Raw genomic sequence first — 50,076 nt, forward strand, 5'->3', positions numbered from 1 at the left:
CTTCAGATACAATACTCAATCCCAAGAAAACTTTTCCCTCAACTTGAGTACAAGTTTCAACCCTAATTCCCGGCAAGCCTAATAGATAGTCTATATGGAAGCTCATAATGGTAAATGTATTGGTATATACATTTTACACCATAAACTCAGGAGAGCCAGATGTTCTGACGCGCTGGTTTCAATTTTTGCAGATTGAGTCGTTTATACCCTAAATCAGCAACGCCGAATAAAACTTTAGGTGAATCACACCTTAGTCACCCAGTAGAGCCTTTTCTAATTTTTGGTAATACTGGCTAAAAAAACTAGGATCGAGTTCTATAGCCTTCAAGTAAGAAGCAACAGCTTCACAATTCCGAGCTTGTTTGGCTAGAACTCTGGCTAAATTATGGTGAGACCAAGCAAAATTAGCATCAACCTCAATAGCTTGGCGGTATGAACTAATAGCTTCTTCAAGATTTCCCTGGGCGGCCAGGGCATCCCCTAAGTTGTGGTGAGACCATACAAAGTTTGGGTTCAGCTCAATAGCTTCATTGTAGGCGGTGATAGCTTCGTCAAGAAAACTTTTTTGTTGAAGGACATCCCCTAAATTATGGTGAGAGCCAAAGTAGTTTGGCTCGATATAGATAGCTCTTTCGTAGGCGACAATAGCCTGATCTAGATTACCTTGTTTTTGCAGAGCTTCCCCTAACTTGTGGTGAATTTGAGCATCCTCTGGGTTAAGCTCAACAGCTTGGCGATACGAGGCTATCGCATCTTCTAAAGAATTGTTTATTACAAAAGCTTCCCCTAACTTCTGGTGGATTTCAATATCATCGGATTTAATTGCAAGGGCTTTTTGATAACAACCGATTGCCTCATCCACCCGATTTTGCTCTAACAAAATATTGCCTAATGGTTGGTATAATTCATACTCGTCAGCCTTAATCCCCAGCATCTTTTGGTAAGTCTCGACATTCCTTGGGTTAAGTTCGATCACCTTGCGATAACACTTGATCGCCTCATCTAAATCCGACTGAACTTCTTGTGTAAGAGACGGGATACAATATCGCTGTTGTAGAGCATCTCCTAAATGATGATAAACCACCTCCGAGTCGGGGGCTAGCTCAATAGCTTTGCGATAGGAGTCTATCGCTTCGTCCCAGCGCTGAAGTTGAGCCAGAGCAAATCCTAAATGGTCTTGAGATTCAAGAGAGTTGGGTTCAATCTCGACAGACTTCCGGTACTCAGCTACAGCTTCGTGCCACCTTTGCTGTGTCGCTAAGGCATCGCCTAAATGAAAGTATACGGTAGCAACGTTGGGGGCAAGAGCGATCGCTTTCCGATAACAAGCGATCGCCTCCTCCCACCGCTGCATCAGCGACAAAGTATGCCCTAAATAGTGGTGAACGATCGCCGAACCCGGTTCCAACTCAGTCGCCTTCGTGTAAGCCGCTATCGCCGAATCCCATTTACCTTGTGCCACTAAAGCCGTTCCCATTTTATAGTAAGACCAATGCAAATCAGGCTTCAACTCAATCGCCTTCCGGTAATAACCCACGGCTTGTGCTAATTCATTCTTGCCTTGCAAAGCTTCTGCCAACTTCAGGTACAAATCTCCCTCGCCTGGATTCAGCTCGATCGCCCTTCGCAAGCAATCAATCCCTTCATCAACCCGTCCCAACCTTGCCAAAGCCTCCCACAAATTCTGGTAAGGCAAAGCCGATTCTGAGTCAAGCTCTATCGCTTTTCGCAAACAACTTATAGATTCATCCAGTTGGCCTTGCAAGCACAAAGCCTTGCCCAAACTATTGTGAAACTCGTAGAAATCCGGATATATTGCCACAGATTTGCGGTACGCAGCCACTGCTTCATCAAGATTGCCCTTCTGTTCCAAAACCTCCCCTAAATTGTGCCAATACCAAGCCGAATTTGGGTTAAGTTCGCAGGCTCTGCGGTAACTTTTCTCCGCCCCATCTCGCTGTCCCAATTTCGCCAAAACTTCACCCAAATTCTGGTGATACCAGGAAAAATCCGGGTTGAGTTCAGTACAGCGCTCGTAGGCGGCGGCGGCTTCCTCTAATTTACCCTCCTGTTTCAGGAGGTTGCCTCTATGAAAATAATTAGAAGCAGTCTCTTCATGCACTTGTAATGAGTTATTCATAATTTTGTACCGGAGATCTTATTTTTTTTTGCTTGGTCGAGCGGGGTTTATAGCTATCTCGAATCTGACATCTTGCACCGTCAATAAATGAATTTTGCGCGGGGTGGGGCGGGTTTATTTAACCTCTCTGCACCCTTTAAAGCTATTGGTGAACCCGCCCCTACCGGTTCTTGATATTGGTGCAAGATGTGAGCGGGCACTCACCACAGGTTTTAGGCTTAAGTTGAGACCCTAAACTTATGGGCATATTCCTAATGACTCGGCTGCCAATTCTTGTCCTCCAATCTGATACCGCTGTCTTGACAAGCTCTGGTTAAATGAGGGCTGTAGTAAGGGTCATTATCAATATATTTTTGCCACCGGCTTTCAATCAGCTTTGATTCCTTCCTCAGCCGCTCTTTCTTTTCAGGCGAATCCTCGTAACCGCGGCTTTTAGATTCGTGGTGGTAGAGAACTACATGAGGCAGGTAAATATTTCGGTACCCTTTCTCTAGCATTTTCAAGCACAAATCCACATCATTGTACGCCACTGTTAGCTCTTCGTCAAACCCCCCAATACTCTCAAATACTTCGCGGCGACACATTAAACACGCAGCAGTTACTGCTGAAACATTGTTCATGCCTACCACATTCCCGAAATAGCCAGGAATCGATCGCGGCATATGGTAATAACTGTGACCGGCAACTCCGCCACCGAGTCCCATCACTACTCCCGCGTGTTGGATCTTGTTATCTGAGTATATCAACAAATTGCCCACAGCTCCGATCGAGCTTCTCTGAGTTTGTTCCACCATCCCCTCAATCCAATCGGGAGTAATTACCTCTGTATCGTTATTCAAAAACAGCAAGTAATCTCCCTCCGCTTTGCTAGCAGCGTAGTTGTTAATCTTAGAGAAATTGAACGGAATATCTAGGCGATAACTTTTAAACCTCGCTGATTCCTTAGCCACCCATTTAGCCAGAATTTCCGCCGTGTGTTGCTCTTGACTGCCGTTATCGATGACGATAACTTCGTAGTTGGGGTAGACGCTCTTAGTAAAGATAGACTCCAAGCAATTGTCCAAAACCTCCCCCAAATCCCGCGTCGGAATAATGATGCTGACCCGCTTGTAATCCGCTATTTTGTAGCGTGCAATAAAGTGTCCCAAAAAGTAGGGAACACCTTCAATTTTCCCCGGTTCGCCCCGGCGTTCGATCGCCTCTTGCAAAGCTTTTTGCCCTGCATCATAGGCATAGGGTTTAGCCTCTACACCGCCAGCAGCCGAACCTGCGTGCATTCTCCAGTGGTAAAGAATTTTAGGGATGTGAAAGATTTTGTCAGTTTTTTCGGTAAACCTCAAAACCAGATCGTAATCTTGAGCTCCCTCAAAACCCGGTCTAAAACCGCCGATTTCATTGATTAGCGATCGCCTGTAAGTTCCCAAATGGCAAGTGTACATCCGAGATAAAAATGAATCCGGACTCCATTCTGGCTTGAAGAAAGGATTTATCAGTTCCTGATCCTGATAAATCTTATCTTCATCTGAATAAATCATGTCCGCTTCCGGGTGGCGGTTCAGCAGCAGCACCACTTCATATAACGCCTCTGGTGTCAGCGTATCGTCGTGGTCTAATAAAGATACAAATTCACCCGTCGCCAATTCCAAAGCAGAATTAGAACAGTGAGAAATGTGACCGTTTTTGGTTCTGTAAGCTACTTTGATCCGGCTATCTTTGGCTGCATATTCTTGCAAAATTTGCTTGACATGAGGCGCGGTTGATGCGTCGTCCGCAATGCACAATTCCCAATAAGGATAGATCTGATTGAGAACAGATTCTATTGCCTCCTGCAAATAATTTTCTGGCGTATTGTAAGCAGGCATGACAATACTAATCAGCGGCTTGTAGCTAAAGATTTCTAATGTTTCCGCCATTTTCCGCAAGTCAGATTCTCTGGGGCTGTTCTTAGCGCGCCACTTGGTGTAAGCAGGGTCTTGACCGAGGAATAGGGAATCTCGCAAGTTTTGATAATCCAAACCAAAAAGTTTCGGATCTAGTTTGCTCGCCGTCTGATAAGCTTCCAGAGCTTCCGAAAGCTTGTCTTGTTTAGCTAAAGTTTTTGCTAAATTGTGGTACGACCAGCCAAAGTCAGGAGCAACCTCGATCGCTTTCCGATAAGCAGCAACAGCTTCATCAAGCCGACCTTCTTGTTGATATACATCGGCTAAGTTGTGGTGCGACCAAACAAAACTTGGATTCAGTTCTGCAGCTTTCTGATAGCTTTTAATAGACTCATCAACTTTACCTACCCCTTTCAGGACATCGCCTAAATTGTGGTGAGTTCCAAAGTAATTGGGATTAATTGAAATTGCTTTGCGGTAGGCGGCCACAGCCTCGGCAAATTTACCTTCTTCTTGCAGAGACGCCCCTAATTCGTGGTACTCCGCAGCTATCCCAGGGGTGTGTTCGATCGCACTTCCAGAGTGTCCCTGAACAGCGCGATCGCTCTTTTCTGCCGCCCTACTTACACCCTTTTTTTTTAACACCTCTTCTAACCGCTCAGAAATAGCCCGATCGCCCGGCCGAATCTGCAACGCCATCTGATAAAAGACGATCGCCCCATCGGGCCAATTTTTCCGCACCAAAGCATCCGCCAACTCAACATAAAGGTCAGCATCATTCGGCGCAATCTCCAGCGCCTTGTGATACAACTGCACGTCATCACGATTCTCCTGAATCGCACGCCGGTACAAACGCATCGTCTCCTGCAAATCCCACTGCGATCGCATCCTCAAAGCATCAGCCAACTTTTGCGAAATCCACGGCAAATCCGCCTGAATTTGCACAGCATGGCGGTAAGCGGCGATCGACTCATCCCACCGTTCCAGCTTCTCCAAAGCCGTCCCCATGTTGTAATAAGTCCACGGAAAATCAGGATTTAACTCGGCCGCGCGTCGGTAAACATCTATCGCCTCATCCCACCTTTCCATTTCTAGCAGCACGTCGCCCAACTTGCTCTGCGACCAGAAGAAATTCGGATTAACTTCGTTAGCACGCCGATACGCAACAACCGCCTCATCCCACCGTTCCAAATTCACCAGCGCTTCTGCTAAATTGTTGTGCGCCCAAAAATGGTCAGGATTGAGTTCGATCGACCTTTGGTAAGCCGAAATTGCCTCATCCCACCTTCCTAGTTTAATTAGCGCGTCTGCTAAATAGTTGTGCGACCAACTAAAATCAGGATTTAATTCTGTTGCTTTGCGGTAAGCATTCACGGCTTCTTCCCACCGTTCCAACTTCAGCAACACATCTGCTAAATTGTTATGAGACCAGCTAAAATCTGGATTTAACTCTATCGCCTTGCGGTAAGCATTTACAGCTTCTTCCCACCGTTCCAACTTAACCAGCGACTCAGCTAAATTGTTGTGCGACCAAGAAAGATCGGGATTATTTCTAATAGCGTTGCTGTAAGCTTCTACTGCCGCTTCCCACTGTTCTTGACCCTTAAGAATTTCGCCCAATTCGTGATAAGCTGCGCCCGCATTCGGGTTCAACTCAACCGCGCGCCGGTAACACTCAATTCCCTTCTCTACCTTACCTTGCTCGATCAAAGTTTTGGCTAAATTCTCGTGTTCCTCAGCCGTGGCGGATTTCGGGTCGATCGCAAATGCTCGATACCAAGCCTCAGCCGCCTCCTCCGACTTGCCTAACTGACTTAACAGTTTCGCAAAATTGCGGAAAGCACCGGCAAAATCCGGTTTCAGGGCGATCGCCTTTTCGTAAGCAGAAACCGCTTGCTGCCACTGTTCTTGCTGCGCGCAAATGCTGCCGTAATTAGCATAAGCTTCTGCAAAATTTGGGTTAATTTCTATTGCTTTGACATAGCAACTTTTAGCTTCATCAATTTGGCCACCAGCTTGCAGGGCGTTACCCAGCATTTTGTAAAGCGGCGCTTCCGGCTTAATTTGCAGCGCCTTCTTGCAAGCTGCGATCGCCTGTTCCAATTTGCCCTGAGCAAAATAGCCTTCTGCCAGTATTTTGTATGCTTCTGGATCTTCTATATTAATTGTAGAATTAACTGCCTGCTGCACGGGCGGCTTGACGGGCGGCTTGACTGCGGTAGCTGCGGGCTGCTGTTTAACTGCTGCACCGTTTGTCGCAGTTGCCCCCGCCAAAGTTTGCTCTCCCTCGCTGCCGTTTCTCGCATGAGCTGCGTTGAGTTCAATAGCTTTGCGATAATATGCTGTCGCTTCCTCTAACTTGCCTTGTTTTTTTAGCGCTTCGCCCAAATTTTGGTAAGCAGTCGCCACATTAGGATTTAATTTTATGGCGCGATCGTAACAGGCGATCGCTTCGGGGAATTTTTCCTGCCGAAAAAAAGCGTCGCCCATATTCAAGTGTTCCCCAGGCGCTACTTTTTCCGGTTCCAAACTAAAGGCTTGATACCAGCACTGCTGGGCTTCTTCCGGTTTGCTAATTTGTCCAAATACTTTTGCTAAGTTCCGGTACACTCCCGCGAAATTCGGCTTAATCGCGATCGCCTTTTGATAAAATCCGATCGCCTCCTGCCATTTTTGCTGCTGCGCGCCCAGGCTGCCCAAATTCGCGTATACTTCCGCAAAATTCGGTTCTATTTCTATAGCTTTCGCGTACCAGTGCCGCGCCTCTTCCATCCTGCCTTGAGATTGCAGCGCGTTGCCCAAAGTCTTGTAAGCTGGTGCAAAATTGGGATGAATCTTTAAAGCTTGCTCGCAGGAGGCGATCGCTTCTTCTAATTTTCCTTGGGATAAGTATATTTCTCCCTGTTGGTTAAATTGAACCGCTGTTGATTCTGTACTGACTGTTGATGGCATAGCGGCGGCGGCTCCAGAGGCAGGAATTAAATAGGGTAGTCAAAACGTTTCACTATTATAGTCGAGTTTGACACTAAGAGTAGCGGGCTTGTTCCCCCAATTCTTAATTTTTTTGACTCCCCGTGCTGGCAAGGAACCGGGATTCTCGGCTAATTTTTAGATTTTACTGCTAAAGATGTAAGAATCAGCCCGGTTTCTGGGAGATTGACACGCCAGTCCAGCCTTTTGTACATTCCGGTCGATCGCCCGTTTTGTAAATAAAAGTAAACACTGCCGATTCTTGCTTATGGGAGGCTTTCTTGTGGACTGGGCAAGGGAGATTGCACCCTTTTCTATAGGCTTTTTACCGGGGGCTAGGAGCAACGGCCCACAAGAAAGAAATTCACTCTTTGTGAAACAGGCCGGAAAGCCTGTTTTTGAGCAGGGTGAAAGATGTGCGATCGAACCCAAATTAGAATAGCCTTTTTAGCAAAAAACGATCGCCCTTTTGGGAGAAAGCGATCGCCCTTTTTTTTCAACAATTAGTTAACAACTATTAGCAATTACTAATTAAGCTGCTGCTGCGGCTGCGTCTTCTTCTGCATCTTCGGCTTCAGAACCTGCTTGAATTCCCAGCACAGTAACAACCACCTGCTCTGGTTCGCCGAGAGCTACCACTCCCGCAGGCAAAACTAATTCGTTAATGTGCAGCGCATCCCCAACCTTTAAATTAGAAATATCTACTTCTATTGATTCAGGAATGCTGTCAGGTTTGCACTTAACTGCTAGTTGCGTCAGCACGGTATCCAAGATGCCGCCTTCTAACTTGACGCCGACAGCTTCGCCGACAAAATTCAGCGACACTTCAACTTCCAGGCTGTCTTGACTTGCTACGGAGAAAAAGCTCAGGTGGTAAGGATAGCCCTTCCAAGGATGAACTTGAACTTCCCGCAGCAAGGTTTTTCCGCTCCAAGAGAGGTCAGGAATGCTCAGGTCAATTAGGGCATTGTTGACTACGTGCTTTTTGAGCAGGTGTTCGACTGTTTTGGCTTTGATGGTAAGGGAAATGGATTCAGAGCCTTTGTGCCCGTAGAGGACGGCGGGAATCAATCCAGAGCGGCGGAGGGCGTTAGGTTTGCTGCCTTCTGCCCGCTTTTGACATTCTACTGCGAGTTCCATTTTCTGACTTTCTGCTGATTGTTTTCACATTTTACCAGAATTGTGATATTGCGATCGCGCTTAATTAAACGACCCGCTGAAGATACTGATAATCTTCGTTTTCAACACATTTTAGCAAGTCCAGCAATTTCCTCAAACGGTAGGTTGCTGTTTGATACTCTTCTTTGAGAGGGGAATCTCCCAGCTTGGTGAGGACGGTATCGCTTTCGCAGATAATTGCATCGCGGAAAAAATTTCTGAGCTTCTGGCGAATATCTCGATCTAACTCAACTACAGGTAGCTTCTCCTCTTCTTCATCTATCAAAATATTTCTGGGGACAGATTTGCCGATTTTGGAAAATTCTGATTGGGCCAACCACTCGTAAACGTCTTCCGACATTTCGACATAGTGCGGTGGTCGAGCAGTTTTGAAGGCATAAAAAATAATATCTAACATTAGCTTTCCTCTTGACCTTCCTGATTCAACAACTCACTTTCGGGAAAATTTTCTACCCAAGCTACATCTGCTTTGTCGAATACAGCCTTAGCCGGTTGAGTAATTTTTCCTGTGGTAATAACTCCAATCACAGTCCCTTTTTGACATATTTCCTTAGCTTTTGTGGAATCTATTTTCTTGTTTTTCCAGGCTTTGATTTCAATATGCGGTTCATTCATTATTGTTTATATTTTTTTTTTATAAATTAACGCTTGAATTCGCTCTGCCAATTGCGGAGTAGCTGTTTAACTCGCGGAACATCCCGAGCGTTGACTATCAAAATATCACCTTTGGGATTGTTTCCGGTTGTTCTCTTGGCTTGTATTCCTTCTTTCCCTAGCTCTATTATAACCCACCCAATCATGTCTCTGTGAACTTCTAGCCGTGCTATCAGTTCATCCTCGTCAGTCATTTACGTAACTCCTTGTAAATAAGGATGCACTTGACCTCGCCGTGGATCAAGTGCACTAATCTCCTGGAACATTGAGCTAGGTGGGTCGCGACGAGACTGCCAAAAGCTTCGAGTATTATGGATCGAGACCCAACATTATATTTTACCTGACAACGTTAGGCTGGTGCTGCTACTGGCGTACCGTCAGCAGAGAGCAAAGCGCGTTTCGGGCCGTGAATCGGGTCTTCTACAATAATAGTTTGGTCGCGGCTCGCACCGAGAGAAACGATCGCGATCGGCACTTCCATCAAGTCTGCCAAAAACTTTAGATAATCCAATGCTTGCGGCGGTAAATCTTCCAAATTCCGGCACTCTTCCGTAGACTGCTTCCAACCGGGAAGGGTTTCGTAAATAGGTTGGCAGCGAGCAAATATCCGGGAACTTTTCGGGAAATCAACACATTTTTCGCCGTCAATTTCGTAAGCAACGCAAACTTTTATTTCTTCTAATTCATCCAAAACATCTAGTTTGGTAATTGCCAGACAGTCAAGGCCGTTGATACGGACTGCGTAGCGGCCGATTACTGCGTCGAACCAACCGCAGCGACGTTTCCTGCCGGTTGTCGTGCCGAATTCTGCACCTCTCTCACCCAAAATTGCGCCAATTCCATCTACCATTTCGGTAGGGAAGGGGCCTTCTCCGACGCGGGTTGTATAAGCTTTTGCTACACCAATTACGCGATCAATCGCTGTTGGGCCGACTCCGGTTCCCACACAAGCCCCACCAGCGATGGGATTGCTCGAAGTAACGTAAGGATAAGTACCGTGATCTAAGTCTAATAAAGTGCCTTGCGCCCCTTCAAACAGAATATTTTTCCGCTTGTGAAGTCCCTCATAAATCTTCAGGGAACTATCAACTACGTGCGGCCGCAAACGTTCAGCATAAACTCGATATTCATCAATTACGTCTTGCGGATTTAAAGGCGGCAAATTGTAGAGTTTTTCGAGAAGGACATTTTTACAATTAATCGTCCATTCCAATTGTTCTTGCAACCCGTCCAAGTCCATTAAATCTAGCATCCGAATGCCAGTGCGTTCCGACTTGTCGGCGTAAGTAGGGCCAATGCCGCGTCCCGTCGTCCCGATTTTATAATTTCCCCGCTGGGTTTCCGATGCTACATCAATTAATCGATGATAGGGCATCGTTACGTGAGCTGTCTCCGAAATCATCAGCGAGGTTGTCGAAATATTCAGTTCCTCTAACTGGTCTAACTCTGCAATTAGAACTTTAGGGTCGATGACCGTGCCACAGCCGATAATACACTCTTTATCAGGGTAGAGAATCCCGGACGGAATTAAGTGCAGTTTGAAAGTCTGACCGTTTACTACCACGGTGTGACCGGCGTTGACGCCCCCTTGGTAGCGGACAACGATATCTGCGGATTTGCTGAGCAAATCGGTAATTTTGCCTTTTCCTTCATCGCCCCACTGGGCGCCGATCACAACTACGTTAGCCAAGGGTTTCTCGCGTTCAGTTCAGGTTGACACAATCTCCGATTATCTATGAATGCGTCCTAAATGTCAATCAATTTTAGATTTTAGATTTTGGATTTTAGATTTTAGAGGCTACGCCACGGATACATCGGTTCGCAGGTCGATCGGATACGCAAATGAGTGAGAGGCGATCCACAGACGAGTCCGGGGGCAACAGAACCCATTGTTTTCGGTCAAATTAATTTTTGTTAAGATTGAGAAAATAGAGGCTTTGTTGCCATGACTTTACACGCTGAGTTGCACCGCCATCTGGGTGGTTCTGTCGTTCCTAGGGTGCTGTGGCGGTATTTCGATCGCCACAATGCTGAGATGGTTAATCGATTTCAAAAATACTCGGAGTTTGAGGAGTTTTACACTCGTCCGCGCAATACTCTCAATGAGTATTTGGAACTGCACACGCTGGTAGAAAGCGTGCAAACTGTTGAGACGTTGCCTTATTTCATCTATCGGTTGATGCGGGGCGCTTACGTGTTTGAAAATCTGGCTTATTTGGAGTTGCGCTATACGCCTTATTTGCGGACTCCAGAACATTTGAATCAGTCAGAACGCATTGATTTGATGGCAGAAATTGTCAAGGTTGTGGGCAAGGCAAGTCAAATTAGCGATTGTCCGATTGTTACCAGCCAAATTTTGTGTATGCACTCGCGTTTACCCTATGAGGTGAATCGGGCGATCGTAGATTTGGCGGCCGGGATGGGAGAATATGTTTGTGCGATCGATATAGCTGGGGGCGATGATTGTATTGGCGAACGTTTGGAGGAGTTTGTCGGATTGTACCAGTACGCGAGGTCGATCGGCATCAAAACTACCGGCCACCTCTATGAAACTACCTCTGGCTGTTATCCCGAACTTCTGCCTTATCTGATGCGTATCGGCCACGGGATTCAAATTCCCTTAAAATATCCCGAACTGCTGCCAGAAGTCGCGCGCAGGGGTCAATGCTTGGAAGTTTGCCCGACTACCTATCTCAAAACGGGGACGTTGCAGGATATGCGCGAATTGAAGGTTGTGTTCGATCGATGTTTTGAAGCTGGTGTCGATATTGCCATTTGTACTGACAACGCGGGATTGCACAACGTGCGATTGCCTTTCGAGTACGAGAATTTGTTAACTTTGGATATCATTGATTTTCGGCAGTTGCAAGCGTGTCAAGAAGCTGCTTTCCGCCATGCTTTCGCGTGGCCCTACGACGAAAGGCCTGTGAAAATGCTAACCGGTTTGTTGCAGCATGAGTCTGTGGAGGCGATCGTTAGTTAAAGAATATCTATTTAATGAACCGCGAAGGCGCGAAGGAAGAGAAAGAAGAAGATAGGTAGATGTCTTCCGGCAAAAACTCTACTTGGAAATAAGAAAAAGCTCTTTCTTCTCTTCCTTCGCGCTCTTTGCGTCTTCGCGGTTCGTTTAAAAGAAATGTTTGTAAACTTATAATAAGTGTCGAGCCATCGATACTCAGCTACAAGCTATAGTTTGGATGCACAAGTATCAATATAAAAGGATAAAAAAACATGACAAATATGGACGCTTATTGGATGCCATTCACTGCCAACCGACAGTTTAAAGCCAATCCGCGAATGTTGGTTGCTGCAAAAGATATGCACTTTACAACAGATGATAACCGCTCAATTTTAGATGGTACTGCGGGGCTGTGGTGTGTGAATGCAGGGCACGCCCGCGAGACAATTGCCGAAGCAGTTAAACAGCAGGTTTTGCGTTTGGATTACTCCCCGGCTTTTCAGATGGGACATCCGGGTGCTTTTGAATTGGCGGAACGTTTGGTAAAGATGATTCCGGGCAATTTCGATCGCGTTTTCTTTACTAATTCGGGTTCGGAATCTGTAGAAACTGCTTTGAAAATTGCGATTGCTTATCACCGGGTAAAAGGTGAAGGAACTCGCCAACGATTAATTGGTAGGGAACGCGGCTATCACGGCGTTGGTTTTGGGGGAATTTCTGTCGGCGGTATCGGTACAAACCGCAAGTTTTTTGGCAGTTTGCTGACGGGAGTCGATCATTTGCCTCACACTCATAATCTCGAACACAATGCTTTCAGCCGCAAACAACCGGAATGGGGAGCGCATTTGGCGGATGAATTGGAGCGGATCGTCGCTTTGCACGATGCGTCTAATATTGCAGCGGTAATTGTGGAACCGGTGGCTGGTTCAACGGGGGTTTTGATTCCCCCGAAAGGTTATTTGGAGCGACTGCGGGCGATTTGCGACAAATACGGAATTCTGCTGATTTTTGATGAGGTAATTACCGGATTCGGGCGCGTTGGCTCTAGTTTTGCAACGGAATATTTTGGGGTGGTTCCCGATATTGTGACGGCGGCGAAAGGGATAACTAACGGTACGGTGCCGATGGGGGCGGTGTTTGTGAAAGAGGGCATTTACGATGCTTTTATGAATGCTCCTGAAAATGCGATCGAGCTTTTTCACGGTTATACTTATTCTGGTCATCCTGTGGCTTGTGCTGCTGCTTTGGCGACGCTGGATATTTATGAGGAAGAAAGGCTGTTTGAACGAGCTGATAAGATGGCTGGTTACTGGGAAGATGCGGTGCATTCTTTGAAGGGGGTGCGGCACGTAATTGATGTCCGCAATCTGGGACTGGTGGCAGGTATTGAGTTGGAATCTCTTGCTGGGAAGCCGGGGAAACGGGCTTTTGATTGTTTTCTTCAGTGCTATGAAAAAGGCTTGCTAATTCGCACGACGGGTGATATTATTGCTTTGTCGCCACCGCTGATTATTGAGAAGGAACATATCGATCGCATTGTGGAAATTTTGACAGGGGTTTTGCAGGAAATGGAGTAGGATTTAACGAACCGCGAAGGCGCGAAGGACGCGAAGGAAGAGAAAGAAGAAGAAGATGTTTTTAGGTAAAGACTCTAGTTAGAAATGACATCAAATTCGTTGGTATCGGAATTATTAATCTCTCTCTTTTCTTCCTCTACGGTGTCTGCGGACTCTGCGGTTAATCATTCCCAAACAACCGTAAACGATATGAGAAAGACCTCTCTCTTTCCTTCCTTCGCGCTCTTCGCATCTTCGCGGTTTATTCCAATATGTTATAATAATTAACAACTAACGACGAATGACGAATAACTATGGTGCAATTAACTGCAAAAATCTCTGCTAACGAGTTAGCAAATTTGGCTGTAGATTTGATTCGGAAAACAGGTTGCGAGTACGGTGATGTACGTTTTTGCAGTTACCGAAGGCAGAATCTTTACGCGCGCGATAGATCTTTAAGCCAACTGTCTGATAATGTAAGTTCCGGTTTTGGCGTGCGAGTGCTGCTAGACGGGGCTTGGGGGTTTGCCGCCAGTCACAGCAAAACGCCGACAGAGGTTGCAAGAATAGTCGCTTTGGCTGTAGAAATCGCTAAAGGCAGCCGCTTAACTCAAAAGGAACCGGTGCGGTTAGTGCCTGTCGAAAAATATGTCGATACCTACATTACTCCCATCGCCATTGACCCTTTTTCTGTACCCGTTGCTGACAAAGCAGAACTGCTGCTAACTATCAACGAGCGGCTGCTAGCACATGGCGCACAAGGCATCAAAAAAGCTTCTTCTTTTTTGCAGTCAAGCCGCGAAGACAAGGTTTTTGCTTCTACAGAAGGCTCGCTAATCGAACAAACAATCTACCGCAGCTATCCGGGTTTTGGCTGTACGGCAATTGCGGGTGGCGATGCCCAAAGTCGCAGTTACGAACGCCCGCCGATGAATATCGGTTACGAACATATTAATCCCGATGATTTGTTAAGTCAAGTCGAAAGAGTGGCCGCCGAAGCTATTGAAAAAGTCAGCGCTCCCAAAATCCCGGCTGGTATTTGCAAATCCCTGATTCTTAAGCCGACAAATTTGTATTTGACAATCCACGAATCAGTAGGACATCCAACAGAATTAGACCGGGTTTACGGCTACGAATCTAATTTTGCCGGCACGAGCTTTGCTACTACTGATAAGTTAAATAAACTGCAATACGCTGCACCTTGGGTGAATTTTAAGTGCGATCGCACTCAACCAGGTGGCCGCGGTACAATGGGTTACGATGATGAGGGCGTAAAATCACAAGATTGGTACGTTGTCAAGGATGGAATTTTAGTTGATTATCTCACTGATAGAGAGACGGCTTATCGCCTCGGACGTGCCAGTAGTAACGGTTCTGCTTACGCTGACAGTTGGTCGAGTGTGCCGATGGTGAGAATTCCTAATTTGGGATTGGAACCAGGCCCGGATGGCGGCAGCCATACTGCTACTTTGGCAGAGATGATTGCGGATACGGAAGATGGCATTTTAATTGACGGTGTGGGCAGTTTTTCGATTGACCAGCAGCGGCGCAATTTTCAATTCGGCGGCGATGCTTTTTGGAAGGTAGAAAAAGGTAAAGTTGTCGGTATGTTGAAGGATGTAACTTATCAGGCGATGAGCACTGATTTCTGGAATCAAATAGATGCGCTCGGGCCGGCTTCGGAGCGGGTTCAATGCGGTACGAATATATGCGGAAAGGGGGAGCCGATGCAGGTTGCTCAAATGACTCACGCTTGTGTGCCGGTGCGAGTGAGGGATATTCAAATTGGGTAATAGGGCATGGGGCATAGGGCATCGGTTCTTAGTTATTAGTTAATTGTTAACAATGCCCAATTCGCAAGGCCCAATTTGCAATGCCCCATTTGCAATGCCCAATTCGCAATGCCCAATTCGCAAGGCCTAATTACCAATCATGATTGTAACAACATCGCCCGCACTTTTAAGTGAAGACCAAGCCTTATCTGTAGTAGAAAAAGCAGTCAAACTATCCAAAGCAGAGGAAGTATTTGTCAGTCTCTCTACTGGCGAAGAATCTCTTTCGAGATTCTCGGAAAATCAAATCAGCCAAAATATCAGCAAAACTGTATTTAACCTGAGCATTACTAGCTATTTTGGCAACAAAAGCGCCTCTGCTGCTGTTACAGAATTTGATGAAGATGCGATCGCCTCCGCAGTCAAGCGATCGGAAGAATTGGCCAGAATTGCGCCAGCAGACCCCGAATGGATGCCACTTCTGCCGCCTCAAACCTACGATTTGCGATCGCCCGCATTCGACACAGCAACGGCAACTGTATCGCCTCTAGCACGGGCCGAAATGGTGCAGCAAGCTTGCGCGAGATCCTCCCAGGGGGGCGCTCATGGTTCGGGCACTTTGAGCACTGATGCGTCGCTGTACGCGATCGCCTCGTCAACCGGACTCCGCGCCTGCAACCAGTCTACAGAGGCGGATTTCAGCTTTACTGCTCGCGTTGAAGACGGTTCTAGTTGGGCTCAGAGCAGTGCTTGGAGTATCAACGAATTGCCCATCGCCCAATTAGCAGAACAAGTGCTCGATCGGGCGATCGCATCCCGCAACCCGCGGCCCATCACTCCCGGCGTTTATCCGGTAATCCTTGACGGTGCTGCTTTTGCAGGCTTGCTACCGTGGGTGATTTGGGGGCTGGATGCGAGGGCGGCGGATGAGGGGCGATCGTTTATGTCGATCGCCGATGCAGAGGGAAAACCAGCGGGAAACCGTGCGGGGGAACAACTTTTTAGCCCGTTAGTGCAAGTGCAGCGCGATCCGGCTCATCCTTTGTTGCGATCGAATACTTTTTTCGGCGACGGATTGAGCAATAACTATTTGGAAATCATCAAAGATGGCGTCCCTCAAAGTTTGTCTTATTCCCGCTACTGGGCCGCACAAAAAGGCAAAGAGGCAAAAGGTGCTTATTACCCGATCGTGATGGCAGGTTCCGACCAAAGTTTAGCAGATTTAATTGCTCAAACCGAGCGCGGAATTTTCGTCAGTCGAGCTTGGTACGTGCGCTACGTGAATCCGAAAACTTTGGAAGTAACGGGAATGACTCGCGACGGTACTTTTTGGATTGAGGATGGCAAAATTGCTTACCCGATTAAAAACCTGCGTTTCAATCAAGTTTTACCTGATATGTTGCGCGATGTGGATGCAGTTAGCGAGGTGAAACGTTACGGCGGTAGTGTCGTGCCTGGAGTGCGCGTGAAAGCTTTTAATTTCACGAGTATTACTGACAGTTTGTGAGTTGCAGCGGTGAGGTGCGCGCGAACCCACCCGCCGGAGGTGGGTTTTTGTATCGGTAAGGTAGATTGGGTGCGGGTTGGGGGGATCGCCTGTTGACAAAGCTGTTCGGAAAATTAGTATTTTTTTAACTGAGGCATCTACCTTAAGGTAGAGTATTGTTTGTGAGGCTTAGGATTAAAACCAGCTACTATCTAATTTAGAGCGATCGAGAAAAACCAATTCCCAATTCCCAATTACCAATTATCAATTATCAATGAATCAATATTTTGCTACAGTTGCGCGCGGATTAGAAACTATTGCCGCCCAAGAATTAGAACGTTTAGGGGCCCAGGATGTCAAGCCAGATTTTACTGGGGTTTACTTTGCGGGCGATCGCGCTTTATTATACCGCGTCAATCTTTGGTCGAGAACAATTTTTAGAGTGCTAATGCCGATCGCCGAATTCCGATGTTACAACTCGGATATGCTCTACCGCGAAGTGCAGAAAATCCCTTGGGACGAATACTTGTATCCCGACAATACTTTAGCAGTCAACTGCACCGGCGGCAACGAAAAGTTGAACCACACACACTTTACAGCTTTGCAGGTCAAAAATGCGATCGCCGACCAACAGCGCCTTCAATTTAACAAGCGTTCTAATGTCGATGTAGAGAATCCCGATTTGCTAATTAACCTTCACATTCATCAAGATAGAGCTATTTTAAGTTTAGACAGTTCTGGTGGCAGTTTGCACCGCCGAGGATATCGACCGGCGATGGGGCTTGCTCCCCTCAAAGAAACCCTAGCTGCGGCTTTGTTAGAGATGGCAGAATGGACACCTGATTTGCCATTTTTAGACCCGATGTGTGGTTCTGGAACATTACCTTTGGAAGCGAGTTTAAAGGCTTTGAATATTGCACCGGGATTGTTTAGAGAAAAGTTTGGATTTATGACTTGGCGGGATTTTGACGAACCTTTGTGGGATACATTGTGGGCAGAAGCTGAAAATAGTGAGTTACCGGAACTTAAGCAAGTGGTTGCTGGGTGCGATCGCGATTCCGATATGTTAACTCAAGCTCGCACGAACGCGCAGCAAGCAGGTATTGCCGGTAAGATTCAGTTTGCTCAAACCGAGTTATCTCAGTTGGAAGCACCGGCAGACAGAGGCGTTCTGATTTGCAATCCTCCCTACGGAGAGAGGCTCGGAGATGCTAGCGAATTAGGAGATTTGTACAAGATGTTGGGGGATATTTTCAAGAATCGTTTTAAAGGTTGGAATGCGTTTATTTTGACTGGAAATAAGGAGTTGGGTAAAAAGGTGGGACTTAGGACATCGCGGCGAATTCCTGTTTTCAATGGCTCGATTCCGTGTACTTTGCTCAAATATGAACTGTATTAGGGGAGAGGAGTTGCAAAAAAAAGAGGTACTAATAGTAAAATAAAAAAAGAATACATACCGAATTACACTGCTCAACAATAATCAAATTAAAATACTAATTTTACATTTGAATATATTGTTTTATTACCTTTAATATACTGTCAGGTAAATTAACCACAATATTTGTAGGGCGGGTTTCACAAACAATCTGTAATTCACATCCATTATATCTATAAACCCGCCCAGCCCGATCGACAAAATTTCATTACGGGAAATTCAACGGAAATGACTTAACATCTACACCGGCAAAAAAGAAACGTGAGCCGAAACAATCTTCCACCCTTGAGGAAACTTGCGCCACATCTGACTCTGCCGCCCCACCCGCACCACTCCATCCATTACACGGCGAAATTCCAGCGTCACAGCCGCCGTGTCTGCATCGAAAGTCACGACTTTGAGGTTGAACATTTCTCGATCGACATTTACAGGCGATCGCCCTTTGCGAAAAGCCCTCACCTCATCACTCCCGTACAGGTTCTCCGTCACCCCAAACCGCACGACTTCCGGCGCATCCCAGAACAAATTATCGAGAGTTTCAATATCATTCGTACAAAGAGCTTTTTCGTATTTTAAATATAGTTCAGTTAACTGGGCTGTCACAGCAGAATCATTGATAACAGTCATAAATTGTAGATTTCAAAAATCTTAATTTTCACAAATTTTGTTTGCAATAAGGACTAAAGTCCTTACTACAAACGCAACTAATTACTGGAAATTAATGCTCAATTTTGAGGGAAATAATCTTGTCGCCTTGGCGGATAGCATTGACGACAGACATATCCTCAGTTTTGCCAAAAGTTGTGTGAACTCCATCTAGATGAGACTGGGGAGAATGGCAAATAAAGAATTGGCTACCACCCGTATCTTTACCTGCGTGAGCCATTGATAAAGTTCCAGCCAAATGTTTGTTGGAGTTAATTTCGCACTTTATTTTGTAGCCAGGGCCGCCAGTTCCATTACCTTTTGGACAGCCACCTTGAATCATAAAGTTAGGAATGACTCGGTGAAAAGCCAATCCATCGTAAAAACCTTTTTCCGCCAAGTCAACAAAATTCTTCACTGTGTTAGGCGCATCCGCATCGAACAATTCCAAATTGATTGTGCCTTTGTCGGTTTCCATAATAGCGCGGGTCATGATTTCTCCTGGCTTCCTAAAATGAGTGTGTTGCCTGCGTGTTAATTGCGGACTTCGCTTTTATAGCGACAGGTTTCAAACTGTCGTTATATTTTGGCTTTCAGCAGTGTAGCATATTCCGGCAACTCTCATAGGACTTATACGCGCTTTCTGAGAAAACCCGGTTTCTTACGAGATTTCTCGTTAGCAAAGCCAATATTTTTGGAGACACCAGATTTGTTACCGTCAGTCATATTTTAATTGTTGGTCACTTGTGCGTGTTCGTGTTCTTCCTGAAGATCGTTCATATTAAAAATGAAAGGAACCCGACTCGATCCTGCGCCCATAACCAGCACTTTTGGCATCTGAGCCCCGCCGCTTCTCCAAGCTTCGATCGCCTCTTTTTGCAGCACTAAATCGCCGCCTTGAGCCTTCAAAGTTTCAGCCAACAGCCTTTGAGCTTCAGCCCTACCTTGAGCGCGGTTAATGTCAGCTTGAGCTTGTTGTTCTGCTTCCTGAGCCACATAAACAGCCCTTTGCGCCCGCTGTTCAGCAACCTGTTTCTCCTCAACTGCTTTTGCAAAATCTGTGGAGAATCGAATGTTAACAACGCTCGTATCGAGCACGATTACATCATACTTTGATAACCTTTCCTTCAGCGCAGTATCAAAGTCTCGCTTCAGTTCACTTCTTTGAGTAATAGATTGTTCAGCGGTTCTCAGTGCAGCCGCTGTTTTAAATGCTTCTTGCGTCTGAGGAGCAATAATTTTTGAGACTATATTCTCCAAAGTTCCTTGAGTCCTTCTGATCTCCACTATTTTCTCAGGATCGAGGCGGAAGTTGATCGCAAAACTAGCATTTAAATCCTGAAGGTCTTTAGTTGCACTTTGGGCGGGAACTTCAAATTTTTGCACTGTTACATCGTAGACATCTACCTTGGATATTAGCGGGGGTCTGAGGTGAAACCCCTCTAACAATGCTCCATCTGTGGCTTTTCCTAAAACGCTGACTACCCCTGCTTCGCCTGGATTGATGACGACAAAAGAGTTTAAGCCGATGAGTAGCGCGCCTACTAATAGAACCCCAGCGATTGCTGAGGATATGCTCTGAAAACTTTGATTTTTCAACTTACACGCTCCTTTGTGCTCATTCCATTATAATCGTTAAATAGATTTGGTCGCCTCTCAAGTCTCAAATCTAAAATTACAATCTAAAATGGATGGGGTTGCCTTTCAAATCTCAAATCTAAAATGGATGGGCTGATGCTCAAAATTGTTAAATATCCTAGAACTTATCACATCGAAGGTTCGCGTTTCCAACCGGGTGATGAAGACCTCGATAGCGTGCCATTTAGCGCCCTGAGCGATCGCCCTCTAATTCTTGAAGAAAAGGTAGATGGCGCTAATACAGGCATCAGCTTCGCACCAGATGGACAAATGCTGCTGCAAAGTCGCGGCCACTATCTCACAGGCGGGCCGAGGGAAAAACATTTTAACTTATTCAAACAGTGGGCTTTCAGTCTCAGCGGGCCGCTGGGAGAAGTGCTGGGAACTCGCTACATTCTTTACGGCGAATGGCTTTATGCCAAACACACTGTTTTTTATGATTTTTTGCCGCACTATTTTATGGAATACGATGTGCTGGACTTAGAAACCAGTCAATTTCTGAGTACAGAATCCCGCCGCAAGTTGTTAAGCGGGTTGCCGTTAGTGTCAGTTCCCGTGTTGTTTTCTGGAGTGCTGAAATCTTCAAAGCAAATGATGCAGTTTGTGGAAAAATCTAATTTTATTCAACCCGGACATTTGGAACGCTTGCGTTTGTACTGCGGGGAATTGGGATTAGATGAAGAACGGTGTTTGAAAGAGACTGACAAGAGCGATCGCATGGAGGGTCTGTACATTAAAGTCGAAGAAGATGGCATAGTAAAGGCACGTTACAAATACGTGCGTGCCAGTTTTTTGACTGCTATTAAAAATGCCGAAGGACATTGGCTAAATCGCCCCATTATACCCAATATTCTGCGTCCCGATGTGAATTTATTTAATTTTAGTTAACCAGCAGGTGAATTTATGAATGCACTGTTATCGCCCTCGGCCACTTGGACTTTTCCCTTTTGTCCCGAACCGCCCCATTGGTTTCTGGATTGGGACGGTATTCAAACGCATTTCGACTGGATTGACAGCCTCAAAGGATGTCAGCAAGACCCGATTTACCACGCCGAAGGAGATGTTTTTATTCATACAAAAATGGTCTGCGAAGCATTAATCTCATCCCCAAATTGGCGGCAACTTCCCGAAAAAGAACGATCGATACTTTTTGCCGCCGCTTTGCTGCACAATGTCGCCAAACCAGCCTTTACAAAAATAGAAGCTGACGGCAGAATTAGCTCAAAAGGTCACGCCCGCCAAGGTGCGAGAATGGTCAGACAAATTTTATCTCAATTCGAGCCGCCTGTGCAGTTTGAGATTCGCGAAACAGTTGTGGCGATCGTCAAATTCGGCAGTTTACCCATCTGGCTAATCGACAAACCCAATCCGCAGCAGTCTGTAATTAAAGTCAGTCAAGTTGTCCGCTGCGATTTCCTCGCACTTTTAGCCGAAGCAGACGTGCGCGGCCGACAGTGTAGCGACAAACAAGAACTGCTCGATAAAATAGAACTATTTCGTGAGTTTTGTCAAGAAAATAATTGTTTGGATTCTCCCCGACAATTCCCCTCCGCACACAGCCGATTTATCTACTTCCGCAAAGAGAACGGCCACCCGGATTACGAAGCATTTGACGACACTAAATGCGAAGTAATTTTGATGTCTGGCTTGCCAGGAAGCGGTAAAGATTATTGGATTCGGAAAAATCTCCCAGATTTGCCAGTAATCTCGCTGGATGCACTGCGAAAAGAGATGAATGTGCCTCCCGACGAAACCCCGGGGAATGTGGTCACAGCCGCCAAACAAAGAGCGCGCGAATACATAAATGAGGGGCGTTCTTTTGTGTGGAACGCCACGAATACAACTAAACAAATGCGGCAGCAATTAATTAATTTTTTTGCTGCTTATCAAGCGCGAATTCACATTGTTTATCTGGAAGTACCTCTAGAAGAAATATTGCAGCGGAATCGATCGCGCACAGCAACAGTACCGGAAGCAGTCATTCGCAAATTAGCTGCGCGCCTGGATATTCCAGATATCACAGAAGCCCATCAGGTAGAGTGGATTGTGAGCGATCACGCTTAATAGTGGCAATCCACCCGCGATCGCCCGTATTACTTCAACGCCCTACCAATTCCTTTTTCCCTAAAATAGAATCGTCATAATGCGCCAACAAATCAGCAGGGTGATCGTAAATTGCCGCAGCATTTGCTAGCGAAGCATCATCGAAACCTCCGCACCGAAAAGCAATTACTGGCACCCCGCACTTGCCCGCAGCTTCGATATCGTAAGGAGTATCAGCTAACATCACAGTCTGACTCGCTTCCATCTGCAATTTGCTCAAAGCAGCTTCCACAATATCCGGTTCCGGTTTAGAAGCTTCCGCATCACTCGATGTCGCCGCTTCGTCGAGTAAATCATCTACTTGTGCAGCTTTCAGCAAATCGGAAAGTTCTTCGCTGGTAGCTGAAGTAGCAATAATTAGCCGCAATCCTTCTTGCTGCATTTTTAACAGTAAATCCCGCGAACCCGGGGTTGGAGAAAGCTCAGGAGCAAAGCGGTTAATAATCAGTTCTTTGCGCCGCTGTGCAATCTTTTTCCCGTCGCCTGCTTCGTCGGAAAGTCCTGATACCATTTTGGGTATAACTTTGTCGCCTCCCATGCCAATTAGCGGGCGCACTTTCTCAAACGGCACGTCGTAGCCGTAAGCGGCAAATGCCTCTACCCAAGCTTGAGCGTGGGCGTCATTGCTGAGCGTCAGAGTACCGTCAATATCGAGAATTACTGCTTGCAATTGCATAACTTATTTGTGGTTAGTTATTAGACTTATTCCCAAAAATTATTTTGTAGTAAAAACTTTAGTCCAAAATTATTTAATTAGTCAATCGGGGACTGAAGTCCCCACTACGCACTTTTAGACAGGGACTTCCGTCTCAGAGCAATTTTTAGGGTTAAGCTGACACCTATGTGCCCTGTTCCTACCCCTAGCTTCCCCCTCCTCCCCTTGTTAAGGAGGATTGGGAGGAGCAGTTGAATCAATGAGTTTGATAATTTTCTTCAGTCCAACAGCGCGGTAGAGTTTCACCGGAAGGAAACACTAAATTAGTTTTTGGAAAACTTGCTGTCTCTTGCTCTTCTTGACCAGCTTGATTTTTTCCCGGCACTTCATTTTTTGTAGGGCTGATTAAAGCATCTACATCGAGGATTTCTATCAAGTCGCCTGATTCTTTTTCTTGTAAAAGCATAGTTTCTCCTTGAACGGTGAATGCGAGTTAGGGTTTGAGGACAACTTTGATACAGTTGTCTTTTTTGTTGAGGAAAATCTCGTAGGCGTGGGGCGCTTCATCCAACTTCATTCGGTGCGTAATTACGAATGACGGGTCAATTTCGCCTTTTTGAACGCGATCGAGCAAAGGCCGCAAATAGCGTTGAACGTGCGTCTGTCCCATTTTCAGGGTCAAACCTTTGTTGAAAGCTGCACCTAATGGCACTTTGTCTACGAAACCGCCGTAAACGCCGGGAATTGAGACTGTGCCACCTTTGCGGCAAGCTACGATCACTTGTCGCAGGGCGGTGGGTCGATCGCTCTCCAAGCGCACGGCTTGCTTGGCTTTGTCGTACAAAGCGTCGAGGCCTGTGCCGTGGGCTTCCATCCCCACCGCGTCGATGCAGGAGTCTGGGCCGCGTCCCCCCGTCATTTCGGTGACGGCTTCCCCAGCGTCCATTTCTTCGTAGTTGATGATTTCAGCTTTGGCCGCGGCCGCCATTTGCAAGCGTTCCGGTACGCGGTCGATCGCAATTACTCGATCGGCCCCCAGCATAAACGCGCTTCTGATCGCAAATTGTCCGACCGGCCCACATCCCCAAACAGCTACAGTATCCCCCGGCTGAATGTTGCAGTTTTCAGCCGCCATATAACCGGTAGGAAATATATCGGTGAGGAACAATACTTGTTCGTCAGAAAGTCCGTCGGGAATTTTTAAAGGGCCAACATCTGCAAACGGAACCCGCGCGTATTCTGCTTGACCTCCTGCATAGCCGCCCGTTAAATGCGAGTAGCCAAACAGTCCCGCCGGCGAATGACCGTAGATTTTTTCAGCCAATCCTGCATTGGGGTTGGAGTTGTCGCACAGCGACCACAAATCGCGGTTGCAAAAGAAGCAACTGCCGCAAGAAATAGTAAAAGGAATGACGATGCGATCGCCCTTTTTTAAGTTCTTGACTTCGCTGCCGAGTTCGACTACTTCCCCCATGAATTCGTGACCCAGGATGTCGCCCGATTGCATGGTCGGGATGTAGCCGTTATAAAGGTGCAAATCTGAGCCGCAGATTGCTGTAGATGTGATTTTAACTATCGCATCGCGCGGATTGATAATTGTTGGGTCTGGTACATTATCAACTCGCACATCATTGGCTCCGTGCCAGCAAAGAGCTTTCATTATTTTTTCCCTCTAGTTAACTACTAGCTAGCAGATTTTTGATTTTAAATCTTAAATTTACTACGCCGATAAATTACCTGCTTGGATATTTTAATTCTAAGCATATAAAATATATATTCTCTCTATCCGAGGTATAATTCATAAATCTATCTTCCGGCTGTTTTCAATAACAAAAAGGTAAAGTTTATGCCCCTAAAGTGCGGGAAATTTAACATTCTTCTGTTAACCCCCAACATTTATAGCAACCGCGCCCGACTGTTAGGACGTTCTTAATTACTGAAACCATTGCGGAAGATTGCTTGTTCCTTCTCTCGCGACGATAACTAAAGCCTTCTTCCTTCTCTCGCGACGATAACTAAAGGCTTTTTCTTTCTTCGTTCAACATCTGCTATAACAGCTAACAACTACATAGCTGAGATTGTTTTTGTCGATCGCCGATCGCTCCCTTCTCACAATCAATAAAATTTTCGCACTGTGTCTCACTACAGCCGATATTATTGCTCACTTGAGATAAATAGCGACCGCAAACTTCTCAAGTAAAAGCGGGTTTATCAATTATTAAGCAGGGTGCGTGACTTTTGTATAGCTCAACACTTCATCCCAATCTGGAGAATCACGCACCCTGCTTAAGGAGGATTAATCGTCAAATATTGTATCATTAGTTATAGCTAAAAGCCGAGCTTGCGCTAAAGTTGTTAAAGATTAAAATTTATCGATCGCCTTTTATGCCTTACACTGCATCTACCCCAACAGACCCCAATCAACCCAACATCCGCAATGCCGACCACCGCCTACTAGAATTCACCAAGCTGACACCGATGATGCAGCGGTATGTGGAAGTGAAAGAACAGTATCCCCACGCACTTTTATTGTTTCGAGTTGGAGATTTTTTTGAGTGTTTTTTCCAAGATGCAGTTACGATTTCGAGGGAATTAGAACTTGTTTGTACTAGCAAAGAAAGCGGCAAAGAAATCGGCAGAGTGCCCATGACAGGAGTGCCGCACCACGCCCTCGATCGCTACACTTCTCAGTTAGTAGAAAAAGGCTATGCTGTGGTAGTTTGCGACCAAGTTGAAGATGCCTCAATCGCTGCTAAAGAAGGCCGCCAAGTCAAGCGCGAAATTACCCGCATTCTCACTCCCGGAACTTTGACTGATGACGGAATGCTCAAACCCCGACAAAATAATTTTTTAGCAGCAGTCGTCATCGCTGGGGAACATTGGGGACTGGCTTATACAGATATTTCTACGGGAGAATTCGTCACTACCCAAGCAGACAGTTTAGAACAATTAACCCTAGAATTGCTGCGCTTGCAGCCTTCGGAAGTCTTGGTACCGACTAATGCGCCGGATTTGGTGACGATGTTGAGGCCCGGAGAGAAATCTGAGCATTTGCCCGATTGTTTGCCGAATTCATTCTGCTATTCTTTGCGATCGCAAGTTCCGTTTACTTTGTCCGAAGCAAAACAGAGAATCCAGCAAAAGTTCAAAGTGCGATCGCTCGAAGGCATGGGATGCGGCCACCTTTCCCTCGCAGTGCGCGCCGCCGGCGGTTTGCTGCAATATCTCGAAGAAACTCAAAAGGAAAAAGCAGTTTCTTTGCAAAGATTGCACACTTACACTCTCACCGATTTTCTCATACTCGACTACCAAACCCGCCGCAATCTCGAAATTACTCAAACAGTGAGAGATGGGGTTTTTCACGGTTCGCTGCTGTGGGCTATAGACAAAACCAGCACTGCCATGGGAGGCCGGGCTTTGCGCCGCTGGGTGCTGCAACCTTTGCTCAGCATTAAAGGCATTTGCGCCCGACACGACACGATTCAAGAATTAGTAGAAAATAACGCCCTGCGCCAAGATTTGCAGCAGTTGCTGCGCCAAATTTACGACATCGAAAGACTGACAGGCCGCGCCGGTTCTGGAACAGCTAGCGCCCGAGATTTGGTCGCTTTAGCTGATTCTCTGGGAAAACTGCCGACATTAGCCTCGATCGCAGCCCAAGGGCGAGCGCCCTATTTGAAAGCGCTGCAAAATGTACCGCCAATTCTCGAAGAATTAGCAAATACCATTCACGCTCATTTAGTTGATGAACCGCCGATTCATTTAAAAGAAGGAGGTTTGATTCGTTCAGGAATCAATGCCATGCTGGATGAAATGCGCCACACTGCATCAGCAGACCAAGAATGGATTGCTAATTTAGAAGCAACTGAGAGACAACGCACGGGAATTTCTAATTTAAAAGTAGGCTACAATAAAGCTTTCGGCTATTACATCAGCATTACCAAATCGAAAGTAGACCAAGTGCCGAAGGACTACACCCGCAAGCAAACTCTCACCAATGAAGAACGCTACAGCACTGAAGAATTAAAAGAAAGGGAAGTGCGAATTCTGACTGCCCGGGAAGATTTAAATCAATTGGAATACGATATTTTTGCTAAAGTGCGATCGGAGGTAGGAGAACACGCCGAAATTATTCGCAACGTTTCCCGCGCCGTGGCGGCGGCGGATATTTTGTGCGGTTTAGCAGAAGTAGCAGTTTACCAGAATTACTGCCGCCCGACTATGACAGAAAGTCGGGAAATTAAAATTATTGAAGGTTGTCATCCTGTGGTGGAAAAGTCTTTGCCGCCCGGATTTTTTGTACCTAATTCTGCTTTTTTGGGTCGGGAAGAATCGCTAAACCGCCCAGATTTAATTATTTTAACCGGGCCGAATGCTAGCGGCAAAAGCTGCTACTTGCGGCAGGTGGGTTTGATCCAGTTAATGGCGCAGATGGGCAGTTTTGTGCCGGCGAAAGCTGCGAGTTTGGGAATTTGCGATCGCATTTTTACCCGTGTCGGCGCCGTGGACGATTTAGCAACCGGCCAGTCTACGTTTATGGTTGAAATGAACGAAACTGCAAATATTCTCAATCACGCGACGCCGCAATCATTGGTTTTGTTAGATGAAATTGGCAGGGGAACGGCAACCTTTGACGGACTTTCGATTGCTTGGTCTGTGGCAGAATATTTAGCAAACGAGATTCGGGCGCGGACGATTTTTGCGACTCACTATCACGAATTGAATGAGTTAGCTTCTATTTTGGATAATGTCGCAAATTATCAAGTTACAGTGAAAGAATTGCCCGATCAAATCGTATTTTTGCACCAAGTTCAGCCGGGAGGTGCTGACAAGTCCTACGGAATTGAAGCGGGGAGGTTGGCTGGTTTACCGCCGTCGGTGATTGAGAGGGCGAGACAGGTGATGAAGCAGATTGAGAAACATAGCAAAATTGCGATCGGGCTGCGAAAAGGTGTTAAAAAAAATGGTAAAAAAGAGTCAGAGGGCGAACAGTTGGATATTTTTGAAGATTGAAATTTCCGGTGGTAAAAAATTGTAGTAACTTCTTTCTATATTGCACGATTTCCAAGAAGCCTTTCAGGGGCGGGAAGGATGCCCACCCCACAATAAAATTCACTCTTTGTGGAACCGGCCGGAAAGCCTGTTCATAAAAATGGTGCAATATAGAAGTTACTACTTTTACTACAAACCAGAAACTCTAACGCCCATTTTGCAAATTTCTTACCTCTTTGTGCACGCTCATCCCAATTTCCAAAGCTTCATTTAGCAACCGCCCATATTCAGTCGCCCGATCGCTCACATCTACCGCCATCAAAGCAGCTAAATTACTTTCAATATTAGCAAATAACTCGTAACGGCGACCGATAAATTGCTGGTTTTCCCTGAGAATCCTCTCTGTTTTTAAAGCACACACTAAACTTTCTCTAGTAATTTTTAATGCCTCAATAGCATCTGCTCGGTTAATTAAATTGGCTTGTAAATTGCCAGCAGCGGTTAGGCGATCGATAATATCTAAAGCCTGAATCACCTCATGATATTTCTCAACTTCATCCAGCAGACCCGCTAGCGTTTCCAGAGGTTTTGCCTTCACCCATCTATAGACATTCCAAGCAACCGTAATCGCCAGGGACAAACCCAAAGTTATTTGTAAAACCCTGACAAATATCTCAGCATCGCTAAATGAACCAACATTATGTTGATTAGCCAGTAAAGCAACAGGCAGCGAAACAACTAATGTCATACAAAATATCAGCAACTCATTCAACAAAAGAGAAAACAGCTTTTTGCCGTCCCGGAGTGCCGGAGGTCGGTAAAAATCCGCTGCAAAACCGTCGCTCAAAGCTATTCCGCTCAAATCCTCCAACTCCTTCTCAGGAATCTTTAGCTCATCCAAATCAGCTTGTATCACTCTTTAAAATCTCCTTGAATTGGGATTAATTACGATCCTCCCAGAGACATAATTGATTGCCACAGACTCATATAAAAATTGCTTTCTCGGTTTCGGAACAGTTGAAAAGCCATTCCCGACGACCCAAAAAACGGTCTCAGCGTCCACGCCAACTGAGTGCCAACAAACGCATAAAGTCCCAACCAAAAGCGCAAAATATTTAGCCTGATGTCTTTGCCTTCCGCATCTTGTTCGGACAGAAAGTGCATTCCTTGATAAATGAAATTTACCCCCAAAAATCCAGTGATTGCCATAATAGCAACATTCAACACCAGAAAAAAATTGTAATTGCGACTGCTCAGAAGAAAAAACAGACTGACAGGTGCAAATCCAAACAGCAAAACGCTAATCATCGCCATCGCTGTCATCAACAATATCAAATACTGCTCAAAAGTTCGTTTAGAGCCAAACATGACATTAAAAAAGTACAGTGTGGGAAAGCAGATAATCAGCGTCAGCAAGTAAAGTGCTGGCAACTTAATTGCTGAAACCAGACATTGCATCCACGTACTAGATGCACCTAATATCGCTCCGTAAATGCCAAAAAATACGGTACTAGAAATCAACAAACCGAAAATTTTAGATTTGAGCTTGACACCTTGGCGAATTTCTTCGAGAAACTGTTGCCGTTCCCGCAGCAAATACATTACTACTGAAAAATATTTCACGGGATCTCCTTGTGACTGATGCGACTCCGAATCAGTCATAACTCAAGCTGAGTTCGATCGGCAATCTTGCCATATCAGGACACTCCATGTTAACCAATTGTTCTTGTACCCAGATCATCACAAGCTGAGATGTGGAGGCGTTTTGAGAGATACCTGCAAAGCTAAACGGCTCAAACCCAGTCTAGGTATGGATTGTATTCAATTTCTATTCAAACGAGGCAATTTGTCTCCAATTTCTAGTCAATTTCGAGTCAATCCGACCCCCAACTCAGTCGTGTTCTAAGTAATAAAAAACCTCAAACCGTTGATTTATCGTGGGTTTGAGGTTTTTATAGACGAAAGCGGGCAGCGGGAATCGAACCCGCATAGTTAGCTTGGAAGGCTAAAGTTTTACCACTAAACTATGCCCGCACACAGAAACTAAACATACCACAAGTCTCTGGGGATTGCAATAGGCCTGTGCAAAATTTTTGAGTAGCTCCCTCACAGTGGCTGAATCGGGACTTGCGACCCGATCGCCCAAACCCCCAAAAAATCCCCCTCTCCCACGCTGGGTAAGGCTTTACGGATGGAAATAATCGTAAATTTGCTGCGCCAGACGCGGGCCTATCCCAGAAACTTCTGCCAACTGTTCGGGAGTCGCTAAACGGAGATAGTCGATCGACCGAAAATGTGCCAACAATTGTTTTTGTCGGTGGTGTCCCAATCCGGGAATTTCATCAAGGCGCGATCGCTTCATTCTCTCGCTTCTTCGATCCCGGTGAAAACTCACAGCAAATCTGTGCGCCTCATCCCGCACCCGGCGCAATAATTGTACGCCCGGTTGCTCAGAATTAGTTTGCAGCGGCAAAGATTCCCCCGGCAAAAATATCTCCTCTCGCTGCTTTGCCAAACTGACAACGCGCAACTCTTCTAGCAAATTCATCTCCCGCAAAACAGCCACAACTGCTGACAGTTGACCTTTGCCGCCATCTATCATAATTAAGTCGGGTTTGTCGGAAATAGTATGAGAAACCGAGGATAAATTGCTGATTTCTTCCGGTTCTTCTAAGTCGCTAAACCCATCTTCGATCTTCCCTCTTCCTTCTTCCTTCAATCCTCGGAATCGGCGACCGATAACTTCTGCTAAACTAGCAAAATCATCAGAATGACCCGATTTAATTTCAGGATTTTTAATTTTGTAATGGCGGTAGTGTTGATTGGCGGGCAAACCGTCAATAAATACGACTCGGGAAGCTACGGCGTCAGAACCTTGAATGTGAGAAATATCGTAACCTTCAATGCGGCGAGGAACTTCTGGCAAATCGAGAATTTCTGCTAAATCTTCCATTGCTTGAGAATTGCGATCGCTCAATCTTTGCATTCTCGCCAATTCATACTCAGCATTGCGTTCCACCATCTCAATCAACTCAGCCTTAGTTTGCCGCTGCGGTGTCAAAATCGTAACTTTTCGCCCCTTACGGTTGCTCAACCAATCTGCTAATATTTCCCCTTCTGGCAATTCGTACTGCACAGAAATTTCGCTGGGAATTTCTACGGATTCGACATTTTGATAGTGTTCTTCCAAAACCCGCTGCAAAATCGCTCCGGCCTCTATCCCCTCTCGTTCTCCCCCTTGGCAAGGGGGGGAGGAAAGAAAAAGTTGAGATAACTCTTCCCCCCCCGATTGTAGGGGCGGTGCCCCCGTGCCCGCCCTGAGTTGGGAGGGGATTTCCGCCATAAATCCCAACCTTCCCACCAGTTGACCGGCACGAATTTGGAACAATTGGACGCAAGCGTGCTGGGTGTCGGCCGCAAGTGCGATCGCATCTCTGGAAACAGTATCGTCTGGCAAAGAGACTTTTTGACCCGCACTCAAAGACTGCAAACCCTTAATTTGGTCCCGAATACGCGCCGCAGTTTCAAAGTTTAAATCTTCGGCTGCCTGTGCCATTTGGGGTTCTAAAATATCGAGCAATTCCTGAGTTCTTCCCTGGAAAATCATCGCTACTTTTTGGATGATTTTTCGGTATTCCTCCGGCGAAGTTAACCCTTGACAAACGCCAACGCAGCGCCCGATATCGTAGTTCAGACAGGGACGGTCTTTAAACAGCGGTTGAGGGCGCTGCCGCAGCGGGAAAATCCGCTTAATTAAATGCAGCGTACTCCTCAGTGCCCCTGTATCAACGTAGGGGCCGTAATAGCGGTCTTTTGCACTACCTGCGCGGCGTTTGCGGGTGATAAAAATGCGCGGGTATTCCTCCGACCAAGTTATGCACAAATAAGGATATTTTTTATCATCTTTGAGGAGGACATTAAAGTAAGGTTGGTGCTGTTTTACGAGGTTTGCTTCTAACGCCAAAGCTTCTGCTTCTGTGTCTGTGGCGATGAATTCAATTTCGCGCACTTGCTGCACCATCATCGCGATGCGGGGACTAAGATTTTGGCTTTCGCGGAAGTAGGAACGGACGCGGTTTCGGAGTTTTTTGGATTTGCCGATGTAAAGGATGCGATCGCCCTCGTCTCGCATTAAATATACACCAGGAACCGCCGGAATTTCTTTGAGGCGACTTTCTAGGCGTTCCGAGTCTTTAACTAACGGCAGAGTTTTTGTGGATGGCATTGCAAGCTATCTCAGCAAAATAGAGACTGATTGTACACTCTTTTATTTTACCTTAATTGTGCCGATTTTTACTACTGCTAGCGTCCCAAAACTCACCGACTACACTTAAAAATTAGTTACAATATCTGAGATAAAAACTTGCGAGTGCGTTCTTCCTTCGGGTTCTGAAAAAATTCTTCCGGCTTCGCTTCTTCAACTAAAACGCCACCATCCATCAATACAATGCGATCGGCAACTTCGCGCGCAAACCCGACTTCGTGAGTCACCACCACCATTGTAATTCCAGTTTGAGCCAAATTTCGCATTACATCTAAAACTTCCCGCACCATCTCCGGGTCTAATGCTGATGTCGGTTCATCAAACAGCATGATTTTAGGCTGCATGGCTAGAGAACGTGCAATAGCTACCCGCTGCTGTTGTCCCCCAGACAACTGTCCGGGATATTTTTGTGCTTGTTCCAAAATGCCCACTCTTTCTAACAGTTGCATCGCCACTTCTTCAGCTTTTTTCTTGGACCAGCGGCGCACCCATACTGGTGCTAGCATGACGTTTTGCAAGATTGATAAGTGGGGAAATAGGTTAAATTGCTGAAACACCATTCCTACTTCCCGGCGAATTGTCTCGATGTTGCGTAAGTCGTGGGAAAGTTCGATTCCGTCGATCGTAATTTTACCTTGTTGGTATTCTTCTAATGCGTTGAATGTGCGAATAAACGTCGATTTCCCTGAACCGGATGGCCCCATCACCACGACGACTTCACCTCGGTTTACGGTCATGCTGACGCCGCGCAGTACGTGAAATTGTCCGTACCATTTGTGGACGTTTTCTGCTACGATTACTTGTTCTGCGATTGTGGGTTGAGTTTCCATATTTTTTTGTTTTTAAACCGCTGATGAACGCGGATGAACGCAGAGATTTTTTTACCTTTGACCTACACCTAAACTTCGCTCTATTTTGCGGCTTGCTAAGGACATTGAGTAGCAAAATATCCAGTAAATTATGCCGACGAATATGTAAACTTCGGCGTACCTGCCGATATAGGAAGGATTTGCTAAAACGGCGCGGGATATTCCGATTAATTCTAACATTCCGAATAGAGACAGCAGGGATGTATCCATAAATAATCCGATGAATTGACCGCCGATCGCAGGAATGACTATTCGCAATGCTTGAGGCAGTACAATTAGTATTGTCAGCAGGGGTGTATTGAGTCCGATCGACCTAGCTGCTTCTATTTGTCCTCGGGGCACAGCCTGCAAGCCTCCGCGCACGTTTTCGGCCAAGTAAGCTCCACTAAATAAGGTTAATCCAGCAATGGCTCTAATTACTCTATCTAATTTCGGATATTCTGGTGGCAAAAAGAGTTGCAGCATCACTTGACCTAAAAACAAAATGCCAATTAACGGTAAACCCCGAATAATTTCAATGTATAATGTTGATAACAATCTCACCACTGGCAAAGAACTTTGTCTGCCGAGTGCTAGCAATACTCCCAAAGGAAAGGAAAGCACAATACTAATAACTGCTAAAAACAGCGTCAATACTAAACCGCCCCAATCATTTGTTGACACTTCGGTCAAACCCAACCCGCCTTTAATTAGCCACAAAGTTATGGGGAAGGAAAGAGCCCAAACTGCTGGCATCCAGCCCATGATTTTTGGGTAAATTTGCCTGCCGATGACATAGCTGGCTGCAGCTACAATAATAATTCCTAAGAGGTAGAGGCGAGAGGTTAGGTCGATCGGCGAAATGACCGCACCTACAACCGCAGCACCGAGTATAATTAGTAAAGGTGGATTCCAAATACGTTCTTGCCGCTGAATGTTTCCCCAAGTTAATCCTCCCAACAAGGCAATTATGGCCGTTACTATCCACAGCCGCCAGTAGGAGTCGCGGGGAAATCTGCCGGCAAAAAATAGCGGCAAGTTGGCTTCTAATACGCGCCATTGAGCTTTTGTTGTTGCCCAAACGATAATTAATTTAATAGTTTGGAAGGCGATAATTAGGCAAACTACTGTCAGAATGCTGTTGTACCAGGTACTAAATAAATTTTTGCGCGCCCAATTCCAAGGGGTAGGCGATTCGGTGGCTGGGGGCGGCAGTACAGGGATAGTTTGCATATTTTAGATTTTAGATTGCTTGCTGAATTGCACTTGCTAAAATTCCTAATATTTTATTGACATCTATTAGGTAATATTCGGTCAAGTCAATTTCAATGACTTGTTCTTTTAGTCTTAAAAATCTCCAGGTTTGGCCGCTAGTAACAGCCCCATAAATTATTGTTACATTTTTGTTGCCTTCGCCTTCATTAAATATTCTCGCTGCCAACATTTCTGCGACGCATGGCCCCAAGCCTGCATTAATATCTTCGTTTTGTGCTTCTACGATCGCAACTACTGGTGCGGTAAGAATTAATAAGTGTGAAGAACGACTAATCAAAAAATCGCAATTCCCATTTAATCCTTTTTCGGCATCAACTGTAAAATCTATTCCACAAAAAAGACCGATTTGATGGTTGAACCGTTTTCTAATTTCGATTAAAATCGGTGCGGTAATCATGGACGATCGAGATTTGTCGGTATTGCTGCTTAAGGCAATGGGTACGTTTTCTTTGAGAACTTCTACAAGTAAGGAACTTGGTTCTAATTCTGGCACAGTAGCGAACAGATCGATTCGATCGCCAATCGTCAAACCGAAATTTTTTGTGACGGATTTTAAGTTAAAATCGTTGTAAGTCATTTCAACTTTAGTTCTAGATATTATAACTTAACTTCTGACCTCGCTATCAACTATCAACTGTTAACTGTTGTTTACCTTTCCTTGATTTGTACGGTTTGATTGTACCAATTCATGAATAAAGAAACTATCAAACTAATTGTTAGGTATGTTACCATGATAATTAACATTGCTTCGATCGCCCTTCCGGTCTGATTCAACGTCGGAGAGCCCACCACAAAATAAACGTCGGGATAAGCAACCGCAACCGCTAAACTCGAATTCTTAGCTAAATTGAGATACTGACTGGTTAAAGGCGGCACAATCACCCGCAAAGCTTGCGGCAAAATTACCATCCGCATCATTGTTCCAGACTTCAGCCCCAAAGACTTTCCCGCTTCCCACTGGCCTCTCGATACTGACTGAATTCCGGCCCGGACAATTTCTGCAATGTAACTGCCAGTATACAAGCTGAGTCCTGTCACCAAGGCGGCAAATTCTGGAGTTAATTTTAATCCTCCTTCGAGTTGCAATTCTGGTGTGAGGCGGGGGAAATCTAGACGAAAAGGGAGATTTTTGGTAATAATCAAAGCTAAGATTGCACTTAGCCCGATCGCACCTAAAGCCCAAAACAACTGTCTTCCCGGCTTAGCTTGTTCCAGCATCACCCGCGCGCGCCACATCCACAGCCCCGCCGCCGCCAAAACTCCGACAGTGAGCAAAATCACCCAAATCTCAAAACCCGGCAAAGCCGCAGGCCAAGGTACAGCAATGCCACGATTGGTCAAGTAAATCGGGCCGCGTAACTGCTGATTGTCTTCTAGTTTTGGCAGGGAAATAAAAACTGCAAAATACCAGAAAAATAATTGCAGCAATAACGGCGTATTTCGCAAAATTTCTACATACAAAGCAGCCAAATTTCGCAGCAGCCAATTGTCGGAAAGGCGGGCAATTCCCACCGTTAAACCCGCAATTGTTGCGAAAACAATCCCCAGACCCATCACCCGCAGCGAGTTGATTAAACCGACAAAATAAGCTTGTCTGTAACTGTTTTCTGGACTGTAAGGAATTACGCTTTCGCCGATGTCAAATGATGCTTGGGAATTGAGAAAGTCAAATCCAAATTCAATTCCCAGTTGCGAGTAATTGGCACTGAGATTGTCCCAGAGAATGGCGATAACAACTATTACTAAAATTAGGGCGCTCGCCTGTCCAGCTATTTTCCAGAAGCGATCGTCCCGCAGCAGTTTTGATATATCTTTAAATTTGGGCAATTTCTCCGATTTCCCCGGTTGAGGTTCTGGATTCATAACTGTTTAATGTAGAACACACTATACCTAACTTTAGCCTGCCTAAAATATCTTGTTGGTTAACAGTCAACAGTCAACAGTCAACAGTCAACAGTCAACAGTCAACAGTCAACAGTCAACAGTCAACAGTCAACAGTCAACAGTTAACTAAAATTAGCGGAACGGTGGCGAGTAAAGCAAACCGCCATCTTTCCAGAGTCTGTTTTGACCCCGTTCTAACTTGAGTGTACTTTTGGGGCCGAGGTTGCGATCGTACATTTCCCCGTAATTCCCCACTTTCTTAACAATGCGGACTGCGTAGTCGTTCGGGAGTCCGAAACCTTTACCTAAATCTCCTTCTGTTCCTAGCAAACGTTTGACATTCGGGTCTGTAGTGCTTGCCACAATTTTGTCTACATTTCCCGAATTAATTCCTAAATCTTCAGCTTCAATCGCCGCAAAAACTATCCATCTCACCGCGTCCGACCATTTATAATCGCCGCTTTTTACCGCTGGGGCTAAGGGTTCTTTTGACATCACGATCGGCAAAACAACATTATTCTCGGAATTCGGCAGAGTTGTCCGCTTCGAGACTAGCTGCGATCGATCGGCAGTAACACCTTGACAGCGACCTTCTTGATAGGTAGCAAAGGTAGAATTCACATCTTCAAACACCACAGGAGTGTATTTAACTCCTAATTTTCGCATTTGGTCGGACAAATTTTGTTCGGTGCTCGTACCTGTCTGCACGCAGATAGATTTGCCCGCAAAATCTTTTAAACTTTTGATACCGCTGTCTTTTTTGACCATGATGCTTTGAGAGTCATAAAAGATCACCGGGGCAAATTCCAGTCCGGTAGTGCTGTCGCGACTCGCAGTGTAGGTGGTATTTCGGCTGAGAATGTCGATTTCTCCGGCCTGCAAAACTGTAAATCTATCTTTGGCGTTGAGTTTTCGGTACTCGACTTTTTCGGGGTCGTCAAATATTGCCGCCGCCACCGCCCTGCACACATCCACATCTAGTCCCGAATATTTGCCTTTTTCGTCTACAAAGCTAAAACCCGGCAGTTCGCCACTGACGCCACAAATCAGTTTGCCGCGGCTGACAATTGTATCTATCCGGCTGGAACCTTGTTGCGATTTGCCTTCGGCAGTTGTTGTTGCTGGTGTTTGTCCGGTTTGTGCCGATCGATCCCTACAAGACGCCAACGGTGCCACAAATAACACACTTGCTAGTAGCAGAAATCCCCATTTACGCATAGATTTTAATAGAACGCTTTCCTGACAATCCTACCTTGTAGCTGTCAGAACTGTGGCGATCTGCGATCTACAAAAGCCTCCGGCTTCAAATTAGCCCTTCTGCATCCGGTGCTGCACTGCGGCCACTGCACCGACTACCCGCCTGTTTTTTTTTGAGCAAGCTGGGAGGCCTGAGTTAGAAACCCGGTTTCTGGCTGGAGGTCTGGTCATCAAACCTAAGATTTATCCCTGAAACCCGGTTTCTTTTCTGCTATTTCTGCCCAGCGCGAACGATCATCGCCCTTCCCTGGAATATTTATCCGATTTTGATTGAATGGGCTCACAGTAGCTCTGGTGCTAGCCGCTGCTCAGCTAAATCGCGGATAAGGGAAAGCCGAGACTGGATGTATTCGTCCAACAAATCTGCTTCTTTGCCATTAAGCGCAGAGTTCGTCTTTAACTGCTTCAGCAGCCACTGTACCAAGGTCGCATCGTCTAAATTGACTAACAGAGTAGCTTGGGTGGTCTCAATTAATGACCAGAGTTGGCGTAACATGACTGGAGTCATAAAACCTCGTTGAGCGTAAATACGCACTTAATGGGCGGGCATAGCGAAAAGCTGGTCTTGGTGTCTCAAGCCGATCAACGAAAAGCACCCTCATGTCGATCGGCTTAATGATTATTTTATATTTGACCACAATAACTTAATACAGTAGTGTCGTAAGTTACAACACACAAGATGTTATAAGAGTTCCCAATAACTTCATATTGAGATAAATATCTTGATAAAAAATTAAAAATCTTTACACGCGAACGATCGCGGGGCCTGCCAAGAGGTGTCCGGGATCGAGTTCGACATCCCGGTTCAAAAGAAAATTGATTGATTACTCAGTAGCCACCAACTTTTCAACCCCCGCCAGAATTATTTCTAATTCAGCGATGATTTTTGTAGCCCCCTCCAAATCATTAGATTCGGCCAGACTTTGAAGCTGATCTGCCATATCGGGCATTAACCGCACCGCCGCCGTAGCGCTGACACCTTTAATTTGATGAGCCTGGCGGGCGAGTATCTCCATATCTCCCGAGGCGATCGCCTCCTTAGCAGCTTCTAAATAACTAGCAGTATCCACCACAAAAGCTTGCAGTATTTCCCGCTCAAATTCTAAATCAGCGCCCGAAATTTCGTGCAAACGTGCCATATCGACTACCGATTCGATATCTGGCTCAGAATTTTGAAGTTCCTCGCCATTAAACTTGGGAGTTTCAATTTTTAGCTTAGCCGACCAATTTGCTAGTACCGATTTTAACTTTTCGATCGCAATAGGTTTGCTAATATAATCGTCCATCCCCGCCGCCAGACACTTTTCCCGATCGCCCTTCAAAGCATTGGCCGTCATCGCAATCACCACCGTCTTTTGATGCGGCTGCATCTTTCCAGCAGCATTTGCCCCTTCCAGGCGGCGCAATTCCAGCGTTGCTTCGTAACCGTCCAAAACCGGCATCTGACAGTCCATCAACACAATGTCATACTTTTTCAGAGCAACCATAGATAGGGCCTCTACACCGTTATTCGCCACATCCGCAGTGCATCCCAAAACTCTGAGTTGATTAAGACCAACTTTTTGATTGATGGGAGTATCTTCAACTAACAAAATCTTTAAACTTGCTAAGTCCCGGTTGTCAATAGTTGAGGCGCGATTGGAAGTTGAATTTGCCAGCGGCTCATCAATCAGCGTCATCGGGGCGATCGCATTCGCCAAGCAATCAAATAGTCGGTGAGCTTTAACAGGTTTAGTTAAATACCCGCTAAAACCGCTATCTACCAAGCGTTTCGCCTCTGCAAGCTGAGTCATTGAAGTCAGCACCACCCACTTTGTCTGCTGCATTGCAGGCTCAGAAATTCTCAAGCGTTCGAGACTTCCCGCCACCATTTCCGGCAACTGAATATCAACCAAAACGATATCGTAAGGGGAATTAAGGCTGACAGCTTTGTACAGAGATGCGATCGTCATCCAACCGTTCTCAACCTCCTCCACCTCCATTCCCCACACAACAGCCATTCTCACTAACACTTTTCGCACTGTCGGCTTGTCGCTAGCAATTAACATTTTTCGCCCCGCCAGCACCGTTTCCAAATTCACTTCGCACGCTGTCCCGACAGCAGTTAAATTTTCTTTAACTGTCGGCACAGTAAACCAAAAAGTCGAGCCGTGGCCAGGGGTACTTTCCACACCGATTTGCCCACCCATTAACTCCACCAACTCCTTAGAAATAGCCAGCCCCAAACCTGTGCCACCATATTTTCTTGTCGTTGAAGCATCAACTTGAGTAAAAGATTGAAACAGCTTTTTTTTGTCTTCGGGAGCAATCCCAATCCCTGTATCTGTTACTTTAAACAGCAGGAGCATCGACTCATTGTTTTCTATTTGTGACGGTTCGATATTCTCTAAAATTTTCTGATTTTCGCTGGCTGCCAATAACCCAGGAGCACTAGCATTAGCAACCTCAATTACCACTTCTCCTGCTTCTGTAAACTTAATAGCATTGTTGATCAAATTAGTGAGTATTTGCCGCAACCGCGCTGCATCACCTTTGATTTGCATCGGCACGTCGCTGTCAATCAGGGCCACCACTTCTATACCTTTTTCTTGTGCGGGAGTTGCCAACAAATCCAGCACTTCATTCATACAGATACTGAGGTTAAATTCTAGTATTTCTAACCGCATTTCTCCAGCTTCCAGTTTGGAGAGATCCAGAATATCGTTAATGATGGAGAGTAAATTTTGACCGCTAAGTTTCAGCGTCTGTACAAAGTCAAGCTGTTCGGGAGTAAGATTCGTTTTCAGCAGCAAATCCGTCATCCCCATCACTCCATTCATCGGAGTACGGATTTCGTGACTCATATTTGCTAAAAATAACGACTTCATTCGAGATGCTTCTAGGGCTGCTTCTCGTGCCTGCTGCGCTTTTTCAAAAAGAGTAGATTGCTGAATGGCTATCGCCAACTGCACGCTCAACCTTCCCAGCAAATCCATCTCAGAATCAGTCCAAACACGCGGAGCGCTGCACTGATGGGCAATCAGCAATCCCCACAACCGATTTTGACTCGTTTCCAAACTCCTTTCCGGCAGTTCAATTCGAGTTTCCGGCGAATATTCTGCTGCCAACCCCTGACTTTCATCGCCTATAAAAATTGGTACAACTAAATTAGCCCTTACCTGCAAACTAGCAAGTAAATCTCGGTGTTCTTCGCTCAAATTTGCCGTATAAATATCTGCCATTGCTTGAATTGTTCCTGCACTGTACAGCCATACAAAACTTTCCCCGAAGGATGTTCTTTGAACTTTTCTGCCCAGCAAGGGCATCCAATCATCCCCTACAGATTCCACAACAACAAGCGCTGTTTCCTCAGACTCAAAACGATAAATTACCGTGCGGTCAGTTGCCAGCAACTGCCGCACTTCTTGTACAGCAGTGCTCAGAGTTTGAGTGAGGTTGAGAGACTGCCGGACTCGCTGGGCGATCGCCGAAACAAGCCGTTCTTGTTCTGCTTGTTCCTGCAGCATTCTCTCAGCTTGCTTGCGTTCGGTGACATCGCGAATTACCGCCGCAAAGCACAGCGGTTCGGTGCTTTGAGGGTGCTTGACCAGAAAAGCATTCATCACAACATCAATGGGTTGTCCGTTGCCCAAGTGCTGCATTTGACCTTCGCCTTGCCACTGGCCCTGACTGATAATTGTTGGCAAAATCTCTTGACTAAATTTCTGTTGAAAATATGGCCCAATATAATCCCATATCTCTGTATCAAGCACTGCCGAAAGATTCTCTACACCCACCAGTTTTCGTCCGGCTTCGTTGACAAACAGTGTTTTGCCTTTCAGGGTAGCCATACCGATAAAATCGCTGCTGTTTTCAATCAGCGACACAAATTTTTGCCGTTCTTCTTCTCCTTTTTTGCGTTCGGTAATGTCGCGCTTGACGCAGACATGACAAATTACATCGTCGGCGTTGTTAATCACAGAGTATGCCGCAACGTCGATCGCCAGCGTCTGGCCTTTTTTAGTGGAGTTAGTAATTTCGCCCCGAAAACTTCCTGTTTTCGCTAAAGTTTGGGCAATTGCCGAAAAGCGCTCCCCCGCAACCAGCGGCGAAGCTTCTGCTTCTAATTCCGCGTCTGTGTATTCTAAAAGCGTTTGGTGAGCAAGATTTTGTTCGAGGAAAAACCCGTCAGCATCGATAATGACGATCGCATCATTGGAGTTTAAAAATATTTCTCGGTAAAGCTTTAGTTTTTCCTCAGCTCGCTTGCGTTCGGTGATGTCTCTTTTGACACTTACATAACAAACGACATCCCCAGCATCATTGAGAACCGCAAAAGCCGAAAGCTCCACCTCAACTGTTCCCATTTGCCCAGCCTTAATACAAGTCATTTCGCCTCGGTAACTCCCGGAAGTTGCCAAGCTTTGCAGCACCGCCGCAAATGTCTGTTCTCCCATGTTAATGGCAGGCGTTTTTCCCCACAATTTTGACGTGCTGTGACCCAGCAAAGCCGTGTGAGCTTGATTTGTTTCTAAGTAATAGCCTTGGGGGTCTAAGATCGCGATCGCATCGTTGGATTTTAAAAAGATTTGTTGATAAAGTTGCAGCTTCAATTCAGCTTGTTTCCGGGCGCTAATATCCGTGAACAAGCCGTAGTAAACTATCTCCCCCGATGCTTGGAATTCTGGCTGGGAAGCTCCTTGCACCCATTTAAGTTTTCCTGACGGAGTGACTATTCTTCCTTCCCACCGCCAAGGCTGTAAATTTTCAGCAGAAAGCGTCACCGAGTTGAGAAAATCATCTCGATCTTCGGGATGAATCATGTCAACAATTACATTAAAATCCTGCTGAGCCACCTCTGGTTCTATTTCATACAATTCTCGGCAGCCCGCGCTCACAAACGAGAAAGCCATTGAGCCGTCTGGATGCAAGTCAATTTGATATACCGTACCGGGTACGCTAGCAGTAATTTTTTGCAGTTTGGCTTGGCTTTGATTCCTGGCTTCATCTGTGGCCTGCAATTGACCAATCTCTCTAGAAAAACCCAAAACTCCAAATATATTATCCTCTGCATCGCACAGTGGCAATTTTTGCGTGTCAAAGATGTGCTGTTTGCCACCTTCAAAGATGAGCGCCTGGTAGGGATTGCGAACCCTCTCCCCAGCCAGCACAGCTCGATCTTCCTCGCGGATGCCCCTAATTTGGCTGTTGCGATCGCCAAATACTAATTCGGCTGAGAACCCTAATTCAATATCATCTTTGCCGATAATTTCCTCAACATTTTTCCCCACATATTCAGCAAAACTTTGATTTACAAAAATGTATCTAAAGTTTCTATCTTTCGCAAAAACTCTGTCCGGGGCAGCGTCCATTACAGCCCGCAACAAGAGTTCTTGACTTTCCGAATCCAGAGCAAAATTATTTTGAAATTTATCCTTGACACTGCTCGTTTTACGTGCTAAGATAACTAGCTGTTTTGCACAAATTTGAGCTACAGTGTGGAGCAAACAAAGGTGTTCCAAATTAAAAGCAGTTGCCTGCTCTGCACCAATGAAAAATACTCCCAACAATTCTTCACTTTCATCCGAGTTGGCTGGTGCCATCAAGACCGATTGAAACTGAGCAATTGGTGGCGGAGTGATGTTGTGCGCCCAGTCCCGATTGCCAGCAAGCCATTCAGCGCTGGCAGCTTGCAAGCGCCCTTCCATTTCGGCTTGGGTGCTAGCACTTAACGGCTGTAATTGTTCCAGGTATATTTTATCGTCCGGTAGCGTCAAAATGGCGATCGCCTGTGTGGGAATGAGGCGATCGAGATGTGCCAGACACGCAGACCAAATTTCATCAGCAGTCAAAGCGGCTTGAACTTTTGCAGTAAGTTCGTTGAGAACTTGCAGTTCCAAGGTACGCTGGCGGACTTTTGCGTTGAGGCTGGCGGCTAGGATTTGCATAGTGCTCACCAAACTGGTTTGCTTATATTATAATTATTGATTTTTAAACTTTTTCAAACAATCATCTTAAAATACATCCGCCGAAAAGACAACTTTTTTATATTGAAATTACCTTCAACCGATAAAAAACAAGCGTGCGATCGGGAGCAAAGCGGCACCGCAAAGCACCTGCTTTGCTCCCATAGCGAGATTAGACGGCGAAATTATCCCATTAAAATCACGTTATCGATGACGTGGATGACGCCATTGTCTGCTTCGATATCCGCAGCCACAACTGTAGCATTTTTCACCTCAAAACCGTCAGAACAATCAATTTTAATCGGCGAACCTTCCAAGGAAGTAACAAAACCGAGTTTGGCCAAATCAGCCTTCATAAACTTGCCGGAGACGACGTGAAACATCAAAATCCTACTCAGTTGGGGAACGTTCTGTACTAGGGTTGTGATAGTTCCCGGCGGCAATTTCGCAAAAGCATCGTCAGTGGGTGCAAAGACAGTGAAAGGGCCCGGACTTTTGAGCGCGTCTACTAAATTAGCTACTTGCACGGCTGTTACGAGGGTTTGGAACGAACCCGCACCTACGGCAATATCAACAATATCAGGCATTGTGTTTTACCTCATTTGCAAAAAATGTTCTCTTAAGTATCGTAAACTGATTTGGTTACTGGTTATATCAAATCTGTTAGCATCGAAATTATTCATCTCTCTTATCTCCCTCTGTGTTCTCTGCGTTCTCGGCGGTTAAATCATTCCGATGCAACCGGAAACCATATTATTGGTTATTTATACAATACGGCTGGCGTACCCGATGCCAAAACCTCTGTTTCTAAATCTGCTATTGGTGAGTTAAAATTATCTCCTTTGTGAATGCTAAAACGGCCGTACAAAATTGAAATTTCAAAAATATCTGTATGAATTAAAGCCGCTGTCCGGTGCGCGTCCTCACCCAAATGAATGCCAATCAAGTCAGCTTCAGGATCGGTGACATCTTCAGGATGGAACACCTCCCAACTGATGTCTCGGCAGTCATGAAATACTATGCTATAAGGCAATCGATCGCCTGTCGGATCGTAAATACATTCAAATAAAATTTCATTCCCCCACAAAGACACATTGACATTTGTGATGAGGGATGTAAGTCCACCTAAATTAAGCAAGTTGTAGTCATCGGGCATATTAATTACTCACTTTTTCTCCAGTATTGTGCGTCCCAGGAATCTTATTGCCAAATTCATCGCGTGTTTTGACCAAGCTGCCATCTTTGTCAAGACGCAAACCTTTGTTTATTTTTCGGCCATCTGAACCGTATCTGGGAGCTGGGGTGCGTAAAACTTCACCATCAGGACGGATATTGACTCGCGAACGATCGCCAAATTCGTATTCAATATAACCACCTTTAGTCGGTCTGATTTCGGCACCCAATCCGCGCAAAAAATCATCGACTTCTTGGCGAGTCATCCCAGTTAAGTCTCCAAACTCAGATGCAATTCCATTTCCTCGCACTCCCTGACTCGGCACGCAAGTCTTCTCACCAACCATTGCTTATTGGAGTTTAGCACGGTTGAAGAATGGGAACAAGGAAGTTCGGCAACGGATTCGCTTTCTGAGGATGTAACGGATGGATGGATGGAAGAAGGAAGAAGGAAGAAGGAAAAAGGAAGGATCATTCCTCAAACTCGCGAGGCCCAATGTTTTCCGGCCCAACTATCACTTCCCAATGACCAATAATCAATTTCCAAAACAAATAGGGGGTGCCTTGCGCCCCCCCTACTAATTAACTAACTAAAGTAGCAAAGAATTATTGACCGCCGATTTGCACTTTCACCACGCGGTTCTTTTCCGCTTCCGCTTTGGGCAAATTCAGGTGCAAAACTCCATTTTTGTACTCAGCTTCTACGCTGTCATTTTGAACCCGTGCGGGTAGGGGAATCACCCGGCGGAACGAACCGTAACGGAACTCAGAGCGAGTCATGCCTTTATCTTCACTCTTAGTTTCAAGACGGCGTTCGCCACTTATAGCAACAGCTTCTGCGGTTACTTGTACGTCCAAATCCTTAGCTTCCATGCCCGGAACTTCTAATTTAAGGTGGATGGCTTCGGGAGTTTCTTCGAGTTCGGCGGCGGGTACAAAAGCAACACCGTTAGATGTACGATCGGTTGCCGGAGTCAAGCTATCAAACAACCGATTCATTTCTCGCTGCAAGGAGTCCATTTCTCGCAAAGGTTCCCAACGAATAAGTGCCATAACTGATACCTCGAATCTCTTAAGTTTTTAGAAGTTGAGAAACACTTGACTCAACTTGTATTTAATATATTCCAGCTCCAGAAACTGGGGGATTCGGTTTTCCGCAAAAAGGCCGATCGCATTTCCGAACATTCGCGATCGGTATCGTAAAATCATCCCAGGTGCGGGTATCCGCTGCAACCCGAACCCAGCAATTTTAGATTTTAGATTCGAGCCAGGAATTCCCATCTAAAATCTAAAATCGAAGGTTCGATTAACTCCACCGCGAATGCTGATAAGAAGCGTAGGTATCAAACAAAGCACCCACCAAACCAAAAGTTAGACCAATGATCAAAAAGCCCTGGAGGGGACAGCCGGTGCCGAAAGTAGCTAAGAACTGCAAAATCATGTCTTCTCCAGAACGCCCCAAGCCTTGGAGAGCAGGGACGAAGCCGATCAGCGAAAAGCTAGTCAATCCCGCGCCGATTAACAATATGGGGGCGATAAAGCTCAACAGGCTGGTCAGCAGTACAGAGCGAAGAAAATTCGGGAAAATGCTCATAAGAGTCAGTAAATTCAGCTAAACTGCCGAAAGGTGCAAGTAAACAAAACTTGTCCTTTTCTACGATAGGCAGCGATCGCCCTCAGTGGCCGGTTCTGTCAGAAATCTTAAATCTTAGAGAAGAAAGTTGTTTAAGATTTGTAGATAGATTTCATTTTTGGCAGTTGTTCTACACTCGAAATCCCCTTGAGTACCACTACATCTTCGAGCTTAAGTTTGTGGAGTCAGCGGTTACTGGCAGCAATTTTATTGGGCGGCCAAGTCATGCTGCACTTGCTGAAGGGCAAAATTCACCGCCGCAACACCATCGACCAAATGGCAGCAGTCGGCCCGGAATCTCTGCTGATTGCTTTGCTGACTGCGGGTTTTGTCGGCATGGTATTTACTATTCAGGTAGCGAGGGAGTTTATTAACCTCGGGGCCGGCAATGTCGTCGGTGGCGTTTTGGCTTTGTCTTTAACTCGCGAACTCGGCCCCGTCTTAACAGCCGTAATCGTGACGGGACGGGTAGGTTCGGCTTTTGCAGCGGAAATCGGCACGATGCAGGTAACAGAACAGATAGATGCCCTGCTGATGCTCAGAACAGACCCGATCGACTATTTAGTCATTCCCCGCGTCATTGCTTGCTGCTTGATGCTGCCAATTTTAACGATCATGTGTCTCGTCACCGGCATCCTCGGCGGACTGCTGATTGCTACCACGATGTACGGCATCTCTCAAAGCGTGTTTTTAGAATCAGTCCGCAATTTCCTGAGTCTGTGGGATATTTGCAGCGCGGCAATTAAGGCTTTTGTATTCGGTGGTTTGATTGCTGTAATCGGCACTAGCTGGGGTTTGACAACCACCGGCGGGGCAAAAGGCGTCGGTCAATCGACTACTACGGCGGTGGTGACGGCTTTACTGGCTATTTTTATTGTGAACTTTTTCATGACTTGGGTGATGTTTCAGGGGACGGGTTCTAGCGTACTCAAAGGCTTGTAAGCTAGGAAACAGATAAAATATGAATAATTGGCAACATTCGTTTACTACCCTTGATTTAAACCCGTGAATACAACTGCCTCTTCTACTGCGCCGACAAGTACGATCGAACTCGCTCCGAGTTATGCGATTCCCCTAGTTTTGGTACTGGTGGCCGTACCGCTGCTGTTCGTGCAGAAGTGGGCGAGTTTGCCACTTTCGCTGTTCGGCTTGTTTCTGATGTACCAAGCAGCCACCATCCGGCTACAATTTACGGCGACGGATTTGGACATTTATCGATCATCCAACTTAATCCGCCGCTTTCCTTACCGAGAATGGCAAAATTGGCGGATATTTTGGCCCGCTGTGCCGATTTTGTTCTATTTCAAAGAAATTAACAGCATTCACTTTCTGCCGGTTCTGTTCGATCGTAAAATGCTACAGACCTGCTTAGAACAGCGCTGTCCCCGTCAAGACTAAAAAAGTTGTTAATTTTTAATTTTTAACTTTTCCGTGCCCCACGCCGAACCAAATTTCCCATGAATTCAGACGAATCTCCAACCCAAGAACCGCAACCACAACCAGCCGCCCCAAGCGGTGACGGCGAAGTCGATTTACCCGTGAATGAGATGGAGTACCAACTTCTCTCTCAAACACGAGATTTGTGGATCGACGAAAATGAACTACCAGCCCAACTCCCGCCAGAAACAGACCCGCCGCTGGGCGAGGAAGATGCCGAAATCGCCCAATTCGTGGACGAAGCAGGCGCAATCGCCCAAATTCCGGCCAACACCGACGATGGCGAATCAGAAATTCCGATCGCTCAAATCGTTCCTCCAACAGACTCCCAGCCAACAGCAACCCCAGAAACGGTAACGCACATCCCAGAAAATGTTACCGAACAGTTGGCAGAGAGAGTCAAAGAATTGCAGCAGCAAGAACAAGCTTTGACTGAAAAAATTGCCGCCTTGGAAGCCGACAAAGCCAATGCTATAGAAGCGTTGGGCTCCGCTCAAGCATCGATCGGGCGTTTAGTACAAGATGGCTTAATTCAATTAGATCAGCGCAAACAAGCGCTACAAATCGAAGTAGAAAAACTCGAACGCCGGCGCGATCGAATTCAGAAGGAAATGCGAACCACTTTTGCCGGCGTTTCCCAAGATTTAGCAATTCGAGTCCAGGGTTTTAAAGACTATCTAGTAGGCAGTTTGCAGGATTTGGCCGCCACCGCCGAACTCTTAGATTTGACCCCACCGGTGCAAGAGACACCCAAGCAAATTCCTGCTGAGGAGTTTCAATCCTCAGCACCGGTAAATCCCAAATTTGCCGAACAGGGATTTCAAGAACAAGCCAAACAAATTCGCCGCACCCTCGATCAATACCGCACTGTCCCCGACTACTACGGCCCGCCTTGGCAACTCCGCCGCACTTTTGAACCCATCCACGCGGAACGAGTTTCTAACTGGTTTTTCACCCAAGGAGGAAGGGGTGCTTTGCGGACTATGGGTTCGCGCTTGCAAAATATCTTGATTACTTCGACTATTATTTCTGTACTCAGAAGCGTCTACGGTGGACGGGTGCGGACTTTGGTGCTCGCCAACAGTCCCGAACGTTTGGGAGAGTGGCGCCGGGGTTTGCAGGACTGTTTGGGCATTACTCGCAGCGATTTTGGCCCGGAAAGAGGGATTATTATGTTTGAGTCTGCGGAGGCTTTGGCTCAAAAAGCCGATCGACTGGTGAAAGATGGCAAATTGCCGCTAATTGTCATTGATGAAACTGAGGATTTAATTAGTTTGTCACTGCTGCAATTTCCGCTGTGGTTGGCCTTTGCTTCTGACCCGCAAACTTTGACGACTGCTAAGGATTTTTGATTGGGTAATTGATAATTGGTAATTGCTAATTGGTAATTGCTAATTAGTAATTGCTAATTGCTAATTATGCTAGGGGAAAGGTGGCAAATTTTAAAAGTACACGAAATCTCAAATTAAAAAATGGCTAGCTGGATAATTTTAAATGGGGCATTGCTAATAGCAGCTTATCTGCTGGGTTCGATTCCTACTGGGTACGCCTTGGGGAAATGGATGCTAGGAATTGATATTCGAGAGGTTGGTTCGGGTTCGACGGGTGCGACTAACGTACTGAGGACTTTGGGTAAGTGGCCGGGGTTGGGGGTGTTGCTGGTTGATGTGTTGAAGGGTGTAAGTGCGATCGTCCTAATTCGCTACATTTACTCTCTCACTTTTACCAGCCAGCTAGCAACCGCCGCCGGTTTAGAAAACACTGAAACAGTCATCCCTTGGATGGCCACTTTGGCTGGTTTGTTTGCTGTTTTAGGCCACAGCAAATCAATCTGGCTGGGGTTTACCGGCGGTAAATCTGTGGCTACGAGTTTGGGAGTTTTACTCGGTTTGTACTGGCCTGTGGGTTTGGGAACTTTCGGAATTTTCGGGATAGTATTTGCGGTATCGCGAATTGTTTCTTTAAGCTCCATTATCGGGGCAATTAGCGTTGCTGGATTGATGTTTGCTTTACATCAGCCGCTCGCTTATGTATTGTTTGGAATTGCGGGCGGCGTATTTGTAATTGTGCGGCATCGGAGCAATATTCAGCGGCTTTTGAACGGTACTGAACCGAGGATTGGAGAGAAATTGGAAACAGCAGCTAGCGATTGATCTCAATTCCGATTACAACTTCCTTACCGCTCTCTCGTAGTTATGGTGATAAGTAATGCTTAGCAGATATAGCATTTATCGAAAAGATGAGGTATGATATAACTGACTTGAAAGGAGTGAAAAATATAAGACCCCAAAATGTT

General features: G+C 46.0%; 41 protein-coding genes and 1 tRNA gene. 13 read left to right on the plus strand and 29 right to left on the minus strand.

What is annotated here, in order from left to right; translation table 11 throughout:
• Window positions 1-250 precede the first annotated feature (250 nt).
• The 7 genes from QUA40_RS10365 to QUA40_RS10395 all read right to left on the minus strand — a co-directional run bounded on the left by QUA40_RS10365 (window position 251) and on the right by QUA40_RS10395 (window position 10,513).
• Window positions 251-2,140: a tetratricopeptide repeat protein gene (locus tag QUA40_RS10365; protein ID WP_333124887.1), complete on the minus strand. Its 1,890-nt coding sequence runs from the start codon at window positions 2,138-2,140 to the stop codon at window positions 251-253.
• 251 nt (window positions 2,141-2,391) lie between these two features.
• Window positions 2,392-6,972, minus strand: a complete 4,581-nt coding sequence (locus QUA40_RS10370) for a tetratricopeptide repeat protein (RefSeq protein WP_333124890.1) — start codon at window positions 6,970-6,972, stop codon at window positions 2,392-2,394.
• Window positions 6,973-7,521: 549 nt separating this feature from the next.
• Window positions 7,522-8,130, minus strand: a complete 609-nt coding sequence (locus QUA40_RS10375) for a 50S ribosomal protein L25/general stress protein Ctc (protein ID WP_333124892.1) — start codon at window positions 8,128-8,130, stop codon at window positions 7,522-7,524.
• Window positions 8,131-8,194: 64 nt separating this feature from the next.
• Window positions 8,195-8,566, minus strand: a complete 372-nt coding sequence (locus QUA40_RS10380) for a hypothetical protein (RefSeq protein WP_333124895.1) — start codon at window positions 8,564-8,566, stop codon at window positions 8,195-8,197.
• Window positions 8,566-8,784, minus strand: a complete 219-nt coding sequence (locus QUA40_RS10385; protein ID WP_333124898.1) for a hypothetical protein — start codon at window positions 8,782-8,784, stop codon at window positions 8,566-8,568. The genes QUA40_RS10380 and QUA40_RS10385 overlap by 1 nt, the downstream gene beginning before the upstream one ends.
• Window positions 8,785-8,810: 26 nt before the next feature.
• Entirely contained in the window at window positions 8,811-9,017 is a 207-nt protein-coding gene (locus QUA40_RS10390) for a hypothetical protein (RefSeq protein WP_333124900.1), read from the minus strand.
• A 155-nt stretch (window positions 9,018-9,172) separates the two neighbouring features.
• Window positions 9,173-10,513, minus strand: coding sequence for an adenylosuccinate synthase (locus QUA40_RS10395; protein ID WP_333124902.1), 1,341 nt, complete (start codon window positions 10,511-10,513; stop codon window positions 9,173-9,175).
• A gap of 255 nt (window positions 10,514-10,768) precedes the next feature.
• Between QUA40_RS10395 and QUA40_RS10400 the strand changes: the two genes are divergently transcribed.
• The 5 genes from QUA40_RS10400 (at window position 10,769) to QUA40_RS10420 (ending at window position 17,995) form a co-directional block, all read left to right on the plus strand.
• Window positions 10,769-11,806, plus strand: a complete 1,038-nt coding sequence (locus tag QUA40_RS10400) for an adenosine deaminase (protein WP_333124903.1) — start codon at window positions 10,769-10,771, stop codon at window positions 11,804-11,806.
• A 248-nt stretch (window positions 11,807-12,054) separates the two neighbouring features.
• Window positions 12,055-13,359, plus strand: coding sequence for an aspartate aminotransferase family protein (locus QUA40_RS10405; RefSeq protein ID WP_333124905.1), 1,305 nt, complete (start codon window positions 12,055-12,057; stop codon window positions 13,357-13,359).
• A 293-nt stretch (window positions 13,360-13,652) separates the two neighbouring features.
• On the plus strand, window positions 13,653-15,131 hold the full coding sequence (locus QUA40_RS10410) for a TldD/PmbA family protein (protein WP_333124908.1): 1,479 nt from the start codon (window positions 13,653-13,655) through the stop codon (window positions 15,129-15,131).
• Between the two features lie 139 nt (window positions 15,132-15,270).
• The gene (locus QUA40_RS10415; protein ID WP_333124911.1) at window positions 15,271-16,617 is read left to right on the plus strand and encodes a TldD/PmbA family protein; all 1,347 of its coding nucleotides are present in this window, start codon (window positions 15,271-15,273) and stop codon (window positions 16,615-16,617) included.
• A 253-nt stretch (window positions 16,618-16,870) separates the two neighbouring features.
• Window positions 16,871-17,995 carry a THUMP domain-containing protein gene (locus QUA40_RS10420; protein WP_333124914.1) on the plus strand — a complete coding sequence of 375 codons (1,125 nt, stop codon included), beginning with the start codon at window positions 16,871-16,873 and terminating at the stop codon, window positions 17,993-17,995.
• Window positions 17,996-18,271: 276 nt separating this feature from the next.
• Here the strand turns inward: QUA40_RS10420 and hpxZ are convergent, their stop codons facing one another.
• The 3 genes from hpxZ to QUA40_RS10435 form a co-directional block, all read right to left on the minus strand.
• Window positions 18,272-18,658 (minus strand): oxalurate catabolism protein HpxZ, encoded by a 387-nt coding sequence (gene hpxZ / locus QUA40_RS10425; RefSeq protein WP_333124917.1) that lies wholly within the window; start codon window positions 18,656-18,658, stop codon window positions 18,272-18,274.
• Window positions 18,659-18,749: 91 nt separating this feature from the next.
• Window positions 18,750-19,169: a peptidylprolyl isomerase gene (locus QUA40_RS10430; protein ID WP_332982885.1), complete on the minus strand. Its 420-nt coding sequence runs from the start codon at window positions 19,167-19,169 to the stop codon at window positions 18,750-18,752.
• 236 nt (window positions 19,170-19,405) lie between these two features.
• Complete coding sequence (locus QUA40_RS10435; protein ID WP_333124919.1) at window positions 19,406-20,275, minus strand: prohibitin family protein; 870 nt, start codon at window positions 20,273-20,275, stop codon at window positions 19,406-19,408.
• Between the two features lie 135 nt (window positions 20,276-20,410).
• On the opposite strand from QUA40_RS10435, the gene QUA40_RS10440 reads away from it, so the two are divergent.
• On the plus strand, window positions 20,411-21,202 hold the full coding sequence (locus tag QUA40_RS10440) for an RNA ligase family protein (protein WP_333124922.1): 792 nt from the start codon (window positions 20,411-20,413) through the stop codon (window positions 21,200-21,202).
• 15 nt (window positions 21,203-21,217) lie between these two features.
• Window positions 21,218-22,378 (plus strand): AAA family ATPase, encoded by a 1,161-nt coding sequence (locus tag QUA40_RS10445; RefSeq protein WP_333124924.1) that lies wholly within the window; start codon window positions 21,218-21,220, stop codon window positions 22,376-22,378.
• Window positions 22,379-22,412: 34 nt separating this feature from the next.
• On the opposite strand, the gene QUA40_RS10450 is transcribed toward QUA40_RS10445, so the two are convergent.
• From QUA40_RS10450 to QUA40_RS10460, 3 genes are all read right to left on the minus strand, one after another.
• Window positions 22,413-23,093: an HAD family hydrolase gene (locus tag QUA40_RS10450; protein ID WP_333124927.1), complete on the minus strand. Its 681-nt coding sequence runs from the start codon at window positions 23,091-23,093 to the stop codon at window positions 22,413-22,415.
• 235 nt (window positions 23,094-23,328) lie between these two features.
• Window positions 23,329-23,538, minus strand: a complete 210-nt coding sequence (locus QUA40_RS10455) for an acetyltransferase (protein ID WP_333124929.1) — start codon at window positions 23,536-23,538, stop codon at window positions 23,329-23,331.
• Window positions 23,539-23,565: 27 nt separating this feature from the next.
• Window positions 23,566-24,732, minus strand: coding sequence for a zinc-dependent alcohol dehydrogenase (locus QUA40_RS10460; protein ID WP_333124932.1), 1,167 nt, complete (start codon window positions 24,730-24,732; stop codon window positions 23,566-23,568).
• 725 nt (window positions 24,733-25,457) lie between these two features.
• Here QUA40_RS10460 and mutS point away from each other — a divergent pair.
• Window positions 25,458-28,085, plus strand: a complete 2,628-nt coding sequence (gene mutS, locus QUA40_RS10465) for a DNA mismatch repair protein MutS (RefSeq protein ID WP_333124976.1) — start codon at window positions 25,458-25,460, stop codon at window positions 28,083-28,085.
• A 184-nt stretch (window positions 28,086-28,269) separates the two neighbouring features.
• Here the strand turns inward: mutS and QUA40_RS10470 are convergent, their stop codons facing one another.
• The 14 genes from QUA40_RS10470 to QUA40_RS10535 all read right to left on the minus strand — a co-directional run bounded on the left by QUA40_RS10470 (window position 28,270) and on the right by QUA40_RS10535 (window position 45,057).
• Window positions 28,270-28,980: a hypothetical protein gene (locus QUA40_RS10470; protein WP_333124935.1), complete on the minus strand. Its 711-nt coding sequence runs from the start codon at window positions 28,978-28,980 to the stop codon at window positions 28,270-28,272.
• A gap of 29 nt (window positions 28,981-29,009) precedes the next feature.
• On the minus strand, window positions 29,010-29,687 hold the full coding sequence (locus QUA40_RS10475) for an actin-binding WH2 domain-containing protein (protein ID WP_333124937.1): 678 nt from the start codon (window positions 29,685-29,687) through the stop codon (window positions 29,010-29,012).
• 340 nt (window positions 29,688-30,027) lie between these two features.
• Window positions 30,028-30,098 (minus strand) — tRNA-Gly (locus QUA40_RS10480).
• A 151-nt stretch (window positions 30,099-30,249) separates the two neighbouring features.
• Entirely contained in the window at window positions 30,250-32,289 is a 2,040-nt protein-coding gene (gene uvrC, locus QUA40_RS10485) for an excinuclease ABC subunit UvrC (protein ID WP_333124938.1), read from the minus strand.
• Between the two features lie 116 nt (window positions 32,290-32,405).
• A complete protein-coding gene (locus QUA40_RS10490; protein WP_333124940.1) occupies window positions 32,406-33,158 on the minus strand; it encodes an amino acid ABC transporter ATP-binding protein in 753 nt (250 codons plus the stop codon).
• Between the two features lie 51 nt (window positions 33,159-33,209).
• A complete protein-coding gene (locus QUA40_RS10495; RefSeq protein ID WP_333124942.1) occupies window positions 33,210-34,409 on the minus strand; it encodes an amino acid ABC transporter permease in 1,200 nt (399 codons plus the stop codon).
• A gap of 10 nt (window positions 34,410-34,419) precedes the next feature.
• Window positions 34,420-35,028 (minus strand): hypothetical protein, encoded by a 609-nt coding sequence (locus QUA40_RS10500; RefSeq protein WP_333124943.1) that lies wholly within the window; start codon window positions 35,026-35,028, stop codon window positions 34,420-34,422.
• Between the two features lie 71 nt (window positions 35,029-35,099).
• On the minus strand, window positions 35,100-36,314 hold the full coding sequence (locus tag QUA40_RS10505; RefSeq protein ID WP_333124945.1) for an ABC transporter permease subunit: 1,215 nt from the start codon (window positions 36,312-36,314) through the stop codon (window positions 35,100-35,102).
• Between the two features lie 153 nt (window positions 36,315-36,467).
• Window positions 36,468-37,553, minus strand: coding sequence for an amino acid ABC transporter substrate-binding protein (locus tag QUA40_RS10510; RefSeq protein WP_333124948.1), 1,086 nt, complete (start codon window positions 37,551-37,553; stop codon window positions 36,468-36,470).
• Window positions 37,554-37,872: 319 nt separating this feature from the next.
• The gene (locus QUA40_RS10515; RefSeq protein WP_015178453.1) at window positions 37,873-38,100 is read right to left on the minus strand and encodes a hypothetical protein; all 228 of its coding nucleotides are present in this window, start codon (window positions 38,098-38,100) and stop codon (window positions 37,873-37,875) included.
• A gap of 316 nt (window positions 38,101-38,416) precedes the next feature.
• Window positions 38,417-43,519, minus strand: coding sequence for a PAS domain S-box protein (locus QUA40_RS10520; RefSeq protein WP_333124951.1), 5,103 nt, complete (start codon window positions 43,517-43,519; stop codon window positions 38,417-38,419).
• 203 nt (window positions 43,520-43,722) lie between these two features.
• Window positions 43,723-44,124 carry a fasciclin domain-containing protein gene (locus QUA40_RS10525; protein ID WP_194011615.1) on the minus strand — a complete coding sequence of 134 codons (402 nt, stop codon included), beginning with the start codon at window positions 44,122-44,124 and terminating at the stop codon, window positions 43,723-43,725.
• A gap of 173 nt (window positions 44,125-44,297) precedes the next feature.
• The gene (locus tag QUA40_RS10530; RefSeq protein ID WP_333124954.1) at window positions 44,298-44,693 is read right to left on the minus strand and encodes a hypothetical protein; all 396 of its coding nucleotides are present in this window, start codon (window positions 44,691-44,693) and stop codon (window positions 44,298-44,300) included.
• 1 nt (window position 44,694) lies between these two features.
• Complete coding sequence (locus tag QUA40_RS10535; protein ID WP_333124956.1) at window positions 44,695-45,057, minus strand: hypothetical protein; 363 nt, start codon at window positions 45,055-45,057, stop codon at window positions 44,695-44,697.
• Window positions 45,058-45,063: 6 nt separating this feature from the next.
• Between QUA40_RS10535 and QUA40_RS10540 the strand changes: the two genes are divergently transcribed.
• A complete protein-coding gene (locus QUA40_RS10540) occupies window positions 45,064-45,246 on the plus strand; it encodes a hypothetical protein (protein WP_333124959.1) in 183 nt (60 codons plus the stop codon).
• Window positions 45,247-45,316: 70 nt separating this feature from the next.
• Here QUA40_RS10540 and QUA40_RS10545 read toward each other — a convergent pair whose 3' ends face one another.
• Window positions 45,317-45,763 carry an Hsp20/alpha crystallin family protein gene (locus tag QUA40_RS10545; protein ID WP_333124962.1) on the minus strand — a complete coding sequence of 149 codons (447 nt, stop codon included), beginning with the start codon at window positions 45,761-45,763 and terminating at the stop codon, window positions 45,317-45,319.
• 253 nt (window positions 45,764-46,016) lie between these two features.
• Window positions 46,017-46,304: a hypothetical protein gene (locus QUA40_RS10550; protein WP_333124964.1), complete on the minus strand. Its 288-nt coding sequence runs from the start codon at window positions 46,302-46,304 to the stop codon at window positions 46,017-46,019.
• A gap of 186 nt (window positions 46,305-46,490) precedes the next feature.
• Here QUA40_RS10550 and QUA40_RS10555 point away from each other — a divergent pair, with 186 nt between their 5' ends.
• The 4 genes from QUA40_RS10555 to plsY all read left to right on the plus strand — a co-directional run bounded on the left by QUA40_RS10555 (window position 46,491) and on the right by plsY (window position 49,933).
• On the plus strand, window positions 46,491-47,285 hold the full coding sequence (locus tag QUA40_RS10555; protein ID WP_333124967.1) for an MlaE family lipid ABC transporter permease subunit: 795 nt from the start codon (window positions 46,491-46,493) through the stop codon (window positions 47,283-47,285).
• 63 nt (window positions 47,286-47,348) lie between these two features.
• Window positions 47,349-47,741 carry a DUF3119 family protein gene (locus QUA40_RS10560; RefSeq protein ID WP_333124970.1) on the plus strand — a complete coding sequence of 131 codons (393 nt, stop codon included), beginning with the start codon at window positions 47,349-47,351 and terminating at the stop codon, window positions 47,739-47,741.
• A gap of 59 nt (window positions 47,742-47,800) precedes the next feature.
• Window positions 47,801-49,132, plus strand: a complete 1,332-nt coding sequence (locus QUA40_RS10565; protein WP_333124972.1) for a DUF3086 domain-containing protein — start codon at window positions 47,801-47,803, stop codon at window positions 49,130-49,132.
• Window positions 49,133-49,252: 120 nt separating this feature from the next.
• A complete protein-coding gene (gene plsY / locus QUA40_RS10570; RefSeq protein WP_333124974.1) occupies window positions 49,253-49,933 on the plus strand; it encodes a glycerol-3-phosphate 1-O-acyltransferase PlsY in 681 nt (226 codons plus the stop codon).
• The last annotated feature ends 143 nt before the right edge of the window (window positions 49,934-50,076 follow it).

This window comes from Microcoleus sp. Pol11C3 (genome assembly GCF_036701485.1).
Taxonomy (GTDB): domain Bacteria; phylum Cyanobacteriota; class Cyanobacteriia; order Cyanobacteriales; family Microcoleaceae; genus Microcoleus.

Excerpts from the sequence above, each read along its gene's own strand:
- QUA40_RS10400 (WP_333124903.1), top strand. The coding sequence starts at position 10,769 with ATGACTTTACACGCTGAGTTGCACCGCCATCTGGGTGGTTCTGTCGTT.
- QUA40_RS10490 (WP_333124940.1), bottom strand. The coding sequence starts at position 33,158 with ATGGAAACTCAACCCACAATCGCAGAACAAGTAATCGTAGCAGAAAAC.
- QUA40_RS10565 (WP_333124972.1), top strand. The coding sequence starts at position 47,801 with ATGAATTCAGACGAATCTCCAACCCAAGAACCGCAACCACAACCAGCC.
- QUA40_RS10410 (WP_333124908.1), top strand. The coding sequence starts at position 13,653 with ATGGTGCAATTAACTGCAAAAATCTCTGCTAACGAGTTAGCAAATTTG.
- QUA40_RS10515 (WP_015178453.1), bottom strand. The coding sequence starts at position 38,100 with ATGACTCCAGTCATGTTACGCCAACTCTGGTCATTAATTGAGACCACC.
- QUA40_RS10450 (WP_333124927.1), bottom strand. The coding sequence starts at position 23,093 with ATGCAATTGCAAGCAGTAATTCTCGATATTGACGGTACTCTGACGCTC.
- QUA40_RS10440 (WP_333124922.1), top strand. The coding sequence starts at position 20,411 with ATGCTCAAAATTGTTAAATATCCTAGAACTTATCACATCGAAGGTTCG.
- mutS (WP_333124976.1), top strand. The coding sequence starts at position 25,458 with ATGCCTTACACTGCATCTACCCCAACAGACCCCAATCAACCCAACATC.
- QUA40_RS10415 (WP_333124911.1), top strand. The coding sequence starts at position 15,271 with ATGATTGTAACAACATCGCCCGCACTTTTAAGTGAAGACCAAGCCTTA.
- QUA40_RS10545 (WP_333124962.1), bottom strand. The coding sequence starts at position 45,763 with ATGGCACTTATTCGTTGGGAACCTTTGCGAGAAATGGACTCCTTGCAG.
- QUA40_RS10500 (WP_333124943.1), bottom strand. The coding sequence starts at position 35,028 with ATGACTTACAACGATTTTAACTTAAAATCCGTCACAAAAAATTTCGGT.
- QUA40_RS10550 (WP_333124964.1), bottom strand. The coding sequence starts at position 46,304 with ATGAGCATTTTCCCGAATTTTCTTCGCTCTGTACTGCTGACCAGCCTG.
- plsY (WP_333124974.1), top strand. The coding sequence starts at position 49,253 with ATGGCTAGCTGGATAATTTTAAATGGGGCATTGCTAATAGCAGCTTAT.
- QUA40_RS10375 (WP_333124892.1), bottom strand. The coding sequence starts at position 8,130 with ATGGAACTCGCAGTAGAATGTCAAAAGCGGGCAGAAGGCAGCAAACCT.
- QUA40_RS10365 (WP_333124887.1), bottom strand. The coding sequence starts at position 2,140 with ATGAATAACTCATTACAAGTGCATGAAGAGACTGCTTCTAATTATTTT.
- QUA40_RS10405 (WP_333124905.1), top strand. The coding sequence starts at position 12,055 with ATGACAAATATGGACGCTTATTGGATGCCATTCACTGCCAACCGACAG.
- QUA40_RS10495 (WP_333124942.1), bottom strand. The coding sequence starts at position 34,409 with ATGCAAACTATCCCTGTACTGCCGCCCCCAGCCACCGAATCGCCTACC.
- QUA40_RS10525 (WP_194011615.1), bottom strand. The coding sequence starts at position 44,124 with ATGCCTGATATTGTTGATATTGCCGTAGGTGCGGGTTCGTTCCAAACC.
- uvrC (WP_333124938.1), bottom strand. The coding sequence starts at position 32,289 with ATGCCATCCACAAAAACTCTGCCGTTAGTTAAAGACTCGGAACGCCTA.
- QUA40_RS10385 (WP_333124898.1), bottom strand. The coding sequence starts at position 8,784 with ATGAATGAACCGCATATTGAAATCAAAGCCTGGAAAAACAAGAAAATA.
- QUA40_RS10530 (WP_333124954.1), bottom strand. The coding sequence starts at position 44,693 with ATGCCCGATGACTACAACTTGCTTAATTTAGGTGGACTTACATCCCTC.
- QUA40_RS10420 (WP_333124914.1), top strand. The coding sequence starts at position 16,871 with ATGAATCAATATTTTGCTACAGTTGCGCGCGGATTAGAAACTATTGCC.
- hpxZ (WP_333124917.1), bottom strand. The coding sequence starts at position 18,658 with ATGACTGTTATCAATGATTCTGCTGTGACAGCCCAGTTAACTGAACTA.
- QUA40_RS10380 (WP_333124895.1), bottom strand. The coding sequence starts at position 8,566 with ATGTTAGATATTATTTTTTATGCCTTCAAAACTGCTCGACCACCGCAC.
- QUA40_RS10510 (WP_333124948.1), bottom strand. The coding sequence starts at position 37,553 with ATGCGTAAATGGGGATTTCTGCTACTAGCAAGTGTGTTATTTGTGGCA.
- QUA40_RS10430 (WP_332982885.1), bottom strand. The coding sequence starts at position 19,169 with ATGACCCGCGCTATTATGGAAACCGACAAAGGCACAATCAATTTGGAA.
- QUA40_RS10370 (WP_333124890.1), bottom strand. The coding sequence starts at position 6,972 with ATGCCATCAACAGTCAGTACAGAATCAACAGCGGTTCAATTTAACCAA.
- QUA40_RS10505 (WP_333124945.1), bottom strand. The coding sequence starts at position 36,314 with ATGAATCCAGAACCTCAACCGGGGAAATCGGAGAAATTGCCCAAATTT.
- QUA40_RS10455 (WP_333124929.1), bottom strand. The coding sequence starts at position 23,538 with ATGCTTTTACAAGAAAAAGAATCAGGCGACTTGATAGAAATCCTCGAT.
- QUA40_RS10520 (WP_333124951.1), bottom strand. The coding sequence starts at position 43,519 with ATGCAAATCCTAGCCGCCAGCCTCAACGCAAAAGTCCGCCAGCGTACC.
- QUA40_RS10460 (WP_333124932.1), bottom strand. The coding sequence starts at position 24,732 with ATGAAAGCTCTTTGCTGGCACGGAGCCAATGATGTGCGAGTTGATAAT.
- QUA40_RS10390 (WP_333124900.1), bottom strand. The coding sequence starts at position 9,017 with ATGACTGACGAGGATGAACTGATAGCACGGCTAGAAGTTCACAGAGAC.
- QUA40_RS10445 (WP_333124924.1), top strand. The coding sequence starts at position 21,218 with ATGAATGCACTGTTATCGCCCTCGGCCACTTGGACTTTTCCCTTTTGT.
- QUA40_RS10535 (WP_333124956.1), bottom strand. The coding sequence starts at position 45,057 with ATGGTTGGTGAGAAGACTTGCGTGCCGAGTCAGGGAGTGCGAGGAAAT.